Genomic DNA, 50618 nt, shown 5'->3' with positions numbered 1-50618 from the left:
GCTCGCAAGGTGTTCAACCTTGCTGTGCTTTTCGCCTTGCAGCCACGCTTTTGCGCTCAAAATCTTACTCGCGGATGAATTGTGAACAGACCCTAAGAAATGCCCAGGCCGTCTGAAAGGGCTTTTGTGCGCCGGCGGCCGGATTATTCCGTGCGCACAAACGCGATATGTTATGATGCGCTTCATTTGACAACACCATTTTCGAGGGTAAAGAAATGTCTTGGTCTGCTACCGACAGTGCAGCTTTATACGGTATCCGCCATTGGGGCGACCGCTATTTTTCTGTGAGCGACGACGGTCATGTTGTGGTGAAACCCAACGACAACAGCGAGGTAACTGTGGATTTATACGGGCTCGTGGCCGAGTTGAACGAGCGCGGCCAAGATCTGCCGATGCTGTTTCGCTTTCCCGATATTCTGCAAGACCGTGTGGCGCGTTTGTGCGCCGCGTTTAACCGCTCTATCCGCAAAAACGATTATCAGGGGCGCTACACGGCGATTTACCCGATTAAGGTCAACCAGCAGGAATCGGTGGTGAAAAACATCATCGTGCCGAAAAACGATGAGGTTTCCATCGGGCTGGAAGCCGGCTCCAAGCCGGAATTGATGATTGTGCTGGCGTTTGCGCCCAAAGGCGGCACCATTGTGTGCAACGGCTATAAAGACCGCGAATTCATCCGCCTCGCCCTGATGGGGCAGCGCTTGGGGCACCAAGTGTTTATCGTGATTGAAAAAGAATCGGAAGTGGATTTGGTGATTGAAGAATCGGCCAATCTGGGCGTGAAAGCCAATATCGGCCTGCGCGTGCGCCTCTCTTCGCTCGCTTCGAGCAAGTGGGCCGACACCGGCGGCGACAAAGGCAAATTCGGCCTTTCCGCCGCGCAGCTGATTTCAGCCGCCGAAAAGCTCACCGCCGCAGGCTTGGCCGACACGGTGAAGCTGATGCATTTTCACATGGGCTCGCAAATTTCCAATATTTCCGATTACCGTTTGGGCTTTAAAGAGGCGGTGCGCTATTTTGCCGAGCTGCGCGAATTGGGGCTGCCGATTGAATATGTAGACGTGGGCGGCGGCTTGGGCGTGGATTACGACGGCACCCACTCGCGCAATGAAAGCTCGATTAATTACGATATCGGCGAATATTCACATGTGATTGTGTCGATGCTGGCCGAATATTGCAATGAACACAATGTGCCGCATCCGGGTATTTTCTCGGAATCCGGCCGCGCCATGACGGCGCATCATGCCGTGCTGGTGATGAATGTAACCGATGTCGAGCGTCTGCCCGATCAAGTGCCTGAAATCACCGACGAAGAAGATTTGTCGTTTGCCACCCAAAAGCTGATTGCCAAGCTGCACGATGCCGATGATCGTGAAATGGTGACCGAAACCTATTACCGCATCGGCCATTACCTCACCGAAGTGATCGGCCTCTATCTCGAGGGCAAAGTGTCGCTGCGTGAAAAAGCGCTGGCCGAGCAGCTGCACGCCGTGCTCTGCCACCGCCTGAAAAGCCAGCTGCAAGCCGGCCAGCGCTCGCAGCGACAGGTGTTTGACGCGCTCACCGATAAATTGGCCGATAAATATTTCTGCAATTTTTCCGTGTTTCAAAGCCTGCCCGACACCTGGGCCATCGGCCAAGTGCTGCCGATTATGCCGATACACCGCCTGAACGAAAAGCCCGGCCGCCGCGCCGTGCTGCAAGATCTCACCTGCGATTCAGACGGCAAAGTGCGCCAATATGTGGACCAGCAAAGCATCGAAACCAGCATGCCGATTCACGAGCCGCGCGCAGGCGAGCCTTACCTTTTGGGCGTGTTTATGGTGGGCGCGTATCAGGAGATTTTGGGCGACATGCACAACCTTTTCGGCGACACCGATTCGGTGAATGTGTATGTGCGCGACGACGGGCGTGTGGAATACGGCGGCATGGAAGAGCACGACACCATTGAAGACATGCTGCGCTATGTGCACTTATCGCCCGAAGAAGTGCTCAATAAATTTGAAGAAAAATCGCGTTGGGCCCGGCTTGGCAAGGCCGAACACAACCTTTATTTTGCCGAATTCTGCCGCGGCCTCAAGCAAAGCTCGTATTTGAGCCTGGAAGCACATGAGCATGAATAAGCCTGCCGATAAGGCCGTCTGAAACATGGCCGGGATTTATTTTGCCGCCGTAGCCGCTGCGCCGGTGCATGAATTGGCCGAACGCTTCGGCCTGAGCCGGCTCAATGCGCCGCCGCTGGCAGGCGAATATCTGCTGGCCGATGCCGAGGGCATTGCCTTGTGCCGTGCGGGCGAAAAAGGGCGCGTGCAGGTGGATTTTGCCGGCGGCGCCGCGCAATATCGGCGCACCAAAGGCGGCGGCGAATTGCTGGGCAAGGCGGTTAACCACAGCGCCGCACCGCGAGTGTGGGACGGCACCGGCGGCTTGGGGCGCGATGCTTTTGTGCTCGCTTCGTTGGGGTTGGCGGTGAACGTGTTTGAACAGCATCCCGCCGTGGCCTGCTTGCTGGCCGACGGCCTGCGCCGCGCCGCCGCCGATGAAGAAACCGCCGAAATCGCCGCACGCATCACGCTGCACCACGGCGACACCTGCGCGCTGATGCCGGCATTGGCCGCTGCGCAGGGGCGGCCGGATGTGGTGTATCTCGACCCGATGTATCCCGAGCGCAAAAAAGCGGCGGCGGTGAAAAAAGAAATGGCTTATTTCCACGGCCTTGTGGGCGCGGCGCAAGATGAGGCCGCGCTTTTGACCGCCGCCCGTGCCGTGGCCAAAAAACGCGTGGTGGTGAAGCGGCCGCGTTTGGGCGATTTTTTGGCACAAGCCGAGCCAGCTTATCAATATGCCGGCAAAAGCACCCGTTTTGATGTGTATTTGCCGGATGCGCCGGTGTTGTAAACCGATTTTCTTTGCAGGCCGTCTGAAAAAACAGTTTTTCAGACGGCCTTTGATTTAAGTGGCGGTAAATAGTACGGAATTTGCTACAATTGCCGCTTCTTTTAATTTTTACCGGCAATCAACATGACCCGCTCCGATATTCCCGTTTTCACGCAAGCGCTCAGTCGCGCCGAACAAGATGCTTTATGGCAATGGGTGCAGCGCCAATTTGCCTGCCCGAGCGAGGGCTGGCAGCGCCTGCTGCTCAATGGCATGCCCTTGGGGCGGCTTGATGCAAAATGGGCAGCACAAGTGCGTCAAGATTGGCCTTTGCACCAACAACACAGCGAAGCGGCGCTGGCGCTTGATGCGGGAAGCTGGCTCGAAATGGCTGATGCCTTGCAACACATGGCCGCCACTTGGCACAAGCTGGGGCTGCTCGGCGGCTGGCGCAATGAAAAATTCGATGTGCGCGATGAAAAAGGGCAGGCTTTATTTGCATTGGAACGCGCCGCCTTCCGCCCGCTCGGGCTGCTGAGCCGCGCCATACACATCAACGGGCTGGCGTGTTGCGACGGCGAATGGCGCTTTTGGATCGGCCGGCGCAGCCCTTATAAAGCAGTAGACCCCAACAAGCTCGATAATTTGGTGGGCGGCGGCATCAGCAGCGGCGAGTGCGTGCAAACGGCCATGTTGCGCGAAGGCGAAGAAGAAGCGGGATTGAGTGCGGCGCAGCTGCAACACGCCCGTGCCGGCCGCCGCTGCTTAAGCCTGCGGCCGGTGTCGCGCGGGCTGCACCGCGAGGAATTGCACATTTTCGATGTGGTGTTGCCCGAGGGCGTGCAGCCGCAAAACCAAGATGGCGAAGTGGCCGAATTTATGCTGCTCTCCGTGGCTGAATTGGCCAAAGCGATGGCAGAAGGCCGTTTGATGAACGATGCCTTGCTGGCCACGCTCGATGCCTTCGGCCGCTACAGCCTGCTCGACCCGCAACACGAGCTGGCGCAATGGCTGGCGCGCATGGGTTTGTTTGAAGATGATTGAATACGCTTTGGCCGTATGCGGCAAAAAAAGCGGCTTATTTCCCCTCAGCCGGCAGCGGCCGGCCGGCTTTTGTCTGTCATCTTGAATGAATTTGAATGAGACAGGCTTCTAAGCAGGCATAAAAACAATTTTTTGCCTTTACATTGTGGTTTTTCTTGTTTTAGAATAAGATTCATATATAAACATAAAAACAGAGATTTTTGCTTCGCTTCGTCACTTGCTACCAGAAAGGCTGGCGTTTTATTATGACCGCGCAATCCAAACATGCATCCATTAATATCAGCCTGATTCAGGCCCGCGAAGCATTGATGGCCCAATTTCGTCCGATTTTGAACAATGCAGGCATCACCGACCAGCAATGGCGCATCATCCGCCTGCTGGCCGAAAACGGCACGCTTGATTTTCAAGATTTAGCCAATCAGGCCTGCATTCTGCGCCCCAGCCTCACCGGCATTCTCACCCGCTTGGAAAAAGTGGGCTATGTGGTGCGCTTGAAGCCTTCCAACGACCAGCGCCGCGTGTATTTGAAGCTCACCGGCGAGGGCGAAAAGCTGCACCGCACCACTTGCGATCAAGTGGACGCGCGCTATGATGTGATTGAATCGGTGCTGTCGAAAGACAAACTCAAGCAACTGCAAAGCCTGCTGGGTGAATTGTCTGCCATCGGGCAGCACATCGACTGATCTGATTCATGACTGACAACACGCCGCTGAAACAGGATTTCCGCCACGCAATGGCCTCATGCGCCGCCGGCGTGCATGTGATCACCACCGATGGCGCCGCCGGCCGCTACGGCATCACCATGACGGCGGTGTCGTCGATTACCGATGAGCCGCCCACGGTAATGCTCTGCATCAACCGCAGTGCCGCCATCATTCCGATACTTCAAACCAACCGCGATTTGTGCATCAACGTGCTCTCCGCCGGCCAGCAAGATGTGGCCGAGCATTTTGCCGGCATCACGCAGCTCTCGCCCGAAGAGCGCTTCGAATACCATATCTGGCATCGCGGCGGCAGTGGCCAATTGCAGGTGGAAGGTGCGCTGGCGCATATGCACGGGCGCATCGTGGCGCAACACGATATCGGCACCCATTGCGTGTTTTACGTTGAAATCAGTGAAATCAAAGTGCACGATGCCGAGCGCGCACCGGCTTTGGTGTATTTCCGCCGTCATTTTCACGGATTAGCGTAGAGGCTGTTTACAATCCATTTCGTGGCAATCTTTTGACTCAAAAACGCGCCTGCTGCGTTGAACATGCTCGAAGGTGCTCAGCTTTGCGGCATTTTCCGCCTTGCAACATGCTTTCGAGCCGCCTTTGGGCGGCTTTGCCATTTTGTCGGCAGCCGGTGCAGGAAACCGTTATAATAGCCAACCTTCGGCGCGCATCCATATCAAAACCTCACATTCGGGCAGCCGGGCGGTTTTCAGCGGCCGAGTGCCGCAGCTTGCGCTGATAAACGTTTATCCACAGGACACATGCATGAGCATATTAGAAGAAGTTCTCGATTTTAATCAGGAATTTGTTGCATCAGGCGAATATGCCCAGTTTTTCAGCAATAAATATCCCGAGCGGCAGCTGGCGATATTGTCGTGCATGGATGCGCGCATGGTGGAGCTGCTGCCGCGTGCGCTGGGCTTGAAAAACGGCGATGCCAAGTTGATTAAAAATGCCGGCGCGGTGGTCACGCATCCGTGGGGCTCGGTAATGCGCAGCCTGCTGGTGGCGGTGCTGGAATTAAAGGTAAAAGAAATCATGGTGGTGGCACATTATGATTGCGGCATGCGCGGCCTGAATGCCGATGCTTTTCTGGGCAAGGCGCGCGAGCAGGGCATACCCGACGACCGCGTGGCCACTTTGCGCCATGCCGGCATCGATCTCGACGGTTGGCTCACCGGCTTCGATAATGTGGAAGACAGCGTGCGCCACACCGTGGGCATTATCCGCCGCCATCCGCTGATGCCCGATAATGTGGCGGTGCACGGCTTGGTGATTCACCCGGCCACCGGCAAGCTTAATTTGGTGGTGGACGGCAAAACCGGCAGCACGGCTTAAACTTTTTTCAGACGGCCTGTATTAAAAATGATGAAAAATATCGGACTTTTCGGCGGCACTTTCGACCCCATCCACAACGGCCATCTGCACATTGCGCGTGCGTTTGCCGATGAAATCGGGCTGGATAGCGTGATTTTTCTGCCCGCCGGCGACCCTTACCATAAAGAAGCGAGCGCGGGCGGTGCCGATGCGCGCGCGCGCCTGCACATGGCCGAGCTGGCTGTGGCCGACGAGCCGTGCTTTGCCGTGAGCGATTGCGATGTGGTGCGCGAGGGCGCTACCTATACCTTTGACACCGTGCAGATTTTCCGCCAGCATTTTCCCGCCGCGCAATTGTGGTGGCTGATGGGCATGGACAGCCTGATGCAGCTGCACAAATGGAAAAAATGGCAAACGCTGGTGCGCCACACCCACATTGCCGTGGCCGCCCGCGAAGGTGAAAACCTTGCCCAAGCGCCGCGCGAATTGCACGGCTGGTTGGGCGAAGCGCTGCAACAGGGCAGCCTTAAGCTTTTAAATGCGCCGATGTGCAACGTGAGCTCCACCGAAATCCGCCGCCGCGCCCGCTTGGGCGAATCGCTGGCCGGCCTGGTCGATCGCCGCGTTGAGCGCTATATCGAGCAAAACCATCTTTACCGCTAAACCTTTCAGACGGCCTCATGCCTTTCTTTAAAAATGCCGTCTGAAACTTTTTAAAATAGGAAACCGAATGAACGAACAAGAGCTGCAAGATTTGCAAAAAATGCTGGAAATCGCCGTGAGCGCTTTGGAAGACGTAAAAGCCAAAGACATCGCCGTGCTCGAAACGCAAGAGAAAACGCCGCTGTTTGCGCGCATGATTATCGCCAGCGGCGACAGCACGCGCCAAGTGCGGGCGCTGGTCAACAACGTGGCCGTGGATTTGAAAGCCGCCGGCTTCGAGATTTTGAGCACCGAAGGCCAAGAGGGCGGCGAGTGGGCGCTGGTGGATGCCGGCGATTTAGTGGTGCATGTGATGCTGCCCGCCGTGCGCGATTATTACGATATCGACACCCTGTGGGGCGGTGAGAAACCTTCGTTCCACCCTGGTGCCGCCAAACCGTGGCATGCCGCCGATTCGCAATCATAAAAGGTTTCAGACGGCCTTTGCTGCCAAGCTTCTGCCTGTCTATTCAAAAGCCAAACCGGTTGTTTGAACTTGCCGTTGTGCCGCTTTTTCAAACGGCATTATGCGGCCACAATAAGGGTTTGTCGGGATAAGGCATAGAAAAGGCCGTCTGAAAAAAATGCCATGAACATTACTGTATTGGCTGTGGGCACCAAAATGCCGCGCTGGGTGGATGAAGCCGTGGCCGAATATGCCAAGCGCTTCGGCCGCGATGTGCATTATGCGCTCAAAGAAATCAAGCCCGAAAAGCGCGGCGCCGGTGTGAATGCTGTACAAGGCATGGCCGCCGAAGAAAAGCGCCTGCTCGAAGCCATTCCGCCGGGCGCTTTTTTGGTGGTGCTTGATGAGCGCGGCAAAGCGCCCACCTCGGTGGAGCTGGCCGGCCATTTGCAACGCTGGCAGCAAGAGGGCGAACACGTTTGCTTTATCATCGGCGGTGCCGACGGCATGACCGAGCATTTAAAGCAGCAGGCGCGCCTGATGATGCGGCTCTCCAGCCTCACGCTGCCGCACGGCATGGTGCGCGTGCTGCTCACCGAGCAGCTTTACCGCGCGGTGTCGATTTTGCATAACCATCCTTATCACCGCGAATAATACCAATTCAAAAAAATAATATACAAATAGGCAGCCTGTAGGTCGGATTCTCGAATCCGACACTTGTTCGCAGAACAAGGCACGCACATCGCTTTGGCCGTTGGTCAAATGTCGGATTCAAGAATCCGACCTACGCGGATGATGCCGCCGAACTGTTTTTATTTTGTAAGGTTATTTTTTAGAATTGGTATAAAGCATATTTATGCAAGTGGTTTGAAATGGGTTTATCATTTGCAACCAGGCCGTCTGAAAGCAAAAATCTTTCAGACGGCCTTTTCTTTATGTAACCAAGCACGCTGCTCAGCTTGCCGGCGCGCAGTTTTTCACCAAAATATTATCCACCGGCAGGCTCTCGCCATTGATTTTCTGCTGCTCTTGTTGAAACAGGAAGCCGTTGTCTTCTTTATAGAAATCGGCGCGGTGCAGGTTGCTGATTACCCAGCTGTAGCTGCCGCCGCTAAACGCGGTGAGGTCTTCATTGCTTTGCACGCCGTCGTATTGCAGCGTGAGCGTGTGGCCATCGATTTTCACTTGTGCCACGGCGGTGGCTTCGCCGGCATGGTAGCGCGCTTGCAGGGTTTTGCCGCCGTCGCAGCGGTAATCCTGCCATTTGGCGTCGTTGATTACAGTTTGGTGTTCGGCCGGCGCAATATCGGTGAGGCCGGAGGCGGCGGCATCGCCGGCGGCAACGGTGCTTGCAGCCGAAGCGGCGGGTGCTGAAGCGGCCGGCGCTTCGTTTTGCGCCGGCGCGCAGGCGGCCAGCGCCAGCAAAATGGCGGCCGGCAGGGAAAGTTTGATGGTGTTCATCCGCATTCCTGTATCGCAAATCGTTAACGCCTGCAGGATAACACAAAAGCGCCGTAACAATCTCTGCTATAATCGCGCCTTACACCTTGTTTCAGTATAAAAAAGAGCCGCATTATGAGCCCGACACCGCTGCTAGACACCATCACCCTGCCGCAAGATTTGCGCGCCCTCAGCCGAAACCAGCTGCCGCAAGTGGCCGAAGAACTGCGCGCTTTCCTGCTGGAATCGGTGGGAAAAACCGGCGGCCATTTCGCCAGCAATCTGGGTGCGGTGGAGCTCACGGTGGCGCTGCATTATGTGTATCACACGCCGCAAGACAAATTGGTGTGGGATGTGGGCCATCAGAGCTATCCGCATAAAATCCTCACCGGCCGCAAGAGCCGCATGGGCAGTATGCGCCAATATGGCGGCCTGGCGGGCTTTCCCAAACGCGCCGAATCGGAATACGACGCTTTCGGCGTGGGGCATTCTTCCACTTCTATCGGCGCGGCGCTGGGCATGGCGGTGGCCGACAAGCTGGCGGGCAACGAGCACCGCAGCGTGGCCATTATCGGCGATGGCGCGATGACAGCGGGGCAGGCGTTTGAAGCGCTCAATTGCGCCGGCGACACCGATGTAAACCTGCTGGTAATACTCAACGACAACGAAATGTCGATTTCCCCCAATGTGGGCGCGTTGCCCAAATATCTGGCCACCAATGCCGTGCGCGATATGCGCGGCGTGTTGCACAGCTTCAAACAGCAGTCGGAAAAAGTGCTCAATATTCTGCCCGGTGCGCTTGAAATCGCGCAAAAAGTGGAAAATAAAATCAAAACCATCGCCAGCGAAGCCGAGCATGCCAAGCAATCGCTGTCGCTTTTTGAAAACTTCGGCTTCAACTACACGGGGCCTGTGGACGGCCACGATGTCGAGCGCTTGGTGGAAGTGCTGCAAGATTTGCGCGGCAAAAAAGGCCCGCAGCTTTTGCATGTGATCACCAAAAAAGGGCAGGGCTACAAGCTGGCTGAAAACGATCCGGTGAAATACCATGCCGTGTCGACGCTGGCCAAAGAAGGCGATGCGCCCGTGGCACCCGTGCCGCCGCCCAAGCCCACCTACACCCAGATTTTCGGCCAATGGCTGTGCGACCAAGCCGCCGCCGATGAGCGGCTGGTGGCTATCACGCCCGCCATGCGCGAGGGCAGCGGGTTGGTGGAATTCGAGCAGAAATTTCCCGAGCGCTATTTCGATGTGGGCATTGCCGAGCAGCACGCCGTCACTTTTGCCGGCGGTTTGGCCTGCGAAGGCGCCAAGCCGGTGGTGGCGATTTATTCCACTTTTTTGCAGCGCGGCTATGATCAATTGGTGCACGATGTGGCGCTGCAAAACCTGCCCGTGCTCTTTGCCGTGGATCGCGCCGGCATTGTCGGCGCCGACGGCCCCACGCATGCGGGCGTGTATGATTTGAGCTTTTTGCGCTGCCTGCCCAATATGGTGGTGGCTGCGCCGAGCGATGAGCAGGAATGCCGCCTGCTGCTTTCCACCTGCTATCAGCTCGATGCGCCTTCTGCTGTACGCTATCCGCGCGGCTCGGGCAAAGGGGCGAAAGTTTCAGACGGCCTCGAAACCGTGCCGGTGGGCAAAGGCGTGTTGCGCAGGCAAGGCAGGCAAACCGCCATTTTGGCTTTCGGCAGCATGGTGCAGCCGGCCTTGGCCGCCGCCGAAGAATTGAATGCCACCGTGGCCGATATGCGCTTTGTGAAACCGCTTGATGAAGCCCTGATTGTAGAATTGGCCGCTGAGCACGATTATTTGGTCACTATTGAAGAGAATGCCGTGCAAGGCGGCGCGGGCAGCGCGGTGTTGGAAGTGTTGGCGAAGCACAAAATCTGCAAGCCCGTGCTGGTGTTGGGCGTGCCCGATCAGGTCACCGAACACGGCGACCCCAAGCAGCTGATGGCCGATTTGGGTTTGAGCAGCGAGACCGTGCTGGCGCAGATTCGGCGCTGGCTGGCGGCATAGCAAGCCATTAAACACAGGCCGTCTGAAAAGCTGCAAAGCGTTTCAGACGGCTATTTTGTTTCCTGCTATAGTGAGGCATTCTTTATATTTCAGGCGGCAAACGCACTATGATCAGTATATTCGATATTTTCAAAATCGGCCTGGGGCCGTCCAGCTCGCACACGGTGGGGCCGATGAAAGCTGCCGCTGCGTTTGCAGAGTGCTTGGCGCAGCAAGGGCTCATCGCGCAAACCGAGCGCATTATGATTGAAATCTACGGCTCGTTGGCGCTCACCGGCCAAGGCCACGGCACTTTTGATGCGCTCTTGCTCGGGCTGGAGGGCAGCTTGCCGGAAGAAATCGATTTGGCCGCCATTGCCGAGCGGCTCTCACGCATCCGCGCACGGCAGCAATTGCAGCTGGGTGCGCGCACCATCACTTTTAATGTGGAACGTGATTTGCACATTCTCGGCGGCGAGAGCCTGCCCAAACACCCCAACGGCTTGCGTTTTCACGCTTATGCTTCAGACGGCCTCGAATTGTGTGCACAAGTATATTATTCGGTGGGCGGCGGCTTTATCGTAACCGATGAAACATTCGGGCAGGAAGCTGCGGCCGCGGCCGAAGTGCCGTATCCGTTTCACAGCGCCGCCGAATTGTTGGCGCAATGCCGCCGCGAGCAGCTCAATATTGCCGAAGTGGTGCTGGCTAATGAAATGGCTTTGAGCGGTGAGAGCGAAGATAAGGTGCGCGCGCGCGTGGCCGCGGTGGCCGAGGCGATGGAAGCCTGCATCAAGCGCGGGCTGGGTTCAGACGGCCTGTTGCCGGGCGGCCTGAATGTGCGCCGGCGCGCGCCGCAATTGGCGGCTAAGCTGCGGGTGTTGCGTGAGGCGGAAATTGTTAACACGCAATTATGGCCGATGGTGTATGCCATGGCGGTAAACGAGGAAAACGCCGCCGGCGGCCGCGTGGTGACTGCACCCACCAATGGCGCGGCGGGCATTATTCCGGCGGTGCTGCATTATTACCGCAAGTTCAACCCGCATACCACGCAGGCGCGGGTGGAAAATTTTCTGCTCACCGCCGGCGCCATCGGCATTCTGTATAAAACCAATGCTTCGATTTCCGGTGCCGATGTGGGTTGCCAGGGCGAAGTGGGCGTGGCCTGTTCGATGGCGGCCGGTGCTTATGCCGAAGCCATCGGCGGCACGCCCGCGCAAGTGGAAAATGCCGCCGAAATGGCGATGGAACACCATTTGGGCCTCACTTGCGACCCGGTGGGCGGCCTAGTGCAGATTCCCTGCATCGAGCGCAACGGTATTGCGGCGGAAAAAGCGCTCAAATTGGGTGCGCTGGCCTTGCTGGAAGACGGCCACGATAAAAAAGTGTCGCTCGATATGGTGATTCAAACCATGTTGCAAACCGGCCGCGACATGAAAGCCACTTATAAAGAAACCTCGCTGGCCGGGCTGGCAATCACCTTGCAGCAAGAAGCGGTGCCGGTGTCGGTGCGGGTGGTGGAATGCTGATGCAGTAATGGGCGCGGTTGGATTAATACCAATCCAAAAATAACCTTACAAAATAAAAGCAATTCGGCAACATCATCCGCGTAGGTCGGATTCTTGAATCCGACGTTTGGCCAACGGCCAAAGAGATGTGCGGCCTTGTTCTGCGAACAAGTGTCGGATTCGAGAATCCGACCTACAGGCTGCCTGTTTGTATATTATTTTTTTGAATGGGTATAAAACCCCATGTGCCGATAATGAAAAAGGCCGTCTGAAAAGCTTTCAGACGGCCTTTTTCATCATGCATACGTTTACGTTTCAGTGTATACGGTTGCCGCTGCTTGAGCCGGAAGGTTATGTTTTTTGAACATATTTTGCATAAGCGTAATAGCTGTAAACATCTTGCGCATTTCTGTCCAAGCCGTTGAAAATCACGCCTTTTACCGGCACGTTGTTTTGTACGAGTTTGGCGGCGCTTCTGTCGAGCTCGAGTGCGGTGGTGGATTCATAACGCGCCACCAACAAGGTGATGCCGGCCATTTGACCAATGATGGTGGCATCGGTTACCGACAATACCGGCGGGGTGTCAATAATGATGTGGTCGTAGCGCGGTTTGGCCCATTCGAGCAAGGCGCGCAGACGGTTGCTCATCAAGAGCTCGGAAGGGTTGTCGGGCAAAGTGCCGTGGGTGATGATGTCTAAGTTCGGCGTTTGCGTGGGCTGCATGGCCTGGGATGGGGTGATTTGGCCGGAAAGAATTTCAGCCAAGCCTTGTTCGGCAGGGGCTTCGAATAATTGGTCGAGATAACCTTTGCGCATATCGGCATCAATCAGCAGCACTTTCTTTTCCGATTGCGCCATTACGATGGCCAAGTTGGCGGCAATAAAGGATTTCCCGGCTTCAGGTGTGGCACCGGAAATCATCAGGATGTTGTTTTTGGCATCCATAATTGAAAAATAAATGCTGGTGCGCAACGAGCGTATGGCTTCCACGGTAACATCGGTCGGCTCGGCTTGAGCCAGCAGATATTTGGCGGCAGCTTGTGCGGGCTTTTTCAGCTTGGCCAAGCTGCCGCTTTGTTCCGCTTGGGCATCGGATTTGGGAATGATGGCCAACACTTCCAAATTCAGGGCTTCGATTTCATCGGGCGAGGTGAGGGTGCGGCGCACGGCACCACGGAATAAATACCAAGCTGAAGCCAGCATGCCGGCGGTGAGCGCCGAGAGCAGGGTGATCATGGCCTTGCGCGGCTTGATGGGGCGCTCGGCGGTCATGGCATGATCGACCACGCGCACGTTGCCTTGTGCGCTGGCCTGCATAATATTGAGCTCTTGCTGCTTATTGAGCAGCTGCACATAGGTAGCCTGATTGGTGTCGACATCGCGGGTGAGGCGGATCACTTCTTGCTGGATATTGGGCAATTCCGAAATTTGGCGGTTGATTTTATTTTTGGCCTGATTCAATACGGAGAGCTTGTCGAGCACGGCTTTATAGGTGGGATGTGCGGGCGTATAAAGCTCGGCCAGGCCGGCTTCTTCGGTTTTCAAGCCGGTGATTTGGGTTTCGATGGCCACCAGGCTTTCCAATGCGCCTTTGGCTTCCACCGGAATATCCAGCGAGCCGCTGCGGGTGCGGTATTCGTTGAGGCGGTTTTCTGCATCTTCCAGATTGCGCTTCAGGCGCGGTAATTCTTCGCTGATAAAGGCCAAGCCTGCGGCGGCCACCTGAATATCGCGGTCTTTGTTTTGGCTGATGTAGTTGTCGATGATACTGTTGAGTGTGCGCTGAATTTCTTCAGGTTCGGTGCCGGTGTAGCCCAAATTGATGATGGGGCTGGTTTTGCCTTTGCTGATGACGGAAAGGTTGTTGTAGATATTTTGGATGGCGCTAAGCTTGGTGTTTTTGATGAGCGCGAATTCCTGGCCGCTCTCAGCCAAAATCTGGTTGACTTGGATGGTGGTTTGCGGGTTGATTCTCAAGGCTTGGCCAACCGTGCCTTCAGCGGTGGTGCCGTCCGGCAGCTTAAGCGTGTAGTGTTTGTTGTCGGTGGCTTTCAGAATGATGGGTTGATTAAGCCATTCAGTTTCCACCGTAAAGGTGTGCAGCGTAAGTTGTGGATCAATATCGCTGCTTAAATTGTGCAGCATGCGGCCGAGCAAGGGAAAGTATTTGGGTTTGACCACTTGATCCAAATGCAGATCGTCAACGGTTTTGCCCACCACCAACCGGGATTGCACCAGCTCTATCTCCACTTCGGAAGGCGAGGGCTCGTTGCTGAACATGCTGTTGATTTCGGTGAGAATCTGGTTTTGCTTGGTTTCGATTTCCAACATGGCATCAGCACGGTAAACCGGCGTGCTGGCAACGCTGTAGAGGGCACCCAAAAAGGCACCGGCCAGCACGGCTGCGGCGATGGGATATTTGTGGTTGATCAAGCGGCGCAATTGCTGGCTTAAATCGATTTCACCCTGGACTGAATTTTGATTTCGGGAAGCATTTTTTGTTGACATACGGAAAGGGTTCCTGTGGTTCAGCTATCGGTGGTTTGGAGAAGTTTTTCAGCCCAAAGTGTGGCGGCCTCTTCAAGTTGCTCAAACACGGCTTCAAACATATCATCGCTTTGGCGGTAGGGGTCGGGGATGCTTTTTTTGTGCAGCCACTGGCCAAACAACATGGTTTTGCTACGCGCGGCCGGTAAAATGTCGGCCACCGCTTCAATATGGCCCGGTTCCATCACCAAAATCAAATCGGCTTGCCGGCACATGTCTACGGTGAGTTGGCGGGCAGTGTGTCCGGCAACCACCACGCCGTGCCGCAAGGCGGTTTTGATGGCTTGGAAATCGGCATCGTTGCCTGTCAGCGCCCGGATGCCAGCTGAAGCGATTTGGTGCCCGGGCAGCTTTTTTTGCAGCAAGCGCTCGCCGGTGGGGGAGCGGCAGATATTGCCCACGCAGACAATTAAAATCTTTTGATACATGGCCTGTCCGGGCGCTTAGTTAAAGGTGTTGCCCAACGAGTTGGCGCCGGTAAACGAATTGATCAGCTGCGACACCACGCGGTTCCAGCGGGTAACCGGTGCGGCGGTGATATACACCACATCGTTGGCGCGCAACTTGAATTCGTTGCCCAATGCGTAAGCGGTGGCGTCTTTCAGGTCAAGCTGATAAATATGAATCGGTTTTTCAATATCTTGCGGCGCATTGCGGATCACAAACACGCCGGTGGCATCGGCCAAGGACTGATTCATACCGCCTGCTTCACCGATGGCTTCGGTGAGGTTGAGGCCGTGGTTGCCGATGCGCAAGGCGGCTTGCTTACCCGCTTCGCCCATCACATATACTTTGCTGTTGGCATTGGTCGGCACATATACAATGTCGCCGTGGCTGAGCAGGTGGTTTTGCGATAAATCGCCGAATTCGAGAATATCTTGTACGGAAATGGTGCGATCCACGCCGTTGTGGGTCCATTTGATGTTGTTGGTGTCGGCGTTTTCAGCCAGGCCGCCGGCCAAATCAAGGGCATCGAGCAGGGTAATGGGCACGTTGGTGAGCGGCAGCTGGCCGGCTTGGCCGACGGCGCCGGAAATGGAAACGCGCTGCGAGCGGAATTCGGCAACGTTTACCGATACTTGTGGGTTTTTGATATAGCGTTTCAGACGGCCTGTGAGCATGTTTTGCACTTCGGGCAGGGTTTTGCCGCGCACATAAAGTTTGCCTGCCAAAGGATAGGCAAGATAGCCTGCTTCATCCACCCACGTGCCGCTGCTGACCTGTTTGCTTTGCGGGCTCAAGGGGGAAGAGGGCACAGGGGAATTCAAATCAGGATGGTGCCACACCGTTACGTTGAGCACATCGCCGCTGCCGACGCGATAGCGGTATTCAGATTTTTGTGCGCTCAGGCCGGCATTGGGCTGGGCAAAACGTTGCGGCTGGCGCATGCTCTGCACCAGGCTCAGAGTGATGGGATAAACATTTACCCGGCTGTCGAGCGTGGTATTTTCAGCGGTGTCGTTTTCGTTGTAAACGATGGTTTTGTTGCTGGTGGACAAGCCCGAGCCGGGAATCACTGTGCAGCCGGCGGTAAAGGCAAGCAGCGATAAGCTGATGGCAGTCAGTTTTTTCAGTTTCACAGGAAATCTCTCTTGCTGCGGCCGTCTGAAACCTTTCAGACGGCCTGGTGGTTTTGTTGCCAGACTAAATCGCAAATGTCGTCTTTAGGTGCGAATCCGGTGGGCGCTTCCAGCAGCAGCCGGCGCAGGGTCAGTTGGTCGGATTGACGGCAGGCTTCATCCATGCGGGTGATTATGTCAGAAAGCACATTCCACGGAAGCATCACTTCACTGGCGGTCATGATGCGCGGATGAGTGGTCTTTTGAACCTCATCGCCGATCAAGAGTTCCTCATATAATTTTTCGCCGGGGCGCAAGCCGGTAACTTGGATTTCGATATCGCCCTCGGGGTGGCCGCTATCTTTCACTTCGAGGCCGCTCAAGCGGATCATTTGTTTGGCCAAATCGATGATTTTCACCGAATCGCCCATATCGAGCACAAACACATCGCCGCCTTTGCCCATGGCGCCGGCCTGAATCACGAGCTGCGCCGCTTCGGGGATGGTCATGAAGTAGCGGGTGATGTCGGCGTGGGTGAGCGTTACCGGGCCGCCGGCGGCGATTTGCTGCTCAAACACTGGCACCACGGAGCCGGATGAGCCCAGCACATTGCCGAAACGCACCATGCAAAAGCGGGTGCTCTGCCCGGGCTCGGCGGCGAGCGCCTGCAGCACCAATTCGGCCATGCGCTTGCTGGCGCCCATGGTGTTGGTGGGGCGCACGGCTTTATCGGTGGAAATCAGCACAAACGTTTCCACACGGGCATCGATGGCGGCTTGGGCGCAAAACATCGTGCCGTAAATATTGTTGCGCACGCCTTCGATGGTGTTGAATTCCACCATCGGCACATGTTTGTAGGCGGCGGCATGGTAAACGGTTTGTACGCCGAAAGCCTGCATAATGGTAAACAGGCGCTTGCGGTGCTGCACCGAGCCGAGGATGGGCAATACTTCGATAGCCGTGCCTGAGGCCGTCTGAAAATCGCGCAGCTCTTTGTCGATACTGTAGAGTGAAAACTCTGATAATTCAAATAGAATAAGTTTGGCCGGCCGGCTGCGGATAATTTGGCGGCACAATTCAGAGCCGATGGAGCCGCCCGCGCCGGTAACCATCACCACTTTGCCGCTGATGTCTGCCGCCATCAGCTCGGGGCGCGGGGCAACGGGATCGCGGCCGAGCAAATCAACCACCGAAACTTTTTTCAGCGAGCTGGCGCTGATTTTGCCGTCGACCAAATCTTTCATGCCCGGAATGGTGAGCACTTCGCAAGGATAAGCTTCGAGTTGGTGGATGATGTTTTTGCGCACTTCGGTGCTGGCGCTCGGAATGGCGAGCAGGATTTTTTCCACGCCGTAGCGGTTGATGAGGTTGCCGATTTCGGCAGGCTTGTGCACCGGTAAATCGTAAATCACCATGCGCTGGATGGCGGTGTTGTCGTCTACAAAGGCCACGGCGTTGTATTCGCTCACCTGCTTGATGGCTTCCAGCAGTTGGCGGCCGGATTGGCCGGCGCCGTAGATAATCACCGGAATCATCTGCTTGCGGTGGCGGTTGGTGAGCATGGTGCGCAGCATGATGCGCGAGCCGGCAATCAACACCACCAGCATCAGAAAATAAGCCACCGGCAAGGCCAGGCGCAGGCGCTGCTCAAACAGCAGCACGCTGAGGAAAAACAGCACGCCGGAAATGGCGCTGCCCAGCACCGCCGTGGTGAGCACTTTGGTGCTCACATAGCGGGTGACGGCGCGGTAAAGCCCCAAACGGGTAAACACCAGAATGGTCAATACGGCCGTGGCGGCAAAAGCCAGCCAGTTGGCCGGCTCGGCCCATTCTTGCGAATAGCTGGCTTTCAGATTTTGGGCAAACCAAAAAGCCACGAAAATCACCGCCACATCGTGTATTACGAAGATGATTTTTTTGATGTTGCGTGGCAGGGCGAGTAAAGAATCCAAATTCATGTCGGGTATTCCGATCAGCCTGTGCTCAGGCGCAGGCTTGGGTTAAAACGGTTTCGATGTGTTGGCAGCAAAAAGCGATTTCCGCTTCGGTGAGGGTGGGGTGCACCAAAAACATCAGGCTGGTGTCGCCCAATTCCACGGCATTTTTCAGGCGCTGTTGCGGCCGCCACGGCGTGTTGTCGAAGGCTTTTTCGAGATACACCTCCGAGCAGCTGCCTTGATAGCAGGGCACTTTGAGCGCGTTTAATTCATCCACGATGCGGTCGCGCGTCCAACCGGCTTTCAGACGGCCTGGGTTTACAAAAGCATAGAATTTGTATTGCGCGTGTTCGATATAATCGGGCACGTCCACCAGGCGGATGCAGGCGAATTTGCCCAGGCTTTGGGCGAGCTTGGCGGCGTTGGCTTGGCGCTTGGCCGTCCAGTCCGGCATGCGTTTGAGCTGGATGCGGCCGATGACGGCCTGCATTTCCATCATGCGCCAGTTGGTGCCGAAGCTCTCGTGCAACCAGCGAAAACCCGGTGCGTGTTCGCGGTGGTAAACGGCATCGTAGCTTTTGCCGTGGTCTTTATAAGCCCACATTTTCAACCACAATGCTTTATCGTTGGTGGTGACCATGCCGCCTTCGCCGCCGGTAGTCATGATTTTGTCTTGGCAAAACGACCAAGCGCCCACATGGCCGATGGAGCCGACGGGGCGGCCTTTATAGCGGGCACCGTGCGCTTGGGCGCAATCTTCAATCACCCACAGCTTATGTTTTTCGGCCAACGCCATAATGGCATCCATCTCAGCGGGCATGCCGGCCAGATGCACCACGATAATGGCTTTGGTGGTGGGGGTTAAGGCCGCTTGAATGGTGTCGGCGCTGATGTTTTGGCTGTTGAGATCCACATCGGCAAACACCGGATTGGCGCCGGCGGTGACAATGGCGGAGGCAGAGGCCAAAAAGGTGCGTGAGGTGACGATCACATCATCGCCCGCGCCGATATCCATGGCTTTGAGCGCCACATCCAGCGCCAGCGTGCCGTTGGCCAGCGCCACGGCGTATTCGGTGCCGGCAAACGCGGCAAATTCTTTTTCAAATTCGCGGCATTCTTGGCCGGTCCAGTAGTTGACTTTGTTGGAAAGCAATACGCGCGATACGGCATCGGCTTCTTCTTGGGTGAAGCTCGGCCACGGAGACAATGAAGTGTTTAACATAGCAAATCCTTGATTTCTTCTAAATGGTTGATCCAGTGATGCGGCTGATGGTCGTCGGGGAAATCGGCGGCCTCGTGCCGGTGGATATTGTGCGGTGCAGCACGCAGGCCTATGGTGCGCCAGCCTCTGCGGTTGGGGGTGACAAAATCTTTTTTGATGTTGTCGCCGATATAAATCCAGGTTTTGGCCGGATATTTTTCTTCTACAAACACAAAGCGCTCGGGCTGCGGTTTTTCCGAGGCGAAGGCTTCGGAAACCAACACATGCTCAAAGCAGTCGGCCAGCCCCAAGGCGGAAAGTTTCAAGCGTTGGGTGAGGCTGCGCCCATCGGTGATCAGGGCGCTGCCGGCAAATTGGCGGATAAGCTTCTTCAGCTTTTCAGACGGCATATAAGGCCGGATATCGGGCGTGTGCAAACGGTATTGCCACAATAGTGCGGCTTTTTCCGAATCGTTAAAATGGCAATAATCGCACAAATCATCCAGCCAGCTGTTGCCCTGCATATTGAGGGAAGAGAGCAATGCCTGCTTGTCGCATTGCGGATAAAGCTCGGCCACTTGGCGGCACACGGCTTTGATACCGGATACTTTATAGTCGAATTCGGCATAAAGCGTGTCGTCCAAATCAAACACAATCACGCTTTCATCGGCGCGAATCGGCGTGTTCATTGCTGCCTCCATGCTTTCGCGTTATTGCGGGGGATAAGCAAATTGTTTTTCCATTGGCGGGCAAAAGACGATTTCTTGATGCAGGGGTGCTGATGAGTTGTATGCATGGCAGAAATCATATTATTTTTCATCATCGTTTCCTGTGAAAAAAGGCATGGTGGCATCGTTTTGCGCGGAAATACCTTCTTTGATAAAGACTTTTTTTACGGTTAGCAGCAAAATTTTAATGTCAAGCCAAAGATTGTGGTGATCAACATACCACACATCGAGCTTGAATTTTTCATCCCATGAAAGCGCATTGCGACCGTTTACCTGCGCCCAGCCGGTGATGCCGGGCTTCACTTCGTTGCGGCGGCGCTGGAAATCGTTGTAGAGCGGCAGATATTGCATCAGCAAAGGACGGGGGCCGACAAGGCTCATGTCGCCTTTTAATACATTCCACAATTCGGGCAGCTCATCCAGGCTGCTGGCGCGCAGCTTGCGGCCAAACGGCGTGAGCCGCTCGTTGTCGGGCAGAGCCTGCCCATTTGCATCCACCGCATCGCGCATGGAGCGGAATTTCACCATTTTGAAAGGCTTGCCGTTTTGCCCCGGCCGGATTTGGGTGAAAAACACCGGCGCGCCGAGGTTTTTGCGGATCAGATAAATCAGCAGCAAAAACACCGGTGAGAGCAGCAATAATCCGGCGGCAGAGGCCAGAATATCCAATAAACGTTTCAACATATTATTCATGGGCAAGTTTCTCAATCAGGGTGATGATTTTTTGATAGGCCACATCGCGTTTGAAGCGGCGCACGATTTCTTCCGATTGCACCGGCCCGTTTCGCTGCTGCAAAATACGGCGGGCGGCGGCCACGAAGCCGTCTACATCGCCGGAGGGGTAATCGGCGTGCGGCAGCAAGGTGAGCACTTCGGCCACTTCATCATTCACCTGGCTGTTGAGAATCGGTTTTTGCAAGGCCATATAATCGGATAATTTGTTGGTAATCGACTGCATGGCATAGGAATGAATCGGGTTGACCGCAATATCGCAGCCTTTGGCGGTGGCAATCATTTCGGCATACGGTACATAGCCGTAAAAAATAATCGATTCATTCGCATAGGCTTTGAGCTTTTCCAAGTCGGGGCCGCCGCCCATGATGTGCAAGGCCACTTTTTCGCCGGCATCCAAAAGCTTTTGCACGCCTTTGCATACGGTTTCTACATCGTAGCTGAAGCTTAGCGTGCCCAGATAAAAGAAGTGGGTAAGGCCATCTGAAAAAGTTTTGGCGCTCACGCGCTCGAGCGTGTCGAAATCGGCGCCGATATACACCACTTCGCCGGGCGCATTGGGGTTGGCTTCGTGTGCGCGGTCAAGATAGGTTTGCGACACGGCCACCAGCGCATCGGCGGCGCGATAGGCGGCATTGGCGCGGCCGGCAAAGGGCAGCAGGTTATGCGGAATTTTTTTCAGCACGGGCAGCACGGCGGAAAACGATTCCGGCCACACGTCTTGCACATCGATAATCAGCTTATAGCCCAGCCGTGCTTTGTGTTTGCCCAAAAGAAGATTGGTGGCAATCAGGGGATAAGCGGAAAACACCACATCTTGCTCACCCGGGCGGCAGCTTTGCAGCCATTGCTCGAAATCTTTCACAAACACATCATGGCTTTTCAAGCGCGCGAGCGACACGTTTTTCGAATAGCCGCTCTCGTTCATCAGCTTGACTTTCAGACGGCCTTTGGAAGCAGCTTCGGCATCTTCAGGCCGTCTGAACGATTTATCGTAATGCTTGAAGTTGCTGGTAATCAGCAAAACATCATGCGATTGGCTCAAAAGCTCGGCCAAATACCAAAAGCGGTTGAAGTGCGGCTCATTGGGCAGCGAGCAATAAGGGGCAACAATGGTGATGTTCATCTGCTTATCCGTTACATATTATAGGCGGCCATGGTGGTGCGGTAGATTTCTTCATCGGAACAAAGCGTGGCAACGTGCTGATGAAGTGCTTTGCCCAGTTTTTCGCGCAAAGCTTTATCGTTTGCCAAGGTTTCAACGGCATCGGCAAATTCATCGGCATGCCCCAGTGCAATGCAATAGCCGGTTTGGCCGTTTATCACCATTTCGGAAATGCCCGCCATGTCGTAGGTAACCACCGGCGTGTCGTAAAGGCCGGCTTCGAGAATATTGTTGCCCACGCCTGCGCCATGATCGCCGGCACAATTGGGCGTGTTCACCAAAATATCCACATCCTTGAAATAAGTAGTCAAATCGCGTACGCCCCCCAGAAAAACCACTTTGTCGGCAATGCCCAAATCAGCGGCTTGAGCTTTAAGGTTGTCCATCTCTTCGCCGATGCCGGCCACGGAAAGACGCAGCGGCAGGCCGCGGTCAAGCAGGGTTTTGAATATGGGTAGCATTAGGTGCACGGCGCGCACTTTGTCCAAACGTGAAAGCGTGCCCAGCATCAGATAATCTTTTTCTGCTTTCTCGGGCACATAATCGGGTTTGTGCAAGGCGTTGTAGGTGTAGCTGATGCGGTTGGCGGGAAAGCCGTGGCGAATCAATTTTTCACGCTCGTGCTTGCAGTTGCCGATAATGTATACACCGAGTTTGTCGAATAATTTGGCGATTTTCGGGTAGGTTTCCGGATCCAGACCGCGAGCATGGTAAAACACTTTGGTTTTCGGAGAGGCGATTTTCGCGCTGATGGCACAGGCCGGCACAATACGGGCCATTTGGCAGTGTATGACATCGGGCTTTTCTGCGCGTAATAATTTAGTATAGGCGGCCATGCCTTTGAGATAGCCGAGCGTGCCGCCTTGATAGAAATCTATGGCTTGCCATCGGATGCCCAAATCTTGTGCTTCTGCAATCAGGGGGCCGTCTGAAGAAGCCAATATCACATCATGGCCGTATTGGCGCAGTAATCTGCCTAAACGGAATGTGGCATTTTCTGTGCCGCCCAGGCCGCTCATTGAAGAGGTAAGAATGATTTTCATAGATTTATTCCAAAGTTTTGTCACGCTGAGTGTTGTTGCATATTACATAAATAAAAATTAAAAAGCCGGGCAGCCATATAAACGGCATCCGCATGATGGTTGATGGTATGAAGCCGGCAACCAAAAAAATAATCATGCTGAACAGGGCAATAAAACGAGCCTTGGAGGACAAGCCTTGAGCGCTTATGCAGGTGAGTGAATAAACTGCGATGTAGGCAGTGAAGCTCAGTAAAGCAATGATGCCGAAAGCAAGATAAAGTTCAATGATGAAAGCGTGGGGGTTTGTGAAGCCCAAGCTGCTGCTCAGATGCCCGCCAAAATATTCATAAAAATTTCTCGGGCCGTAACCTGTATAGAGAAAAGGCGGGTTATTCCAAAAATAATGATAGATTTCCTGACGGTAAGAAACGGAATTGTCGCTGCCAAAATCGTATAAAAACAGATAAAGCCGCGAGGAAAAGCGCTCTAAAAATTCATTAGTGTTCAGGGAGAGTAAAAAATTTTGGATGATGGAGGGTGGAATCATCGCCAAAATAAGCGCAGCTGAGGCAAGTGAAACCACCGTTGCCAGCCCGTTTTGCCGGTATACCAGAAAAAATATCAACAACAATAAGTAAAGCAAAATGGCGGTGCGCGAGGCGCTGGCAAAAATAACGGCACCTAAGAGGGTAAATAAAGCCCAGCCGGTGAGTGTGCTTTTGGTGGTGTTGCCGCAAAGCTGAAAGAAAAACAAGATGGCCGGGGTGATGCATAAAGCCGCAGTGGCCAAATTATTCGGATTGAAAAAAAGGCCTTTCAGTGTGCCGGTATCCAAGGAAAGCGCCTCATCGGCAAACACAAACTGAAATCCGGTTGCTAATTCGATGATGGAGGGAAGCGTAATGAAGCAGGTGAAGCAAAAAAGAAAGGTTTGGATAAATTTTAATTTGTGCGGATGCCTGCTTATGATTAAAAAAAGCATATAAAAAAAGCATGGCAAAATAGCAAACAACATCAAATCGGCAAATAAAGTGGCGCTGATGGGTGAGATAAAAAGGTGCAAAAGCCCCCAACCGCTCATCAGAGAGAGCGGCAGCAAAGCGTAGATTATTTTTTTAGGGAAACCTTTTTTCTCGCATAAAAAAATGACTATTGTGGATAGAATAAACAGCAATGCCATCGGGTTGTCGATACGCGGTATCCCCACTCGATAAGACAGCGTGGGGCCGATCATGAATGCGATTAGCATGCCGTAAACCAGCGAGATATAAAGGGTTGAGCTTTTAATTTTCACGTTTGGGCCTGTCAAGCGCAATCTAATCAGAAGTGGCGGCACGGTAGGTTGCCATAAGCTGTGCCACCACACTATGTTCGCCAAATTCAGCCAGGCATGCCTGCCTTAGCTGCTCTGGTATGTATTGGCGATGGTTGTCATGCAGCTTAAGCAAGCCTTCCGTTAGTGCTTGCTGGTTTTCAGACGGCACCAACAGACCGTTGCTTTCGGTAACAATGCTTTCAGGGCCGCCGCAACGGGTGGCCAAAACCGGCAAGCCTTGTGCCAATGCCTCAATAAACACCACGCCGAAGGTTTCAATACGGCTGGCCAGCACAAAAGCGTCACTCTCATACATCAATCGCAACACTTCTTCATTTTTCAGCCCACCTAAAAATGCCACCGAATCGCCCAAATTTAAATTGGCAGCCAATTGGCGCAAACCGGCTTCTTCGGGGCCGGTGCCGCCGATTTTAAGCTTCAGGCCGGGGCGGGTTTTCAAGGCTTCGGCAAAGGCCGGTAATAAAATATCAAACCCCTTTTTGTGCTGCAGGTGGGCAACGGAGCAAAAAGTAAAATGTTCGTTTTGGGGCTTGGCAGACAAATCAACGGGTGCTTCGAATTTGGCTGAGAGAATATTGGGCAAGTATGCCCAGCTCAAACCTTTATATTCGTTTTGCAGCAAGGAGCAAAATTCTTTGCTCACCGCAAGGCGGGCCGCCGCTTTTTCTGCAGCAGGCTGCATGGCCGGCCATTGCCAATCGTGGATGAGTTTGCGTGCATAAGTGGAGCTGTGTTCGGTAATCACATAAGGAATGCCGGTTTCCTGATGAATGGCATGAGCGAGAATGCCGGCATGATTCATGCAATGGGCGTGCAGAATATCCGGTTTGCCGTGTTGGGCGACATAGCGGGCAAACAGCTTTTTGCCGGCACGCACCCAGCGATCGCGGTCGATGCGCATGCGGGGAAAGAAATACATGGTTTGGTAGGCAAACGTCGGCACATCCTGCTCTACATATTGGCGAAAACCGTATTGGGAGGAAAAAAGTGTGTCCGGCCGGCCGCGCATAGAGCGAAATTGTGGTGCGATCACGCCTACGGTGAGGCCGGCGCGCTGCAAGGCTTGTGCTTGCTGGCGGAAAAAAATGCCGTCAACATCGTCAGGGGTTTCGGGATACCAAGAGGGTAGAATCAATACATGCATGGTTGTTGGCTCATTTATAAAGATTAATCAAGCGTTTTATCTTTGTTTCAGACGGCCTGAGAGGGTTGTGAACACACGGTGCAGCACTTGCTTGTGCTGTAAGCAAAGCCAAATAAGGGTAATCAGCCAAACAGCAGCAAAGGCAAAATAATTATCGCGATTGCCTGCGTAAGTGTAGGCCAGGCAAACGGCTAGGCATGCAAAAGTGGTGCCGTATACTTTCAGGCGCGGCAGCGGTTGCCACAATCGCAGAGATGCTTCGGTTTTCATCACAAAAAACAGCCAAAATGAAACAGCAGTAGACATCGCCGCACCACGCGCGCCCAGCTTGGGAATCAAGAAATAAAGCAAACCCAAATTGCACAAAAGCGCCAACAGAGAAAAAACGGTAATCAACCAAGTGCGTTTGCTCACATTGATGCCGATGCCGGTAACTTCAGTGAGCGTGTAGAGCAGAGGAAACAAAATGCTCGATAATAAAATAAACTGCACCGGCGCATATTTTTCAGGCAGCAGCAAGGGAACCAAGGGAGAAAAAAGGCCGACAAGGCACAAAATCGCCACGCATAAAGCCAGCATCACATCGACAATGCCGCTGATTTTATCCAGATTGACACCCTCTTTAACCCATTTAAACACCATCGGCGCCCAAATGGTGGAGAAAATACTTTGAAAAATCAGTGCTATAGCGCCAAAGCTGACCGCCATTGAATAAACACCCAGCTCACTCAAGTCGGCCAATTGTTTCAGTAAGAAACGGTCGATTGAAGATAATCCCCAATAAGCGAGGCCGCCCAATGCCAGCGGCAGGCCGTAGCGGAGTGTTTCACGCATCAGCGGCAGGCTCATGGATGAGCGCATGGCTTGGCAAACTTCACTGCGGGTTTGTAAAGCCAAAACGGCTACTGTCAACACTTGCGCCAAAGCGTAGGCCAAAATCAGGTTGAAAGTGGTTTTTGGCAGGTTAAAGAAAATGTAAAGCAATATCAGCAGCAAAATTAAAATTTTAGGAATGAGCTGGCTGAGCGAGAAAGCATAGGCACGCTCCTGCATCCGTAAAATGGCGGAAAGGTAGCGGGTAATGAAAGTAGTAAAAATAAAAATAATGCAAAGCAGCCCGAGCGAGGGCGCAGAAAGATTCAATATCCATTGCGCAGGCAATTCGAGCTTGAAAAATAATGCAACACATGCAGCAATTATCAAGGCCAAGGGCAAGATGAAGATATTTTTAAATAAAGCCGGTTTGTTTTCTGCGGCATGATATTCGCGAATGTAAGCCTGATCCAATCCCAAGCCCATCACCAGTAAAACCATGCCGGCAACGGTTTGCAGCAACACGATACGGCCGATATCCTCGGCGCTGAAATACCAAGAAATTAAGGGCAAAGCGATGGCGCTGGCCGCTGCGCTGCCGAGCGGGCCCAAAGCATAGCCGATTAATTTTTGAGTATTCATGCGGCAATCCGAGGGTGGATATGGATTTGAGAGGTATGGAGTTTTTCAGACGGCCTTGAGTTTTACATGGCAGGCCGTCTGAAAATCATCTGCAAGCTCTGTGCAGATACAGCATAAAAATGCCATATGCCAGTGCACAGCCCGGCATATGGCAAGGGCTTTTGTTTATGCTTTGATAACTTTGGCGCTTTTGCCGGGGAAACGGCCACGGGTGTCGATAATCAGCTTGGCGTGTTTTTCCAGCAGGGCGTAATCAAATTTGTCATGATCGGTGGTTAGCACCAAACAATCAAATTTTTCAATATTTTCAGCAGTCAGCGGCTCGCTAGCAAGATCGAAATAATGGTGGCCTGCGATTTTGGGGAACACCGGCACATGCGGATCTGCATAGGAGATATCGGCGCCCAGCGCATGCAGGCGATCCATCACTTCCACAGAAGGGCTTTCGCGCATGTCGTCTACATTTTTCTTGTAAGCGATGCCCAGCACCAGAATTTTGCTGCCTTTAATGGCACGGTTGTGATCATTCAGCGCCAGCCCGACTTTGCTGATGACATAATCGGGCATATGCGAATTCACTTCGCCGGCCAATTCGATAAAGCGAGTGTTTACGCCGTATTCGCGCGCTTTCCAGGTGAGGTAGAAAGGGTCGATCGGGATGCAGTGGCCGCCCAAGCCCGGGCCGGGGTAATAGGCTACAAAGCCGAAAGGCTTGGTGGCCGCGGCGCTGATCACTTCATGGATGTCGATGTCCATTTTATCGGCGACGATTTTCATTTCGTTCACCAAACCGATGTTGACGGCGCGGTGGATGTTTTCCAAAAGCTTGGTCAATTCGGCCGCTTTGGTGGAGCTCACCGGCACCACTTGATCGATGGCCGGCTGATAAAGCGCAATGCCCACTTCCAAGCAGGCGGGGGTGTGGCCGCCGATCACTTTCGGAATGGTGCGGGTTTCGAAATTGGGGTTGCCCGGGTCTTCACGCTCGGGCGAGTAAACCAGAAATACGTTTTCGCCTACTTTGAGGCCGTTTTCTTCTACACGCGGCAGCAATTCTTCTTCGGTGGTGCCGGGGTAAGTGGTGCTCTCCAGCGACAACACCTGGCCTGCGCGCAGATAAGGTTTTACGGCATCGGTGGTGTTGATCACAAAGCTCATGTCCGGCTCGCGGTATTTGTTGAGCGGCGTGGGCACGCACAAAATCACGGCTTCCACTTCGCCGATTCGTGAAAAATCGGTGGTGGCTTCAAACAGGTTTTTGCTGGCTTCGGCGATTTTTTCGGCGGGAATGTGTTCGATATAGCTTTGGCCTTGGTTGAGCTTGGCCACTTTTTCTTCATCGATGTCAAAACCCAAAACCTGATAGCCGATATCGACATAGCGCAGCATCAGGGGCAGGCCGACATAGCCCAAGCCGACAATGCCGATTTTGGCGCTTTTGTCGGCGAATTTTTGGATGGTTGTATTTTTCATGACAGCTCTCTAAAAAGGATGGGATAAAGAAAAGAAAAAACGTAAATAAGGGAAAGATAACTCAGTTAAAGACAAGCAATGTCGGATTTGGTTTCAACACAAAGGCCGTCTGAAACAAAATACCGCGGATGATACCCGAATAGAATAAAGATGAAACGCATCATAATCAGCAGCATGGGAAACCGCAAACTGATGATACTTACCGTAGTCAATTTATGACTGTGCGGTAGTTGAGAACTGTTTTTAACAAAGGCAGGTATTATTTTTTAATAAATAATGAAAGGGTTGCGTTTAACCGCTTTGCCGCAAGCAGCCGTTTCATCAGGCTTGGCGCGGGTGCAGCACCCATTTGATGTCATCGCCGATGCGGGTGAGGGTGGTGGTTTGCCAAGCGGCCGTGCGGCTGAGCACGAGCGGATTTTCCGGCAGCACAAACAGGCCGCGCGCTTGGCTGCCGAGGATTTTCGGCGCTTGGTATAACACGATTTCATCGGCTAAATTTTCTTGCAGAAACGCGCCGGCCAAAGTGGCGCCGGCTTCCACCATCACTTCGCCGAAGCCCAAAGCGGCCAGCTGCACGAGCAAATCGTGTAAATCAATGCGCCCTTGCGTTTCAGACGGCCTGATGATGCGGATATGCTCATGGCGGCGGTAAGGCGCTAAGCGGTTTTCGTCTTCCACCAAGGTGGCAATCACGGTGGGGCTGCCGCCATCTTGCACGAGCTTGCTCTCGAGCGGCGTTTGCAGGCGGCTGTCGAGCACCACGCGGGCTGGCTGGCGCAGGGTGGGGAAATCGCGCACATTCAATTGCGGGTTGTCGGCCAACACGGTGCCGATGCCGGTGAGAATGGCGCAGCTCTCGGCACGCAAAATCTGCACATCGGCGCGCGCTTCTGCGCCGGTAATCCATTGGCTTTGGCCGTTGGCAAGCGCGGTTTTGCCATCGAGGCCGGCGGCGCATTTCAGGCGCACAAACGGGCGTGCGCGCTCGATGCGGGATAAAAAGCCGCGGTTGAGCGCGCGCGCTTCTGTTTGCAGCAGGCCGTCTGAAACATCTATGCCGGCTTCGCGCAACATTGCCAGCCCTTTGCCGGCCACCAGTGGGTTGGGGTCGGCCATGGCGGCCACCACGCGCGTCACGCCGGCTTCAATCAAGCCTTTGGCGCAAGGCGGCGTGCGGCCGTAGTGGCTGCAGGGCTCCAGCGTGACATAAGCAGTGGCGCCTGCGGCCAGCGCGCCGGCTTGACGCAGCGCGTGCACTTCGGCGTGCGGGCCGCCGGCCTGAAGGTGAAAGCCTTGCCCCACAATTTGGCTGCCGCGCGCAATCACGCAGCCCACGCGCGGATTGGGCGAAGTGGAAAAACGCCCTTGCCAAGCGAGGGCGAGGGCGTTTTGCATCATGCTGATATCAAGTTCGCTGAACATAATCTGCCTGTGGTGAGGGCGCGCGGGGCGATTCAAAGCTTTCAGACGGCCTGATGTGTCAATCGGATTATTGAATCCGATATTTGGCCGCTAAGGCTGAAACAAGGCCGCCATTTTGTTTTTTAAGCCAATGTCGGATTCGGGAATCCGACACTTGCAGCGCAGAAGGCCTTATATCGATTCTAAAAAATAACCTTACAAAATAAAAGCAGTTCGGCAGCATCATCCGCGTAGGTCGGATTCTTGAATCCGACGTTTGGTCAACGGCCAAAGCGATGTGCGTGCCTTGTTCTGCGAACAAGTGTCGGATTCGAGAATCCGACCTACAGGCTGCCTGTTTGTATATTATTTTTTTCGAATGGGTATTACTTAATCAGGTTGACTTCTTTGAGCGCGGCGGCCAATGCGGTTTGCGGCGCGCTGCTGCTGTTGGCGCACACATTATAAAGATTGGCGTTGTCATAAATGGCGATGCAGTTTTCCAGCAAAGTGCCGCCTGCGCCATCGGCTTGGCTGAAGCGGTAGTTCATGCGGTTGTCGGTGGCAGCGCCCACTTGCACATCGGCCAAGCCTTCGGCGCTGTTGAGTGCGCTTTTCAGGTTGGCGAAATAGGTTTTGGCATCGCTTTTGGCCGCGCCCAGATTGGCGGCATAAACGGTGATGCCGCTGGCGCTGTCGCGCTCAAGCAAAGTGAGCTCGCTTTGGGCGATGCCCTCGGGGCGCTCGTCGGCTTGTTCGATGATGTTTTCAAAATGGCCGCCGGGAATGGTGATGCGGATTTTGCTGTCGCTGCTTTCGAGGGTTTGCACGGCGTTGGCGGCGGGGGCGGAAGCGGCTGCACCGGAGGCGGCGCTTTCAGGGGCAACGGAGGTTTCGGCTTTTTGGCCGCAGGCGCTCAGGCCGATAATCAGGGTGGCGAGCAGGGCGGATGATAAGGGTGATTTCATCAGAAATGTCCGTGAGTAAAATGGAAACGCAAGCGCAGAGTATAGCAAAATAAATGTGCTGCGGGCGCGGGGCTTAGCGTTTTTTTGCGCCTTTGGGCAAGGTGGCGATGGCTTGGGTGAATTCGGATACGTCGCAAAAGCTTTTATACACGGAAGCAAAGCGCACATAAGCCACTTGATCGATTTCGGCGAGCGCGTCCATGGCCATTTCGCCCACCAGCTGCGAGGGCACTTCTTTTTGGCCGAGGCGGTAGAGGCGCTGCTCGATCAAGGCCACGGTGTCGTCGATGCGCTCGGCATCTATCGGGCGCTTGTGCAGGGCGCGCTCCAGGCTGGTGCGCAGCTTGTGGGGGTTGAAGGCCACCCGCGCGCCGGTGCTTTTGATGATTTGCGGCATGCGCATTTCCACAGTTTCGAAAGTGCTGAAACGCTGATCGCAATGCTGGCAACGGCGCCGCCGCCGGATGCTGTTGGTTTCTTCCAGCAGCCGCGAGTCGGTGACCTGGGTGTTGAGGTTGTTGCAAAACGGGCATTTCATGGTGTGGCTGCCGATAAGGAGGTGATGGTTTATTGTAGCGTAATCGGGTGGATTGTGCAGCGCATGCGGTGTGCGCACAGGCCGTCTGAAACCTTTCAGACGGCCTGTGCGCCAATTATGCCAAACCTAAAAAGCAAGGTAACTAGGCGGCAAGGCGGGGCGGCGCGGCCGATTTGTTTTGGGCTTGTATCACACCGACACGCCGGCGGCGCGCGCAATGTCCAGCCCTTCTTCGGCACTCATATACACGGGATGCGCCGGTACATCGCGGCGCACGATGTCGCCGCCTTCAAACATCACCAATTCGTTTACCGCCAGCTGCTGCCAGGTTTCGTTGACCGTGAGCGGTAGAGTGGCAATCACCGCCACTTTGTCGTTGGGCGTGGTGACGGCGGCAAAGTCGATGGCTACATCGTCGTCAAGCAGCTTCGCTTGGCCGAAAGGCGCTTTGCGCACGATGTAATACAAAAGCGTGCTGGCGTGGGCAAACAGAAAATCGCCGTTGGACATCATAAAATTAAACAGGCCGTGGCTGCGGATTTCGGCGGTGAGCGCGGCCACGGCGGCGAATAAGGTGTCGTTGTCGGGCTTGTGGCGGAAGCGTTGGCGCAATTGTTCCAAAATATGGCAAAAAGCGCGTTCGGAATCGGTGTTGCCCACGGGGCAATAATAATCGCCGGGGGCGGGGGAAAAGTGTTTCAGATGGCCGTTGTGGGCAAACAGCCAATATTCGCCCCACAATTCGCGCATAAAAGGGTGGGTGTTGGCCAGCGAGGTTTGCCCTTGCGTGGCTTTGCGGATGTGGGCGATGACGTTTTCCGATTTGATTTGATAGGCGCGCACCAAATCGGCCACCGGCGAATGGGCGCTGGGCTTGTCGTCGTGAAACAGGCGCACGCCGCGGCCTTCGAAAAAGCCGATGCCGAAGCCGTCGGCATGGTGGTCGGTGAGGCCGCCGCGCAGGCGGAAGCCTTCAAATGAAAACACGATGTCGGTGGGGGTGTTGCAATTCATGCCCAAAAGCTGGCACATGGCATATCCTTAAAATGTAAACGTTTGCTGCAAAATGGATATTTTAACATGAGGGCTGAGATAAAGGCGCAATAAGCCACAGGCCGAAACCTTTACTAAACGCCTTTCTGTTGCTCTTGCGCAGGCAGGAGCCCGGCCTGACGCGAAGCTTCAGTTGTCGGGCAGGCGAGTATTATCAAGCGAAAACAATCAAGCATTTGATTTTATATGTAATTAATTATTTTCAGAAATGCACAAGGCAAACAAAGCGCTGCGTTGCACTGGGCACCCGCCTGCGCGGGTGCGACAGATATTGGGTTTTGCATAAGCCACAGGCCGTCTGAAAGGTTTCAGACGGCCTGTGGCTTATTACTTACGCAGCTCTTTATTTATTCGGCGGCATCGGATGGTTCGCCCAGCGCGGGGGTTTGCGCCTGTTCGGCCAGCTGGCGTTCGATTTGTTTGGTGGCTTTCACGCCGAGCTTGCGCAGCTTTTCGGCGCGGGTAACGAGGTTGCCGCGGCCATCGTAGAGCTGTTTGTAGGCGGCTTGGTAGCCGTTTTGCGCCTGCTCGATGTTTTTGCCCACGCCCTCCAGCGTGGTAACGAAGCCGACGAATTTGTCGTAAAGCCGGCCGCCTTCTTCGGCAATGGCCAGTGCGTTTTGGTTTTGCTGCTCGTTGCGCCAGATGTTGGCCACGGTGCGCAAGGTGGCCAGAAGCGTGCTGGGGCCTACCAGCATGATGCGTTTGTCGAAGCATTCCTGGAAGAGTTGGTGGTCGTGTTGCAGCGCCAATAAATAGGCGGGCTCGACGGGAATAAACATAAACACGAAATCGAGCGTGTTGATGCCTTCGATGTCGCTGTATTGCTTGAGCGAGAGGCCTTTGATGTGGGCGCGGATGCTGGCCACATGGGCGGCAAGCTCGCGCTCGGCTTCGCTGCTGTTTTGCGATTGGGTGTAGCGCACATAGGCGGTGAGCGACACTTTGCTGTCGATGATGATTTGTTTGTGGTCGGGCAGGTTGATGAGCACGTCGGGCTGGAGGCGGCGGGTGCTGCCGTCTTCTTCGGTGCGCGTGCCGCCGGCTTGCACGATGTATTCGCGCCCTTTGGCGAGGCCGGAATTTTCGAGCACGGTTTCCAGAATCATTTCGCCCCAGTTGCCCTGGCTTTTGTTTTGCGTGCCGGTGAGGGCTTGGGTGAGCGCTTTGGCGTCGGTGTGCAGCTGGCTGTTGAGGCTTTGCAGGCGTTTGAGCTCGTTTTCGAGGGTGAGCCGCTCTTTGGCTTCTTTTTCGTAAGTGGTTTGCACCAGCTGGCTGAATTGGCCCATGCGCTCGTTGAGTGGGTTGAGCAGGCGGGTGATGCTTTCTTGGTTGTGCTCGCTGAATTTTTTGCTTTTTTCGTCGAGAATATTGTTGGCGAGGTTTTGAAACTGATCGGAGAGGCTTTGGCGCGCTTCGGCCAAAAGGGCGAGCTTTTCTTCGGCCGCCAGGCGCTCTTGCTCGATTTGGGTGGAGAGGCGCTCGTTGCGCACCTGCAAATCGGCATGGGTTTGCTGCAGGGTGGCAAAATCGGCTTTCAGACGGCCTAATTCTTGCTCGCGGCTTTGCAGATGCTCGATGTGTTGGCGGGCGGCGGCGAGGCGGCTGTGCAATTCTTGCGCTTGTGTTTGCACTTCTTGGCCGTGGCGGCGGCTTTCGGCCAGCTCGTTTGGCAGGGCGCTCAGGCGGCGGTTGTCGGCTTCGGCGGCGGCAAGCGCGTTTTGGTCGGCTTGATATTGCTGTTGCAAGGCTTGCAGCGCGGCTTCGGCTTCGGCTTGCTCGCGCTCGGCAAATTGGTGCTGCTGGGTGCGCTCGGTGAGGGCGTTTTGCAGGGCGGCCTGCTCGCTTTGATGCTGCGCGCGCGCGGCCTGCATGGCGGCTTGGTATTTGTTTTTCAGCACGAGCCAGGTAATCAATATGCTGAAAAAGGCGGCGGCCAAGGCGGCGAGCAGGATTTGGATGTGGGTGTCGGTCATGGGATAAAGAATGGCCGTCTGAAACGGCGGATGTGGAATGGGTAAAACGATGTAAACTATATCATGTTTCAGACGGCCTGTTTGCGGTATCATAAGCCGGTGAATAGATAATATCTAAATGGATGCGTGATGACGGGTTTTTGGGATGCGGTGTGGTTTGCGGTGTCGGTAACGGTGCCGAGCATTTTACTGTTGCTATTCGGCGTGGCTTTGCGGCGCAGCGGCCAGGTGGATGCGCATTTTTGTATGCAGGCTTCGAAGCTTGTGTTTAATTATGGCTTGCCGTGTTTGCTGTTTGTTAATTTGTTTGGCAGCGAAATTCATTATGGTGAGCAGATATTGTTGCTGCTGGCCGGAGCGGCGGCCACGCTGGTGCTGTTTTTCGGGGCGGAGCTTTATGCCTGGCGCTTTGTGCCGGCTGCGCGGGATAAGGGCGTGTTTGTGCAGGGCGTGTTTCGCAGCAATTTGGGCATTATGGGCTTGGCTTTTGTGCTCAATGCTTATGGCAGCGAGGGCTTGGCCGCCGGCGCGGTGTATACCGGCGTGATCACGATTTTGTTTAATGTGTTGGCGGTGATTACGCTGAGCCGCTCGGGTGGCTCGGCATGGCAGAAGTTGCGGCTGGTGGGCTGGAAAATCGTCACCAACCCGCTGATTGTGGCGATTGTGCTGGCGCTGGGGATGCAGGCTTTGCACATCGGCGTGCCCAAGCCTTTGCTGCAAACGGCAAATTATGTGGGCAATATTTCGCTGCCTTTGGCGCTGATTTGCGCCGGTGCCACATTTGATATGCGCTCGATGTTGAAAATGTCGGATATTTCTTTGCAGGCGAGCATCGGCCGCCTGCTGGTGGCGCCGCTGGTGGCGGTGGCCACGGGGCTGGCGTTTGGTTTGAGCGGCGTGCCTATGGGCGTGCTTTATCTGATGAGCGCCACGCCGGTGGCGGCGGCCAGCTATGTGATGGCCAGAGCTATGGGCGGCAATGATGTGGCGGCGGCCAACATCACCGGCATCACCACGTTTGGGGCGATGTTTTCGGCGGCAGCGGGGATTGTGGTGTTGCGCAGCTTGGGTTTGATGTAGGCAACAGCCATTTATTGCAAAGGCCGTCTGAAACGTTTCAGACGGCCTTTGTGCATATTGCATATTATGATTCGGTCGACAGCTTGGGCGCAGGTGCATCATGCGCTTGATTTTGCTGCAATACGGTGAGCTTGCGGGTGAGGTATTTCAAAATCACGCCGTAAGCGGGCAGGAAAAACAGGCCGCAAATGGCGATTTTAAACAGAAAATCCACCCAGGCGATTTCGGGCCAGTGGGCGGCCATAAAGGCGTCGCTGCTGGCGTAAAAAGCGATGCTGAAGAAAACCAGTGTGTCCACTGCATTGCCGAAGCTGGTGGAAGCGGCGGGCGCCACCCACCAGGCTTTGAGCCGGCGCAATTTGTCGAACACGAAAATATCCAGCAATTGCCCCACGGCATAGGCGGCGAAGCTCGCCAGCGCGATGCGGCCGACAAAGCTGTTGAAGCCGGCGATGGCCGCCCAGCCGGTCCAGCTGCCTTGGCTGAACCACACCGACACGGCATAAGAGAGCGCGAGCGCCGGCAGCATCACCCAAAAAATAATGCGCCGCGCCAGCTGGCGGCCGAAAATGCGCACGGTCAAATCGGTGGTGAGAAAGATAAAGGGAAAGGTAAACGCGCCCCAAGTGGTGTGAAAGCCGAATAATTCAAATGGAAACTGCACCAGATAATTGCTGGCGGCAATCACGAGAATATGGAAAAAACTCAGCCACACTAAGGCTTTGCGCTGTTGCGCGGGGGTGAATGTGTACATAATCATCTTTTAAAAAAGGCAAGGCTTTCAGACGGCCTGTTGGCAGGCCGTCTGAAACATTATCAAGCAAAATTATTGCATATCGTGGGCAAACAGGCGCTCTTCAGCCAGCGCGGCAAAGCGCGTGTCCGGGCGGCCCCAGTTGGCAAACGGATGAATGGCGATGCCGCCGCGCGGGGTGAATTCGCCGAATACTTCGATGTATTTGGGCTGCATCAGCGCGATCAGATCTTTCATGATAATGTTGACACAGTCTTCATGAAAATCGCCGTGGTTGCGGAAGCTGAACAGATAAAGCTTGAGCGATTTGCTCTCCACCATTTGAATATCGGGAATGTAGCGGATATAAATAGTGGCGAAATCGGGCTGGCCGGTCATCGGGCACAGGCTGGTGAATTCGGGGCAGACGAATTTCACAAAATAATCGTTGCCCGGGTGTTTGTTGGGAAAGGCTTCGAGCACTTCGGGGGCATAATCGGCACGGTATTCGGTGTGCTGATTGCCCAAAAGCGACAAGCCGCCCAGCTCTTCGGTGTTGCGGGACATAATGGATTCCTTAGTTTTTTAATGTGGGAGGTTTGCGAACCACAAAATCAAGCGGAGAGGGATTTTACTATAAGTAGCAGATTCAGGTATAAAAATATTGCCAAGGCCGTCTGAAACCGATTTGCCACAGTATCAAAAATGTGCGTACTGTTTTATTGGTTTTGTTATTGATATAATCAATCCACATTAAAAAACCAATAAACAAAAAAGGAGGCGATATGCGTATCCCCGAATTAGACCGCATCAACCAATTGGCCCGTAAAGCGCGCCTTGTGCCTTTGAGCGAAGCCGAGCTGGCCGAGCGCGAAGTGTTGCGCAAAGCCTATCTGAAAGCCGTTACCGGCCAGATGAGCAATATTTTGTCAACGGTGACGGTGGTTGATTACGACGGCCGCGACGTTACCCCCGCCAAGCTGCGTGCCGCTCAGGCCGCCGGCATGGCTGTGTAAAGAAACAGCAAAGGCCGTCTGAAGCGTTGAAAATGCAATCTGAGCTTTCAGACGGCCTCCCTCAAAAAACATTATTTGAATAGAATAAAGGAACCATCATGAGAACCATCCGCAAAATCTACAACGCCCCCGCCAAACATTGGGTGGGCAACGGCTTTTATGTGTCCCCGCTGTTTTCCCACATGGGCGAAGACAAACAAACCAGCCCGTTTTTGATGTTTGACTATGCCATGCCGCACACTTTCGCGCCCAACAACGGCGCACCGCGTGGCGTGGGCGCCCACCCGCACAGCGGCTTTGAAACCGTGACCATCGCCTATCAAGGCGAAGTGGCGCACCGCGATTCCACCGGCAGCGGCGGCGTAATCGGCGAGGGCGATGTGCAATGGATGACCGCCGGCGCCGGCATTGTGCACGAAGAATTCCACGCCGAATCGTTTGGCAAACGCGGCGGCGAATTTGAAATGGCGCAATTGTGGGTAAACCTGCCGGCCAAAGACAAAAAAACGCCCGCCCGCTACCAACACCTGGCCAAAGACAACATCACCGTGGTGCCGTTGGCCGATGATGCCGGCCATGCCCGCATTATCGCCGGCCGCTTCGGCAGCGCCGATGGTGCAGCCGAAACCTTCACCGAGCTTAATGTGTGGGATATCGTGCTCAACAGCGGTGCGGGCGCCGATTTGGATGTGCCGGCCAGCCACAACCTGATGTTGGTGGTGTTGCGCGGCGAAGTGCGCATCAATGGCGGCCAAAGCGTGCAAGCCAGCCAAATGGCCACGTTTGAACGCGAAAGCGGCAACGTGAAAGTAGAAGCCGTGGGCGGCGAAGCCAAAATCCTGCTGCTCAGCGGCGTGCCGATTGATGAGCCGGTGGTCGGCTACGGCCCGTTTGTGATGAATACCGAAGCGGAAATCGCCGAAGTGATGAACGAATTTCGCAGCGGCAAATTCGGCGCTGTGTAAAATCGGATAACACATGGCCGCATCATGCAGGCCGAATAAAGGCCGTCTGAAAGAAAAGTTTCAGACGGCCTTTTCTATGGCGGCTTGAGAGGGCGGCGAAGATGAAAAACACCGCGTAAGCGCGTATGATAACGGGCATTAAATCAGGCCTGCGATAATGCAGTCAAAACAGGCCGTCTGAAACCCAACTATTAAATAAAATCAATCAAGGAATCAAAAGCATGGCCTTACAATTTGAAATCATGCCGGTTACGCCGTTTCGGCAAAACTGCACGCTGCTTTGGGACGACGAAAGCGGCCAAGCCGTGCTCACCGATGTGGGCGGCGATGTGGCGCATGTGTTGCAAGAAGCAGCCAAGCGGCAGCTTCAGCTGCAAGCCGTGTGGCTCACCCACGGCCATCTCGACCATGCCGGCGGCGTGGCCGATTTGCTCAAGCAGCAGGCCGTGCCGGTGTGGGGGCCGCATGCCGATGACGGCTATCTGCTCGAATCGCTGCCGCAAACCACCGCATCTTATGCTTCCTACGGCTTTCCCATTGCCGAAGCTTTTGTGCCCGACGGCTGGCTCTCAGAGGGCGGCAAGCTGAAAGTGGGCGCTTATGAATTCGATGTGCTGCACATTCCCGGCCACACGCCCGGCCATGTGGTGTTTTACTGCGCCGCAGAAAAATTGCTGATTGCCGGCGATGTGTTGTTTTATGAGAGCATCGGCCGCACCGATTTTCCGCGCGGCAACCATGCCGATTTAATCAGCAACATCACCGGTAAGCTCTTGGTGCTGCCGGAAGACACCCGCGTGATACCCGGCCACGGCAGAATGACCACAATTGGGCACGAAAAGCGACATAATCCGTTTTTATAGGCACTCAAACTGTAAAAATTGTTTAAGTTGCAGCCATGCCGGGCAAGCCATTGTTATCGCTGCGGTAGTATTTACACAACGCGCATGCTTCGCGCATGCCGTATTTCCGAAAAATTCAGAAGGAGTGATCAATGTCTATTGACTTGGGTAATTTGTTGCAAAGCCAATTGGGTAGCGTGCTGGGCCAGTTTCTGACCAACAGCGGCGAAGCAGAAGAGAGCAGCGGCAAAGCCGCGGGCTTGGCGATTCCCGCCATTGTGGCCGGCTTGGTGAAACACGTCAGCGGCAACCCCACGAATGCCTCAGGCCTGTTTGACCTGATCACCGGTGCCGCCGGCAATTCGCTCACCGGTGCCGTGTCGCAAGCGGCCGAAGGCAGCAATTTGGGCAGCCTGATTGATTTGGGCAAAAGCCTGCTGCCCAATCTCTTGGGCGGCAATGCGGCCGATGTGGCCGATCAGATTTCGCAACAAAGCGGCGTGTCTAAAGCATCGGCCGGCTCTTTGCTGTCGCTGGCTCTGCCCTTGGTGCTGTCGGTGTTGCGCGGCCAGGCTAAAGAAGGCAACTTGAACCAAGGCCAATTGCTCGGCCTGCTCGCCCAGCAGCAAGGCTGGCTCTCGCAAGTGCTCGACAGCAATATGCTGTCGGCCTTGGGCATCGGCAGCCTCAGCGGCATCTTCGGCGGCTTGAACAACCTTATAAGCGGCTTGGGCAATGCCGGCGCAGCTGTGGCCGGCGGTGCCGCCGCAGCCACGGCTGCCGCCAAAAAAGGCGGCAACGGCAAATGGATTGCGCTGGCCGTCGCCGCGGTGTTGGCTCTGCTTGCCTTTAAGAGCTGCGGCAATGGCGAGCAGGCTGCTGCGCCTGCAGCATCCGAGCCGGCGGCTTCTGCCGTGTCTGAAGCAGTTGCTGAAGCGGCCAGCGCACCTGCCGCGCCTGCCGCAGCGTCAGAAGCTTCTGCGCCCGCCCCGGTTGCAGCCGACAATGCCCGCGTGGTGTATGAAAACGGCGTGGCCACATTCTTCTTCGCCACCGGTAAAAACGATGTTGCCGAAGGTGCGCAAACCATTGTGGCCGATGTGATCAATGCCGGCAAAGACGGTAAAAAGCTGGTGGTCAGCGGCTTTGCCGACAGCACCGGTAATGCGGCCGCCAATGAAGAATTGTCGAAACAGCGCGCACAAGCCGTGCAGGCTTTCTTTGAAGCACAAGGCGTGAATGCGGCCAATATCGAATTGCGCAAGCCGGAAAACACCACCGGCGCGGTGGGCAATGATGTGGAAGGCCGCCGCGTGGAAGTGAAAGTGGAAGGCTGAGCCGGATAAGTATCCACGCTGCGAAAAGGCCGTCTGAATGTTCAGACGGCCTTTTTTGTTTGGTGTGGCGTGTTTGTTTGCTTGTTCAGACGGCCATGCATTGTGTTGCTGATTCAGCCCTCATTTTCATCTGGCAGCGGATTTTCAGCTTCCGCTTCAGCTTGCTCGGCTGCGGCGGCAAACCAGGCGGCCACCACATTGTTTACTTCCTCAATACCCTGCTTTTTCAAGCTGGAAAACAATTGCACGCTGATTTGTTGGCGCTCGGCAAAAGGCTTTAACGCTTTCTTGACCGCAGACAAGGTTTTGATTTGGTCATTTTTGGATAATTTGTCTGCCTTGGAGAGCAAAATATGCACCGGCCGGCCGGTGATGTGGAAAAAATCCAGCATCTGCACATCCAGCGGCTTGAGCGGGTGGCGGGCGTCCATAATCAGCACCAAGCCGATCAATGCTTGGCGTTGCTGTAAATAATCGCCCAAAAGCTTCACCCAGTGCGCGCGAATGGCTTCGGGCACCTGCGCATAGCCGTAGCCGGGCAAGTCCACCATAAAGCCGCCATTGGCCAGCTCGAAAAAGTTGATGTGCTGGGTGCGACCCGGCGTTTTCGACACATAAGCCAGCCGCACATGGTTGCACAAGGTGTTTATCGCGCTGGATTTACCGGCATTGCTGCGACCGACAAAGGCAATTTCGGCCGGCGTGTCGGGCAGATCCTTCAAGTGGTTGACGGTGGTGAAAAATTTTGCGTTTTGAAAAAGGTTCATGTGTAGTAAAATTGTGTGAATTTAGTATAGAATAGCATGTTTACAGAATTATCGGTTTAGCCGGGTGCAAATAAAATCCGGCATTGAGTATAGAAAAAAGGCGTTGCGGCAGCGGGCCGCAATGCTGTAATCAGGAGCATTCCATGAAACGTTTTACCTTATTAGCGCTGGCCTTGGCCGCCGGCTCGGTGATGGCGGCACAGCCGAAGGGCGATATCGCCAAGGGAAAAGAAATCGCCACCAATATCTGCGCGGCCTGCCATGCGGCCGACGGTAACAGCGGCATTGCCATGTATCCCAAGCTTTCTGCGCAATTTCCGAATTATATCTTCCACCAAACCAAAGCTATTAAAGAGGGCAAGCGCACCACCGGCGCGGCCGCTTCAATGGCGCCGATGGTGATGGGCTTGTCGGATCAAGATATTGCCGACGTGTCGGCTTTTTATGCCAAGCAATTCCCGAAAGCGGGTGAGGCCAATCCGAAAGATAATTTCGAATTGGGTGCGCGCATTTTCCGCGGCGGCCTGGCCGATAAAAAAGTGCCGGCCTGCATGGCCTGCCACGGTCCCAACGGCGCGGGTATGCCCGGCGGCGGCACCGACATCGTGGCTTATCCGCGTTTGGGCGGCCAGCATCAAGCCTATATCGTCGAGCAGCTGAAAGCCTATCAAAGCGGCCAGCGCGCCAATGCCATTATGGCCGATGTGGCGCAGCGCATGTCGGATGAAGACATGAAAGCCGTGGCCAACTTTATCCAAGGCCTGCATTGATTGCATAATTTGATGCACCGAGCCTGAGGCCGTCTGAACGCCATTATTCAGACGGCCTTTTACACATCAGCCTTTTACATTTAAATAGCGCACGGCAACAGGGGTAGGCACACAGCCATTGTGGTAAGCTTGCGCCTCGGCTGTGCCCGTTTGTCGGGCGCAGCGCCTTATTTGTTGTAAAACACCTACAGTTATATGAATTTGAAAACCGCCCCCGTTCCACTTATCCGCCGCCCGTGGTTTGCTTTTTTAAGCTCCATGCGCTTTGCCGTGGCTTTATTGAGCCTGCTGGGCATTGCCTCGATTATCGGCACCGTGTTGCAGCAAGGCCAGCCTTTGGCCAATTATCTGGTGAAATTCGGCCCGTTTTGGACAGAAATATTCGGCTTTTTGGGCTTGTTTGATGTGTATGCCTCGGGCTGGTTTGTGCTCATTATGCTGTTTTTGGTGCTGTCGGTGAGCTTATGCTTGTGGCGCAATATTCCGCCGTTCATGCGCGAGATGAAGTCTTACCGCCTTAAGGCCAGCCGCCAATCGCTGGCGGCCATGCGCCACAGCACGCTGTTGGAAGGTGGCGGCATCACGCCGGAAGTGGCGCAGCGCTATCTGGCGGTGCAAGGCTTCAGCAGTAAAACAGCGGTGCGCGATGATGGCTCGGTGCTGGTGGCGGCCAAAAAAGGCGCCATGAATAAATGGGGCTATATTTTCGCCCATGCCGCTATTGTGGTGATTTGCTTGGGCGGCCTGATCGACAGCAATCTTTTGCTCAAAGCAGGTATGCTCGCCGGCAAAATCGTGCCCGATAATGAAGCCATGTTTGCCAATGATTTTAAGCCGGAAAGCACGCTGGGCGCGGGCAATATTTCGTTTCGCGGCAATGTAAATATCATTGAAGGGCAAAGTGCCGATGTGGTGTTTCTCAATGCCGACAAAGGCATGTTGGTGCAGGATCTGCCTTTTTCAGTGGAATTGAAAAAGTTTCATATTGATTTCTACAACACCGGCATGCCCAAGGATTTCGCCAGCGATTTGGTGGTAACCGATAAAGAGAGCGGCAAAAAAATCGAACAAACCATACGCGTCAACCATCCGCTCACTTTGCACGGCATCACCATTTATCAGGCCAGCTTTGCCGATGGCGGCTCCGATTTGAAATTCAAAGCCTGGAATCTGGCCGGTCATCAGCGCAAGCCCGCGCAGATGGATGCGGTGTCGATGCGCGAATTTCCGCTGGATATGGGCGGCAAAAAATACCGGCTCGAATTCGACCAGTTTACCGCCATGAATGTGGAAGACATGAGCACGCCGCCCGAAAAAAGGGCGCAAAGCCTGCAAAACACGCTCAACGATGTGCGCGCGGTGCGGCAGGAAAAGAAATTCACCAATATCGGCCCCTCTATTATTTACCGCTTGCGTGATGATGCCGGCCAGGCGGTGGAATATAAAAACTATATGCTGCCGATGAAGCAGGAAGAAGATTATTTCTTTATCACCGGCACCCGCGAAGGTTTGGAGCAGCAATACCGCTGGCTGCGGCTGCCGGCCGACGGCGAAGCCAAAATTGACACCTTTATGGCGCTGCGCGAAGCGCTCAATGATGAAGATTTCCGCCGTCAAGCCGTAGCCAAAGCCACGGCGGCAACGCCCGAGCATTTGCGCGGCCAGTTTAACCAGGCGGTGGAAAACACCTTGGGCCTGTTTGCCAAGGGCGGCTATATTGCGCTGAATGATTTTATCGCCAACAATATCCCGCAGGCAGAGCAGGAAAAAATGCAGGATTATTTTTACCAGATACTTTACGGCGCGATGAACACGCTTTTGGATGAAACCATCCGCCGCGACGGCTTGAGCGCCTGGCCGCAAAGCGATGCGCGCAACCGTTTTTTAATCAACAGCCTCGATGCCTACACCGGCCTGACTGTGTATCCCGCGCCGGTGCTGTTGCAGCTGGAGGGTTATAAAGAAGTGCGCTCGTCCGGCCTGCAAATGACCCGTTCGCCCGGCGCCTCGCTGGTGTATATCGGCTCGGTATTGCTGGTGCTGGGCACGGTGTTTATGTTTTACATACGCGAAAAACGCGCATGGTTGCTGTTTAACGGCGGCAAAGTGCGTTTTGCCATGTCGTCGAGCCGCAATGAGCGCGACCTCGATAAAGAATTTCCCGAACACAGCCTGCGCCTGCAGCAATTGGCAGAGGATTTAAATCATGACCGAAATCAGTAAAACCGATAAATTGCCCCCCGAGCATGCGCTGTTGGTGCAGCAATCGCTGCTAGGCCGTCTGAATAAGTGGGATTGGCTTTTTGCTGCGGCCATTGTGTTGGTTGCGGTGTTGGCGCAGATGTGGGTGAGCCACCATATGGATGGCTATGAGCAGGCGATTTTGTGGTTCAGCGCCGTTTCCACCATTTTGCTGGGCTGGTTTTTCAAGCCTTTGCGCTGGTTTGTGCCGCTGAGCATTGCGCTGGCTTATGGCGCGGTGAAACTTTATAGCGGCAATATCGATAACGGCGAAGGCTTTTTGCTGCGTTATTTTCTGAGCAGCCAATCGGCGATTATGTGGCAATGTGCGTTTGTGTTTTTCGCTTTGTTTTGCTATATCGCTGGTGCGGTGGCGGTGGGGCGGCAGCATGTGCAAACCAATACTTTGCTCGATATGGCGAGTGCATTCGGCTGGGTGTCGGCGCTAGCGGGCTTCACCGGCTTGTTGGTGCGCTGGCACGAGAGCTATCTTTTGCGCCCCGATGCGGGGCATATGCCGGTGTCCAACCTTTATGAGGTGTTTATTCTCTTTTTGGTGATCACCGCGCTGATGTATCTTTATTATGAAAAGAAATTCGCCATGCAGAAACTGGGCGGGTTTGTGTTTGCTTTTTTGGCGGTGGTGGTGGTGTTTGTGCTGTGGTACAGCGTGTCGCGCGAGGCGCATGCCATTCAGCCGCTGATTCCGGCTTTGCAATCGTGGTGGATGAAAATCCATGTGCCGGCCAATTTTGTCGGCTACGGTGCATTCTGCATGGCGGCGATGCTGGGCATTGCCCAATTGCTGGCTTTGCGCAGCGAAGCCAAAGGCAAAAAATCGTGGTTGCCGCCGGCGCAAATGATTGAAGAAGTGATGTATAAAGCCATTGCGGTGGGCTTTTTGTTTTTCACCATCGCCACCATTTTGGGTGCGCTGTGGGCAGCCGATGCCTGGGGGCGCTATTGGAGCTGGGATCCGAAAGAAACCTGGGCGTTTATTGTGTGGCTCAATTATGCGGTGTGGCTGCATTTGCGGCTTGTGGCCGGCTGGCGCGGCAAAGTGCTGGCCTGGTGGGCGATTATCGGCCTGTTTATCACGGCTTTTGCCTTTATCGGCGTGAATATGTTTTTGAGTGGCCTGCATTCTTACGGCACACTTTAAAAGCGCTTGGCGCAGCTTGCATTTTTGCGGCAAGCTGATAAACTTGAAACGTTTACATTCGAGGCATATTTTTACAACCATGAAAGACGAAGAGCAGAGCGGTTTGTGCGCGTGCAATCGAGGTGGTGAAACGTATGCAGAAAATTCGAGGCAGCCCTAGGCATAGGGTTGCCTTTTGTTATTTTTAAAAAACGGCACTTTATACCCATTCGAAAAAATAACCTAACTGCGTTGGCTTGCCTGGCCGTACTAGGTGTACTGTCGCAGGCTTCCGCCTTGTTATCTTATTTTTTCGAATGGGCATGACTGCCGTCAAGCGGCTTTCAGACGGCCTTTCAAAACAAAACCGAATTCAAAACAAGATAACAAAGCAGTTAAGATGTTTTTGGATTTAGGTATAAGGCCGTCTGAAAGCCGGCGCAAGGACATTAATCATTATGGATTTCAGCTGGCTTGCAGAGCCGACCACTTGGATAGGTTTTGCCACTTTGCTGGTGCTCGAGGTGGTGCTCGGCATCGACAATCTGGTGTTTGTGGCGATTTTGGCCAACAAGGTCAAACCCGCCTATCGCGATAAAGCGCGCATCACCGGCCTGACCTTGGCTATTGTGATGCGCATCATCATGCTGGGCTTTATGGCGCACATCATGACGCTGGTGCACCCGTGGTTTCATATCGGCTCGTTTGCCGTGTCGGGCAAAGATTTGATTATGCTCTTGGGCGGTTTGTTTCTGCTTTATAAAGCCACCACTGAATTGCACGAGCGGCTGGAAGGGCACAATCAGTTTCATGTGGCCGACACCAACAAAAAGCACGCGCCTTTTTGGGGTGTGGTGGCGCAGATTTTGGTGCTCGATGCCGTGTTTTCGATTGATTCGGTGATCACGGCTGTGGCCATGGTGGATCATATCGTGGTGGCGATGGCGGCTGTGGTGGTGGCCATGAGTGTGATGATTTGGGCGAGCAAGCCGCTCACCGAATTTGTGGACCGCCACCCCACTGTGGTGATGCTGTGTTTGGGCTTTTTGCTGATGATTGGTTTCAGCCTGATTGCCGAAGCTTTTCATTTCCACATTCCCAAAGGCTATCTTTATGCCGCTATCGGTTTCTCGATTCTGATTGAAGTGTTTAACCAGGTGTCGCAGAAAAACAGCAAGCGCAATGCCTATATCAGCAGCTCGTGGCGCCAGCGCACCGCAGAAAACGTGTTGGGCATGATGGGCATACGCGAAGCCGTGCTGGCCAAAGCCGGCAGCGGCGATGACGACAGCCACTTTGAAGAAAACGAAAAATCCATGATACGCAGCGTGCTCACGCTGGCCGAGCGGCCGATTTTGGGTGTGATGATTCCGCGGCGCGACATTGAGCGGCTCGACATTTCCCAAGGCCGCGAAGAGCAGGCCGCGCAGCTGCAAAACACGCCTTACAGCCGCTTGCTGGTGGTGGGCAAAGCCGGGGTGGACGAGCCTTTGGGCTATATCAACAAAAAAGACTTGCTCGCCCAATTGCTCGATGGCGGCGAAATGAATATTCAAACCGCCTTGCGCCAGCCGCTGATTCTGCCCGACAGCACCACGGCGCTCAATGCCATTGAGCTGTTTCGCAAAAACAGCGCCGATTATGCGTTGGTGGTGGATGAATTCGGCGCCATTCTCGGCATGGTTACCATGAAAGACATGCTCGAAGCGATTGCCGGCGAGTTTCCCGAAGAATTCGAACGCGAAGAAGCGCCGCTGATTCAGGCTAACACCGACGAGAGCCTCACGGTGGACGGCAGCCTCGAATATGTGGAGCTGGCGCAGCAAATCGCCTTGCCGCCACATAATGAAGATGCCGATTACCACACCGTGGCCGGCCTGATTATGGAAGAGCTGCAAGCCATTCCCGATGTGGGCGACCATATCGATTTTTACGGCTGGCGCTTTGAAGTTACCGAAAAAGAAGGGCAACGCATCGAACGCGTGCGCATCAGCCGCGCACCCGAGCCGGATGAAATGTGAGTATAATTAATATTATTTGAAACTTTTTCATCTGTTATCAATCTAATGGCCGATTGGTTTGATTAAATATCACAAAGGAGCTCGACCATGCGTTTCCCCTTCAACGGCATTGCCGCCTCGCTGCTGGCATTGGGTTTAGCCGCTTGCGGCAACAGCGCCGAACAAAACAGCACATCCGCCCCGGCTGCCAGCCAACCTATAGCCGCCAGCCAACCCGCAGCCACCGGCGTGAGCGAGCCGCTGGCGCAACTTGCTTCTGAAATACGGTCCGCCAGCGAAGGCAGCACGGCCGCTGCCGGTGAGCAAAACAACGGCCCGGTAAAAGCCTTCACCGCTTACGGCGTAGGCAAAACCGCTTGGCGCGCCGTGGTGCGCGGCGAGGCAGAAGCTAAGGGCAATAAACTGACACTTGAAGGTGAACATATCGATATGGTTGAATTGGATGCCGCGCGCTCGGCTTACGCTAAAGGTGTGGAATTTACGGCCGATGCTGCCGGCGTGCCCGTGAACCTGAATATCCGCAGCCAAACCTGCAAAGATGATCAAGGCAACACCACCGAATTCACCGCCACGCTCGATTACGGCAAACAAACCCTCAAAGGCTGCGCCGTGGCCGGTGCGCAGGAACATGCGCCGACTTGAGCTTGATTTTAAGGGCAAAAGGCCGTCTGAAAGAAAGTTTTTCAGACGGCCTTTGTTTTGGATTTCAAGTGCAATACTTGGAAAATGGAAGATTCTCTGCGGCTTACCGTTTTGCGATAGATTCAAGCCAACAGCCATTCAACCGCTCTGGCCATGCGTGCGGGCACATGCTCGAAATGGCCGCCGGGGTTGAGCTCGAAAATGCTGTTTACGCCGCGTGCCTGCATCAGCTGCTGCGCCGCTTGTGTGCGTGTTTCCACGCAGGCCAGGCGCGGGTTTTTGCTGTTTTTTTCGCGATCGCCCACCGAGAAATAAGCGCGCTCGGGCAGCGTGGGCGGGGCGTGCTGCAAAAAGTCGGCCAAGCCGTCAAACCAAAGCGAGCCGGACACGCTGGCGGTGCGGCTGAAAATATCGGTTTGGTAAGGGGCATACACGCTGAGCAGGCCGGCGAGCGAATAGCCGGCCAAGCCGCGCCATTGGGGCGCGATGCCGGCGGCGGCTTCGGCGGCGGGCACGATTTCGTGTGTGAGCGTGCCCAGATAGGCATCGGCGAGGCCGCCGAAATCGGCGCTGCCTTTAAAGGCTTTGGGCGCAGGCCAAGGGCTGAAATGCGTTTCCCAATCCGGCTCGTCCACCGCCACCAGCAATAAGGCATGTGCGGCGAGCAAATCGGCCAGCGGTGCGGCTTCGTGCGGCGGCAAATGGGTGTAAACCACAGGGCTGTTTGGCCGGCAGCGCGGCGTGCGGTATAAGGTGACGCTGCGATTGCCGAGAATGAGGGTTTGACTGTGCATGGCGGAAGGCCGTCTGAAAAAATAATGGGCAAAAAAAACCATTCATGCCAAGGGAGAAGCATGAATGGCCAATACATTGCGGGAAAACGTCTTACTCACTACTTCGATTACTCAAGGGAAAGCAATCTCTGTCAGCGCTGTTTATTCTAGCCGCTTGAGTTTTAATTGCCGTTAAGCTGTGCAATTATTCTATTAATTTATGCTGATTGAATTAAATTGTGTTTCAGACGGTCTGTTTATTGGTTGTCGCGTATCCATTTGAGCCATTGCGCAAACACGCCCGGCTGCATGGCGGCCACCACCGAGCGGCTGAACACATGCTCGCCGCTCCAAAAATCATCGCCTTCGAGTGTGGCCAGGCAGCCGCCGGCTTCTTCGAAAATCAGCGCGCCGGCGGCATAATCCCACAGCTTTTGGCCGCCGTGCACATACACATCGTAGCGGCCGGCGGCCAGATAGCACCAATCGAGCGTGCTGCTGCCGAGGCTGCGGATGCTGCCCACCGGCGCGAGCGTGTTCATGCGGCTGGAAAGCTTGCCCGAGCGCAGATATTTGATTTCAGCGCCGGCAATGGCTTCGTGCAAATTTTTTTCCACGCTGCGCAGCGGCAGGGTGCGGCCGTTGATATAGGCACCTTGGCCGCGCTGCGCATAGAAGCATTCATCACTCACCGGGTTGTATACCACGCCCAATTGGGCGCGGCCGTGGCGCACATAGGCGGCGGATAAGGCAAAATGCGGCAGGCCGTTGATAAAATTATTGGTGCCGTCGATGGGGTCGACCACCCACAAGCCTTCTTCGTTGTATTGCCATAAATGGCGCTGCTCTTGTGCGCTCATTTCTTCGCCGAGCATGGGGCAGGCAATGATTTCGGGCAAGCCGCAGGCAAACGCGGCCTGCGCGGCCAAGTCGGCTTCGGTGAGCAGCGAGCCGTCGAATTTACGGCTCACGGCCACATCGAGAAAGCGCGGCATCACTTCGGTTTGCGCCACTTCACGCACCAGCGCCTGGAGCTTGTTTAACACGATTGGTCCTTAAAACTTGCTATTTGAGCGGGGAAAAGCCAATATTACCATTTTCTGTTTCGAATATCATAATCCGCCATGCCCCGTTTTTATGTTTCTGCCGAATTAAACCCTGGCCTTATGCTTGAATTGCCCGATAATGTGCTCCGCCATCTGCATGTGTTGCGGGTGAAAGCGGGCGAAGAAATCACTTTGTTCAACGGCAACGGCCGCGCTTATGCCGCCCGGCTCACGGCGCTGGAAAAGCGGCGCGCGGCGGCTTTGGTGCTGGATGAAGCGGCACCGGCCAATGAATCGCCGCTGCGCATCACGCTGATACAGGCGGTGTCCGGCGGCGAGCGCATGGATTTCACCCTGCAAAAAAGCGTGGAATTGGGCGTGGCCGAAATTTGGCCGGTGCTGAGCGAGCGCAGCATTGTGCGGCTGGCCGGCGAGCGTGCCGACAAAAGGGTGGCGCGCTGGCAGGAAATCGTGGTGTCGGCCTGCGAGCAGAGCGGGCGCAACGTGGTGCCGCAGGTGCGGCCGCTGCAAAGCTACTGCGAAGCGCTGGCGGATTTGCCTGCGGCCGATGCGCGGCTGCTGCTGGGCTTGAACCATGCGCAAAGCCTGCAAAAAGCGGCCGCCGCGCCGCGCAACATTACGTTTATGGTCGGCCCCGAAGGCGGTTGGACGGCAGCAGAAGAGCAGCAGGCTTTTGCCGCCGGCTTTCAGGCGGTGAAGCTCGGCCCGCGCGTGTTGCGCACCGAAACGGCGGCGCTGGCGGCGATTGCGGCGATGCAGGTTTTGTGGGGCGATTTTGTGTGATGGGAGATTGAATAAAAAATATTGATAATATAGTGGCGCATGAGAAAGGCCGTCTGAAAGCATTGAGGCCGTCTGAAAAAGAGGGGGCAGACGTGTGAACTGCCCCCACAATCTTGGACATTTTTAAGCCACTAAATCAATCATTCTTCAAGCGGCGGTTGCAAACTGGGTTCTGTATGCCACAGGAC

The 50618-nt window shown here is 54.7% G+C and carries 46 protein-coding genes and 1 riboswitch; of the genes, 22 read left to right on the top strand and 24 right to left on the bottom strand.

Features of this window, described 5'->3' with window-relative positions:
* Window positions 1–215 precede the first annotated feature (215 nt).
* The 9 genes from speA to rlmH all read left to right on the top strand — a co-directional run bounded on the left by speA (window position 216) and on the right by rlmH (window position 7716).
* Window positions 216–2123: an arginine decarboxylase gene (gene speA / locus EV680_RS07925; protein WP_132954207.1), complete on the top strand. Its 1908-nt coding sequence runs from the start codon at window positions 216–218 to the stop codon at window positions 2121–2123.
* A gap of 25 nt (window positions 2124–2148) precedes the next feature.
* Complete coding sequence (locus EV680_RS07920) at window positions 2149–2898, top strand: class I SAM-dependent methyltransferase (RefSeq protein ID WP_132954206.1); 750 nt, start codon at window positions 2149–2151, stop codon at window positions 2896–2898.
* 123 nt (window positions 2899–3021) lie between these two features.
* The gene (locus EV680_RS07915) at window positions 3022–3921 is read left to right on the top strand and encodes an NUDIX hydrolase (protein WP_132954205.1); all 900 of its coding nucleotides are present in this window, start codon (window positions 3022–3024) and stop codon (window positions 3919–3921) included.
* 245 nt (window positions 3922–4166) lie between these two features.
* Entirely contained in the window at window positions 4167–4604 is a 438-nt protein-coding gene (hpaR, locus tag EV680_RS07910; protein ID WP_132954204.1) for a homoprotocatechuate degradation operon regulator HpaR, read from the top strand.
* 8 nt (window positions 4605–4612) lie between these two features.
* Window positions 4613–5113, top strand: coding sequence for a 4-hydroxyphenylacetate 3-monooxygenase, reductase component (hpaC, locus tag EV680_RS07905; protein ID WP_132954203.1), 501 nt, complete (start codon window positions 4613–4615; stop codon window positions 5111–5113).
* A 289-nt stretch (window positions 5114–5402) separates the two neighbouring features.
* Complete coding sequence (locus tag EV680_RS07900; RefSeq protein ID WP_132954202.1) at window positions 5403–5975, top strand: beta-class carbonic anhydrase; 573 nt, start codon at window positions 5403–5405, stop codon at window positions 5973–5975.
* 30 nt (window positions 5976–6005) lie between these two features.
* The gene (gene nadD, locus EV680_RS07895) at window positions 6006–6617 is read left to right on the top strand and encodes a nicotinate-nucleotide adenylyltransferase (protein ID WP_132954213.1); all 612 of its coding nucleotides are present in this window, start codon (window positions 6006–6008) and stop codon (window positions 6615–6617) included.
* Window positions 6618–6684: 67 nt separating this feature from the next.
* On the top strand, window positions 6685–7083 hold the full coding sequence (gene rsfS, locus EV680_RS07890; protein WP_132954201.1) for a ribosome silencing factor: 399 nt from the start codon (window positions 6685–6687) through the stop codon (window positions 7081–7083).
* Between the two features lie 162 nt (window positions 7084–7245).
* Window positions 7246–7716 (top strand): 23S rRNA (pseudouridine(1915)-N(3))-methyltransferase RlmH, encoded by a 471-nt coding sequence (gene rlmH / locus EV680_RS07885; protein ID WP_132954200.1) that lies wholly within the window; start codon window positions 7246–7248, stop codon window positions 7714–7716.
* A gap of 300 nt (window positions 7717–8016) precedes the next feature.
* Here the strand turns inward: rlmH and EV680_RS07880 are convergent, their stop codons facing one another.
* On the bottom strand, window positions 8017–8523 hold the full coding sequence (locus tag EV680_RS07880) for an ACP-like domain-containing protein (RefSeq protein ID WP_132954199.1): 507 nt from the start codon (window positions 8521–8523) through the stop codon (window positions 8017–8019).
* A 114-nt stretch (window positions 8524–8637) separates the two neighbouring features.
* On the opposite strand from EV680_RS07880, the gene dxs reads away from it, so the two are divergent.
* Window positions 8638–10524 (top strand): 1-deoxy-D-xylulose-5-phosphate synthase, encoded by a 1887-nt coding sequence (dxs, locus tag EV680_RS07875; protein WP_132954198.1) that lies wholly within the window; start codon window positions 8638–8640, stop codon window positions 10522–10524.
* 107 nt (window positions 10525–10631) lie between these two features.
* The gene (locus EV680_RS07870) at window positions 10632–12032 is read left to right on the top strand and encodes an L-serine ammonia-lyase (protein WP_132954197.1); all 1401 of its coding nucleotides are present in this window, start codon (window positions 10632–10634) and stop codon (window positions 12030–12032) included.
* Between the two features lie 330 nt (window positions 12033–12362).
* Here the strand turns inward: EV680_RS07870 and EV680_RS07865 are convergent, their stop codons facing one another.
* From EV680_RS07865 to EV680_RS07780, 18 genes are all read right to left on the bottom strand, one after another.
* The gene (locus tag EV680_RS07865; protein ID WP_132954196.1) at window positions 12363–14519 is read right to left on the bottom strand and encodes a polysaccharide biosynthesis tyrosine autokinase; all 2157 of its coding nucleotides are present in this window, start codon (window positions 14517–14519) and stop codon (window positions 12363–12365) included.
* 20 nt (window positions 14520–14539) lie between these two features.
* Window positions 14540–14986: an arsenate reductase/protein-tyrosine-phosphatase family protein gene (locus tag EV680_RS07860; protein WP_132954195.1), complete on the bottom strand. Its 447-nt coding sequence runs from the start codon at window positions 14984–14986 to the stop codon at window positions 14540–14542.
* Between the two features lie 15 nt (window positions 14987–15001).
* Window positions 15002–16132 (bottom strand): polysaccharide export protein, encoded by a 1131-nt coding sequence (locus EV680_RS07855; protein ID WP_132954212.1) that lies wholly within the window; start codon window positions 16130–16132, stop codon window positions 15002–15004.
* Window positions 16133–16173: 41 nt separating this feature from the next.
* Entirely contained in the window at window positions 16174–18075 is a 1902-nt protein-coding gene (locus EV680_RS07850) for a polysaccharide biosynthesis protein (protein WP_132954194.1), read from the bottom strand.
* Window positions 18076–18100: 25 nt separating this feature from the next.
* On the bottom strand, window positions 18101–19276 hold the full coding sequence (locus EV680_RS07845) for a DegT/DnrJ/EryC1/StrS family aminotransferase (protein WP_132954193.1): 1176 nt from the start codon (window positions 19274–19276) through the stop codon (window positions 18101–18103).
* On the bottom strand, window positions 19270–19944 hold the full coding sequence (locus tag EV680_RS07840) for an HAD family hydrolase (protein ID WP_132954192.1): 675 nt from the start codon (window positions 19942–19944) through the stop codon (window positions 19270–19272). The genes EV680_RS07845 and EV680_RS07840 overlap by 7 nt, the downstream gene beginning before the upstream one ends.
* Window positions 19945–20064: 120 nt before the next feature.
* On the bottom strand, window positions 20065–20676 hold the full coding sequence (locus EV680_RS07835) for a sugar transferase (RefSeq protein ID WP_132954191.1): 612 nt from the start codon (window positions 20674–20676) through the stop codon (window positions 20065–20067).
* Entirely contained in the window at window positions 20669–21841 is a 1173-nt protein-coding gene (locus EV680_RS07830; protein WP_132954190.1) for a glycosyltransferase, read from the bottom strand. Before EV680_RS07830 ends, EV680_RS07835 begins: the two co-directional genes overlap by 8 nt.
* A gap of 11 nt (window positions 21842–21852) precedes the next feature.
* Window positions 21853–22923, bottom strand: a complete 1071-nt coding sequence (locus EV680_RS07825) for a glycosyltransferase family 4 protein (RefSeq protein ID WP_132954189.1) — start codon at window positions 22921–22923, stop codon at window positions 21853–21855.
* A gap of 4 nt (window positions 22924–22927) precedes the next feature.
* Window positions 22928–24196 (bottom strand): O-antigen ligase family protein, encoded by a 1269-nt coding sequence (locus tag EV680_RS07820; protein WP_132954188.1) that lies wholly within the window; start codon window positions 24194–24196, stop codon window positions 22928–22930.
* A gap of 22 nt (window positions 24197–24218) precedes the next feature.
* Entirely contained in the window at window positions 24219–25382 is a 1164-nt protein-coding gene (locus EV680_RS07815; protein WP_132954187.1) for a glycosyltransferase, read from the bottom strand.
* A gap of 36 nt (window positions 25383–25418) precedes the next feature.
* Window positions 25419–26837 carry a lipopolysaccharide biosynthesis protein gene (locus EV680_RS07810; protein WP_132954186.1) on the bottom strand — a complete coding sequence of 473 codons (1419 nt, stop codon included), beginning with the start codon at window positions 26835–26837 and terminating at the stop codon, window positions 25419–25421.
* Between the two features lie 165 nt (window positions 26838–27002).
* Complete coding sequence (locus tag EV680_RS07805; protein ID WP_132954185.1) at window positions 27003–28310, bottom strand: nucleotide sugar dehydrogenase; 1308 nt, start codon at window positions 28308–28310, stop codon at window positions 27003–27005.
* 321 nt (window positions 28311–28631) lie between these two features.
* Window positions 28632–29735 (bottom strand): bifunctional diaminohydroxyphosphoribosylaminopyrimidine deaminase/5-amino-6-(5-phosphoribosylamino)uracil reductase RibD, encoded by a 1104-nt coding sequence (gene ribD / locus EV680_RS07800; protein ID WP_132954184.1) that lies wholly within the window; start codon window positions 29733–29735, stop codon window positions 28632–28634.
* Between the two features lie 365 nt (window positions 29736–30100).
* Window positions 30101–30682, bottom strand: coding sequence for a cytochrome C (locus EV680_RS07795; RefSeq protein ID WP_132954183.1), 582 nt, complete (start codon window positions 30680–30682; stop codon window positions 30101–30103).
* A 73-nt stretch (window positions 30683–30755) separates the two neighbouring features.
* On the bottom strand, window positions 30756–31220 hold the full coding sequence (gene nrdR / locus EV680_RS07790; RefSeq protein WP_132954211.1) for a transcriptional regulator NrdR: 465 nt from the start codon (window positions 31218–31220) through the stop codon (window positions 30756–30758).
* A 189-nt stretch (window positions 31221–31409) separates the two neighbouring features.
* Window positions 31410–32252 carry a class II glutamine amidotransferase gene (locus tag EV680_RS07785; protein WP_132954182.1) on the bottom strand — a complete coding sequence of 281 codons (843 nt, stop codon included), beginning with the start codon at window positions 32250–32252 and terminating at the stop codon, window positions 31410–31412.
* A 368-nt stretch (window positions 32253–32620) separates the two neighbouring features.
* On the bottom strand, window positions 32621–34249 hold the full coding sequence (locus tag EV680_RS07780; protein WP_132954210.1) for a DNA recombination protein RmuC: 1629 nt from the start codon (window positions 34247–34249) through the stop codon (window positions 32621–32623).
* Between the two features lie 129 nt (window positions 34250–34378).
* Between EV680_RS07780 and EV680_RS07775 the strand changes: the two genes are divergently transcribed.
* Window positions 34379–35332, top strand: coding sequence for an AEC family transporter (locus tag EV680_RS07775; RefSeq protein ID WP_132954181.1), 954 nt, complete (start codon window positions 34379–34381; stop codon window positions 35330–35332).
* Window positions 35333–35396: 64 nt separating this feature from the next.
* On the opposite strand, the gene EV680_RS07770 is transcribed toward EV680_RS07775, so the two are convergent.
* Window positions 35397–36086, bottom strand: a complete 690-nt coding sequence (locus EV680_RS07770) for a 7-cyano-7-deazaguanine/7-aminomethyl-7-deazaguanine transporter (RefSeq protein ID WP_132954180.1) — start codon at window positions 36084–36086, stop codon at window positions 35397–35399.
* Between the two features lie 72 nt (window positions 36087–36158).
* Window positions 36159–36632, bottom strand: coding sequence for a preQ(1) synthase (gene queF / locus EV680_RS07765; RefSeq protein WP_132954179.1), 474 nt, complete (start codon window positions 36630–36632; stop codon window positions 36159–36161).
* 4 nt (window positions 36633–36636) lie between these two features.
* Window positions 36637–36681: riboswitch (PreQ1 riboswitch) on the bottom strand.
* A 169-nt stretch (window positions 36682–36850) separates the two neighbouring features.
* Between queF and EV680_RS07760 the strand changes: the two genes are divergently transcribed.
* The 4 genes from EV680_RS07760 (at window position 36851) to EV680_RS07745 (ending at window position 40225) form a co-directional block, all read left to right on the top strand.
* Entirely contained in the window at window positions 36851–37081 is a 231-nt protein-coding gene (locus EV680_RS07760; protein WP_132954178.1) for a DUF896 domain-containing protein, read from the top strand.
* Window positions 37082–37179: 98 nt separating this feature from the next.
* On the top strand, window positions 37180–38046 hold the full coding sequence (locus EV680_RS07755; protein WP_207894316.1) for a pirin family protein: 867 nt from the start codon (window positions 37180–37182) through the stop codon (window positions 38044–38046).
* Window positions 38047–38267: 221 nt separating this feature from the next.
* Entirely contained in the window at window positions 38268–38909 is a 642-nt protein-coding gene (locus EV680_RS07750) for an MBL fold metallo-hydrolase (RefSeq protein WP_132954177.1), read from the top strand.
* 131 nt (window positions 38910–39040) lie between these two features.
* On the top strand, window positions 39041–40225 hold the full coding sequence (locus tag EV680_RS07745; RefSeq protein ID WP_132954176.1) for an OmpA family protein: 1185 nt from the start codon (window positions 39041–39043) through the stop codon (window positions 40223–40225).
* A gap of 113 nt (window positions 40226–40338) precedes the next feature.
* On the opposite strand, the gene yihA is transcribed toward EV680_RS07745, so the two are convergent.
* Entirely contained in the window at window positions 40339–40992 is a 654-nt protein-coding gene (gene yihA, locus EV680_RS07740) for a ribosome biogenesis GTP-binding protein YihA/YsxC (protein ID WP_132954175.1), read from the bottom strand.
* Window positions 40993–41135: 143 nt separating this feature from the next.
* Here yihA and EV680_RS07735 point away from each other — a divergent pair, with 143 nt between their 5' ends.
* The 5 genes from EV680_RS07735 (at window position 41136) to EV680_RS07715 (ending at window position 47807) form a co-directional block, all read left to right on the top strand.
* A complete protein-coding gene (locus EV680_RS07735) occupies window positions 41136–41762 on the top strand; it encodes a c-type cytochrome (RefSeq protein ID WP_132954174.1) in 627 nt (208 codons plus the stop codon).
* Window positions 41763–42020: 258 nt separating this feature from the next.
* Window positions 42021–43985: a cytochrome c biogenesis protein ResB gene (locus EV680_RS07730; RefSeq protein ID WP_132954208.1), complete on the top strand. Its 1965-nt coding sequence runs from the start codon at window positions 42021–42023 to the stop codon at window positions 43983–43985.
* Window positions 43969–45165 (top strand): c-type cytochrome biogenesis protein CcsB, encoded by a 1197-nt coding sequence (gene ccsB / locus EV680_RS07725; protein ID WP_132954173.1) that lies wholly within the window; start codon window positions 43969–43971, stop codon window positions 45163–45165. The genes EV680_RS07730 and ccsB overlap by 17 nt, the downstream gene beginning before the upstream one ends.
* Window positions 45166–45602: 437 nt before the next feature.
* Window positions 45603–47165, top strand: coding sequence for a TerC family protein (locus tag EV680_RS07720; RefSeq protein WP_132954172.1), 1563 nt, complete (start codon window positions 45603–45605; stop codon window positions 47163–47165).
* Window positions 47166–47252: 87 nt separating this feature from the next.
* A complete protein-coding gene (locus EV680_RS07715) occupies window positions 47253–47807 on the top strand; it encodes a hypothetical protein (protein ID WP_132954171.1) in 555 nt (184 codons plus the stop codon).
* A 122-nt stretch (window positions 47808–47929) separates the two neighbouring features.
* Here EV680_RS07715 and EV680_RS07710 read toward each other — a convergent pair whose 3' ends face one another.
* Both EV680_RS07710 and EV680_RS07705 read right to left on the bottom strand, forming a co-directional pair.
* Window positions 47930–48601, bottom strand: a complete 672-nt coding sequence (locus tag EV680_RS07710; RefSeq protein ID WP_132954170.1) for an alpha/beta hydrolase-fold protein — start codon at window positions 48599–48601, stop codon at window positions 47930–47932.
* Window positions 48602–48837: 236 nt separating this feature from the next.
* A complete protein-coding gene (locus tag EV680_RS07705; protein ID WP_132954169.1) occupies window positions 48838–49626 on the bottom strand; it encodes an inositol monophosphatase family protein in 789 nt (262 codons plus the stop codon).
* 78 nt (window positions 49627–49704) lie between these two features.
* Between EV680_RS07705 and EV680_RS07700 the strand changes: the two genes are divergently transcribed.
* Entirely contained in the window at window positions 49705–50430 is a 726-nt protein-coding gene (locus EV680_RS07700) for a 16S rRNA (uracil(1498)-N(3))-methyltransferase (protein ID WP_132954168.1), read from the top strand.
* Window positions 50431–50618 lie beyond the last annotated feature (188 nt).

This window comes from Uruburuella suis (assembly GCF_004341385.1).
GTDB lineage: Bacteria > Pseudomonadota > Gammaproteobacteria > Burkholderiales > Neisseriaceae > Neisseria > Neisseria suis.
This window is presented reverse-complemented; position numbering and strand designations above follow the sequence as displayed.

Coding starts and splice junctions, on each gene's coding strand:
- speA (WP_132954207.1), top strand. CDS start 216: ATGTCTTGGTCTGCTACCGACAGTGCAGCTTTATACGGTATCCGCCAT.
- EV680_RS07920 (WP_132954206.1), top strand. CDS start 2,149: ATGGCCGGGATTTATTTTGCCGCCGTAGCCGCTGCGCCGGTGCATGAA.
- EV680_RS07915 (WP_132954205.1), top strand. CDS start 3,022: ATGACCCGCTCCGATATTCCCGTTTTCACGCAAGCGCTCAGTCGCGCC.
- hpaR (WP_132954204.1), top strand. CDS start 4,167: ATGACCGCGCAATCCAAACATGCATCCATTAATATCAGCCTGATTCAG.
- hpaC (WP_132954203.1), top strand. CDS start 4,613: ATGACTGACAACACGCCGCTGAAACAGGATTTCCGCCACGCAATGGCC.
- EV680_RS07900 (WP_132954202.1), top strand. CDS start 5,403: ATGAGCATATTAGAAGAAGTTCTCGATTTTAATCAGGAATTTGTTGCA.
- nadD (WP_132954213.1), top strand. CDS start 6,006: ATGAAAAATATCGGACTTTTCGGCGGCACTTTCGACCCCATCCACAAC.
- rsfS (WP_132954201.1), top strand. CDS start 6,685: ATGAACGAACAAGAGCTGCAAGATTTGCAAAAAATGCTGGAAATCGCC.
- rlmH (WP_132954200.1), top strand. CDS start 7,246: ATGAACATTACTGTATTGGCTGTGGGCACCAAAATGCCGCGCTGGGTG.
- EV680_RS07880 (WP_132954199.1), bottom strand. CDS start 8,523: ATGAACACCATCAAACTTTCCCTGCCGGCCGCCATTTTGCTGGCGCTG.
- dxs (WP_132954198.1), top strand. CDS start 8,638: ATGAGCCCGACACCGCTGCTAGACACCATCACCCTGCCGCAAGATTTG.
- EV680_RS07870 (WP_132954197.1), top strand. CDS start 10,632: ATGATCAGTATATTCGATATTTTCAAAATCGGCCTGGGGCCGTCCAGC.
- EV680_RS07865 (WP_132954196.1), bottom strand. CDS start 14,519: ATGTCAACAAAAAATGCTTCCCGAAATCAAAATTCAGTCCAGGGTGAA.
- EV680_RS07860 (WP_132954195.1), bottom strand. CDS start 14,986: ATGTATCAAAAGATTTTAATTGTCTGCGTGGGCAATATCTGCCGCTCC.
- EV680_RS07850 (WP_132954194.1), bottom strand. CDS start 18,075: ATGAATTTGGATTCTTTACTCGCCCTGCCACGCAACATCAAAAAAATC.
- EV680_RS07845 (WP_132954193.1), bottom strand. CDS start 19,276: ATGTTAAACACTTCATTGTCTCCGTGGCCGAGCTTCACCCAAGAAGAA.
- EV680_RS07840 (WP_132954192.1), bottom strand. CDS start 19,944: ATGAACACGCCGATTCGCGCCGATGAAAGCGTGATTGTGTTTGATTTG.
- EV680_RS07835 (WP_132954191.1), bottom strand. CDS start 20,676: ATGAATAATATGTTGAAACGTTTATTGGATATTCTGGCCTCTGCCGCC.
- EV680_RS07830 (WP_132954190.1), bottom strand. CDS start 21,841: ATGAACATCACCATTGTTGCCCCTTATTGCTCGCTGCCCAATGAGCCG.
- EV680_RS07825 (WP_132954189.1), bottom strand. CDS start 22,923: ATGAAAATCATTCTTACCTCTTCAATGAGCGGCCTGGGCGGCACAGAA.
- EV680_RS07815 (WP_132954187.1), bottom strand. CDS start 25,382: ATGCATGTATTGATTCTACCCTCTTGGTATCCCGAAACCCCTGACGAT.
- EV680_RS07810 (WP_132954186.1), bottom strand. CDS start 26,837: ATGAATACTCAAAAATTAATCGGCTATGCTTTGGGCCCGCTCGGCAGC.
- EV680_RS07805 (WP_132954185.1), bottom strand. CDS start 28,310: ATGAAAAATACAACCATCCAAAAATTCGCCGACAAAAGCGCCAAAATC.
- ribD (WP_132954184.1), bottom strand. CDS start 29,735: ATGTTCAGCGAACTTGATATCAGCATGATGCAAAACGCCCTCGCCCTC.
- EV680_RS07795 (WP_132954183.1), bottom strand. CDS start 30,682: ATGAAATCACCCTTATCATCCGCCCTGCTCGCCACCCTGATTATCGGC.
- nrdR (WP_132954211.1), bottom strand. CDS start 31,220: ATGAAATGCCCGTTTTGCAACAACCTCAACACCCAGGTCACCGACTCG.
- EV680_RS07785 (WP_132954182.1), bottom strand. CDS start 32,252: ATGTGCCAGCTTTTGGGCATGAATTGCAACACCCCCACCGACATCGTG.
- EV680_RS07780 (WP_132954210.1), bottom strand. CDS start 34,249: ATGACCGACACCCACATCCAAATCCTGCTCGCCGCCTTGGCCGCCGCC.
- EV680_RS07775 (WP_132954181.1), top strand. CDS start 34,379: ATGACGGGTTTTTGGGATGCGGTGTGGTTTGCGGTGTCGGTAACGGTG.
- EV680_RS07770 (WP_132954180.1), bottom strand. CDS start 36,086: ATGTACACATTCACCCCCGCGCAACAGCGCAAAGCCTTAGTGTGGCTG.
- queF (WP_132954179.1), bottom strand. CDS start 36,632: ATGTCCCGCAACACCGAAGAGCTGGGCGGCTTGTCGCTTTTGGGCAAT.
- EV680_RS07760 (WP_132954178.1), top strand. CDS start 36,851: ATGCGTATCCCCGAATTAGACCGCATCAACCAATTGGCCCGTAAAGCG.
- EV680_RS07755 (WP_207894316.1), top strand. CDS start 37,180: ATGAGAACCATCCGCAAAATCTACAACGCCCCCGCCAAACATTGGGTG.
- EV680_RS07750 (WP_132954177.1), top strand. CDS start 38,268: ATGGCCTTACAATTTGAAATCATGCCGGTTACGCCGTTTCGGCAAAAC.
- EV680_RS07745 (WP_132954176.1), top strand. CDS start 39,041: ATGTCTATTGACTTGGGTAATTTGTTGCAAAGCCAATTGGGTAGCGTG.
- yihA (WP_132954175.1), bottom strand. CDS start 40,992: ATGAACCTTTTTCAAAACGCAAAATTTTTCACCACCGTCAACCACTTG.
- EV680_RS07735 (WP_132954174.1), top strand. CDS start 41,136: ATGAAACGTTTTACCTTATTAGCGCTGGCCTTGGCCGCCGGCTCGGTG.
- EV680_RS07730 (WP_132954208.1), top strand. CDS start 42,021: ATGCGCTTTGCCGTGGCTTTATTGAGCCTGCTGGGCATTGCCTCGATT.
- ccsB (WP_132954173.1), top strand. CDS start 43,969: ATGACCGAAATCAGTAAAACCGATAAATTGCCCCCCGAGCATGCGCTG.
- EV680_RS07720 (WP_132954172.1), top strand. CDS start 45,603: ATGGATTTCAGCTGGCTTGCAGAGCCGACCACTTGGATAGGTTTTGCC.
- EV680_RS07715 (WP_132954171.1), top strand. CDS start 47,253: ATGCGTTTCCCCTTCAACGGCATTGCCGCCTCGCTGCTGGCATTGGGT.
- EV680_RS07710 (WP_132954170.1), bottom strand. CDS start 48,601: ATGCACAGTCAAACCCTCATTCTCGGCAATCGCAGCGTCACCTTATAC.
- EV680_RS07700 (WP_132954168.1), top strand. CDS start 49,705: ATGCCCCGTTTTTATGTTTCTGCCGAATTAAACCCTGGCCTTATGCTT.